The 54,827-nt window shown below is 70.3% G+C and carries 60 protein-coding genes and 1 tRNA gene (1 of these 61 running past the window's edge); 28 read left to right on the top strand and 33 right to left on the bottom strand.

Going from position 1 to position 54,827, the window contains the following annotated elements; genetic code table 11:
- The first annotated feature begins 525 nt into the window (after positions 1–525).
- Positions 526–1,518: a 5'-3' exonuclease gene (locus FL583_RS35015; protein WP_142709190.1), complete on the top strand. Its 993-nt coding sequence runs from the start codon at positions 526–528 to the stop codon at positions 1,516–1,518.
- On the opposite strand, the gene FL583_RS35020 is transcribed toward FL583_RS35015, so the two are convergent.
- Positions 1,500–1,880, bottom strand: a complete 381-nt coding sequence (locus FL583_RS35020; RefSeq protein ID WP_142709191.1) for a MerR family transcriptional regulator — start codon at positions 1,878–1,880, stop codon at positions 1,500–1,502. The genes FL583_RS35015 and FL583_RS35020 overlap by 19 nt on opposite strands.
- A 58-nt stretch (positions 1,881–1,938) precedes the next feature.
- Between FL583_RS35020 and FL583_RS35025 the strand changes: the two genes are divergently transcribed.
- On the top strand, positions 1,939–2,652 hold the full coding sequence (locus FL583_RS35025) for an SDR family oxidoreductase (RefSeq protein ID WP_142709192.1): 714 nt from the start codon (positions 1,939–1,941) through the stop codon (positions 2,650–2,652).
- A gap of 70 nt (positions 2,653–2,722) precedes the next feature.
- Here FL583_RS35025 and FL583_RS40560 read toward each other — a convergent pair whose 3' ends face one another.
- The 3 genes from FL583_RS40560 to solA form a co-directional block, all read right to left on the bottom strand.
- Entirely contained in the window at positions 2,723–2,860 is a 138-nt protein-coding gene (locus FL583_RS40560) for a hypothetical protein (protein ID WP_170324034.1), read from the bottom strand.
- A 100-nt stretch (positions 2,861–2,960) separates the two neighbouring features.
- Positions 2,961–4,088 (bottom strand): aromatic ring-hydroxylating oxygenase subunit alpha, encoded by a 1,128-nt coding sequence (locus FL583_RS35030; protein ID WP_142709193.1) that lies wholly within the window; start codon positions 4,086–4,088, stop codon positions 2,961–2,963.
- 15 nt (positions 4,089–4,103) lie between these two features.
- Entirely contained in the window at positions 4,104–5,282 is a 1,179-nt protein-coding gene (gene solA, locus FL583_RS35035; protein WP_142709194.1) for an N-methyl-L-tryptophan oxidase, read from the bottom strand.
- Positions 5,283–5,517: 235 nt separating this feature from the next.
- Between solA and FL583_RS35040 the strand changes: the two genes are divergently transcribed.
- The 5 genes from FL583_RS35040 to FL583_RS35060 are packed head-to-tail and all read left to right on the top strand — an operon-like array spanning position 5,518 to position 8,791.
- The gene (locus tag FL583_RS35040; RefSeq protein WP_142709195.1) at positions 5,518–6,345 is read left to right on the top strand and encodes a mycofactocin-coupled SDR family oxidoreductase; all 828 of its coding nucleotides are present in this window, start codon (positions 5,518–5,520) and stop codon (positions 6,343–6,345) included.
- Between the two features lie 10 nt (positions 6,346–6,355).
- Positions 6,356–6,817 carry a nuclear transport factor 2 family protein gene (locus FL583_RS35045; RefSeq protein WP_142709196.1) on the top strand — a complete coding sequence of 154 codons (462 nt, stop codon included), beginning with the start codon at positions 6,356–6,358 and terminating at the stop codon, positions 6,815–6,817.
- A gap of 37 nt (positions 6,818–6,854) precedes the next feature.
- On the top strand, positions 6,855–7,640 hold the full coding sequence (locus FL583_RS35050) for an alpha/beta hydrolase (RefSeq protein WP_142709197.1): 786 nt from the start codon (positions 6,855–6,857) through the stop codon (positions 7,638–7,640).
- Positions 7,616–8,494, top strand: a complete 879-nt coding sequence (locus FL583_RS35055) for an RNA polymerase subunit sigma-70 (RefSeq protein ID WP_142709198.1) — start codon at positions 7,616–7,618, stop codon at positions 8,492–8,494. Before FL583_RS35050 ends, FL583_RS35055 begins: the two co-directional genes overlap by 25 nt.
- Before the next feature lie 54 nt (positions 8,495–8,548).
- Complete coding sequence (locus FL583_RS35060) at positions 8,549–8,791, top strand: hypothetical protein (RefSeq protein ID WP_142709199.1); 243 nt, start codon at positions 8,549–8,551, stop codon at positions 8,789–8,791.
- Positions 8,792–8,798: 7 nt separating this feature from the next.
- On the opposite strand, the gene FL583_RS35065 is transcribed toward FL583_RS35060, so the two are convergent.
- Positions 8,799–9,629 (bottom strand): helix-turn-helix transcriptional regulator, encoded by an 831-nt coding sequence (locus FL583_RS35065; RefSeq protein ID WP_142709200.1) that lies wholly within the window; start codon positions 9,627–9,629, stop codon positions 8,799–8,801.
- A 102-nt stretch (positions 9,630–9,731) separates the two neighbouring features.
- On the opposite strand from FL583_RS35065, the gene FL583_RS35070 reads away from it, so the two are divergent.
- Complete coding sequence (locus FL583_RS35070) at positions 9,732–10,691, top strand: aldo/keto reductase (protein WP_142709201.1); 960 nt, start codon at positions 9,732–9,734, stop codon at positions 10,689–10,691.
- On the opposite strand, the gene FL583_RS35075 is transcribed toward FL583_RS35070, so the two are convergent.
- Positions 10,688–12,103, bottom strand: a complete 1,416-nt coding sequence (locus FL583_RS35075) for a hypothetical protein (RefSeq protein WP_142709202.1) — start codon at positions 12,101–12,103, stop codon at positions 10,688–10,690. The genes FL583_RS35070 and FL583_RS35075 overlap by 4 nt on opposite strands.
- Positions 12,104–12,203: 100 nt before the next feature.
- On the opposite strand from FL583_RS35075, the gene FL583_RS35080 reads away from it, so the two are divergent.
- Complete coding sequence (locus tag FL583_RS35080) at positions 12,204–13,334, top strand: hypothetical protein (protein ID WP_142709203.1); 1,131 nt, start codon at positions 12,204–12,206, stop codon at positions 13,332–13,334.
- On the opposite strand, the gene FL583_RS35085 is transcribed toward FL583_RS35080, so the two are convergent.
- The 7 genes from FL583_RS35085 to FL583_RS35115 form a co-directional block, all read right to left on the bottom strand.
- On the bottom strand, positions 13,311–15,641 hold the full coding sequence (locus tag FL583_RS35085; protein WP_142709204.1) for a CHAT domain-containing protein: 2,331 nt from the start codon (positions 15,639–15,641) through the stop codon (positions 13,311–13,313). The genes FL583_RS35080 and FL583_RS35085 overlap by 24 nt on opposite strands.
- A 69-nt stretch (positions 15,642–15,710) precedes the next feature.
- Positions 15,711–15,986, bottom strand: coding sequence for a hypothetical protein (locus tag FL583_RS35090; RefSeq protein WP_142709205.1), 276 nt, complete (start codon positions 15,984–15,986; stop codon positions 15,711–15,713).
- Positions 15,987–15,998: 12 nt separating this feature from the next.
- On the bottom strand, positions 15,999–16,550 hold the full coding sequence (locus tag FL583_RS35095) for a hypothetical protein (protein ID WP_142709248.1): 552 nt from the start codon (positions 16,548–16,550) through the stop codon (positions 15,999–16,001).
- The gene (locus FL583_RS35100; RefSeq protein WP_142709206.1) at positions 16,547–17,827 is read right to left on the bottom strand and encodes a hypothetical protein; all 1,281 of its coding nucleotides are present in this window, start codon (positions 17,825–17,827) and stop codon (positions 16,547–16,549) included. Before FL583_RS35100 ends, FL583_RS35095 begins: the two co-directional genes overlap by 4 nt.
- Positions 17,824–18,618, bottom strand: coding sequence for an ABC transporter ATP-binding protein (locus tag FL583_RS35105; RefSeq protein ID WP_142709207.1), 795 nt, complete (start codon positions 18,616–18,618; stop codon positions 17,824–17,826). The genes FL583_RS35100 and FL583_RS35105 overlap by 4 nt, the downstream gene beginning before the upstream one ends.
- Before the next feature lie 15 nt (positions 18,619–18,633).
- Complete coding sequence (locus FL583_RS35110; protein WP_142709208.1) at positions 18,634–19,431, bottom strand: cupin domain-containing protein; 798 nt, start codon at positions 19,429–19,431, stop codon at positions 18,634–18,636.
- Positions 19,428–19,967, bottom strand: coding sequence for an RNA polymerase sigma factor (locus FL583_RS35115; protein ID WP_142709209.1), 540 nt, complete (start codon positions 19,965–19,967; stop codon positions 19,428–19,430). The genes FL583_RS35110 and FL583_RS35115 overlap by 4 nt, the downstream gene beginning before the upstream one ends.
- Before the next feature lie 75 nt (positions 19,968–20,042).
- Between FL583_RS35115 and FL583_RS35120 the strand changes: the two genes are divergently transcribed.
- The 3 genes from FL583_RS35120 (at position 20,043) to FL583_RS35130 (ending at position 23,336) form a co-directional block, all read left to right on the top strand.
- Positions 20,043–21,923, top strand: a complete 1,881-nt coding sequence (locus FL583_RS35120) for an N-acetylmuramoyl-L-alanine amidase (protein ID WP_142709210.1) — start codon at positions 20,043–20,045, stop codon at positions 21,921–21,923.
- A gap of 86 nt (positions 21,924–22,009) precedes the next feature.
- On the top strand, positions 22,010–22,738 hold the full coding sequence (locus FL583_RS35125; protein ID WP_142709211.1) for an alpha/beta fold hydrolase: 729 nt from the start codon (positions 22,010–22,012) through the stop codon (positions 22,736–22,738).
- Positions 22,739–23,039: 301 nt separating this feature from the next.
- Entirely contained in the window at positions 23,040–23,336 is a 297-nt protein-coding gene (locus FL583_RS35130; RefSeq protein ID WP_142709212.1) for a hypothetical protein, read from the top strand.
- Positions 23,337–23,576: 240 nt separating this feature from the next.
- On the opposite strand, the gene FL583_RS35135 is transcribed toward FL583_RS35130, so the two are convergent.
- From FL583_RS35135 to FL583_RS35150, 4 genes are all read right to left on the bottom strand, one after another.
- Positions 23,577–25,088 carry an FAD-binding oxidoreductase gene (locus FL583_RS35135; protein WP_142709213.1) on the bottom strand — a complete coding sequence of 504 codons (1,512 nt, stop codon included), beginning with the start codon at positions 25,086–25,088 and terminating at the stop codon, positions 23,577–23,579.
- 109 nt (positions 25,089–25,197) lie between these two features.
- Positions 25,198–26,025: an alpha/beta fold hydrolase gene (locus FL583_RS35140; protein WP_142709214.1), complete on the bottom strand. Its 828-nt coding sequence runs from the start codon at positions 26,023–26,025 to the stop codon at positions 25,198–25,200.
- Between the two features lie 46 nt (positions 26,026–26,071).
- The gene (locus FL583_RS35145) at positions 26,072–27,511 is read right to left on the bottom strand and encodes a hypothetical protein (protein WP_142709215.1); all 1,440 of its coding nucleotides are present in this window, start codon (positions 27,509–27,511) and stop codon (positions 26,072–26,074) included.
- 38 nt (positions 27,512–27,549) lie between these two features.
- A complete protein-coding gene (locus FL583_RS35150) occupies positions 27,550–28,521 on the bottom strand; it encodes an alpha/beta hydrolase (protein ID WP_142709216.1) in 972 nt (323 codons plus the stop codon).
- 109 nt (positions 28,522–28,630) lie between these two features.
- Here FL583_RS35150 and FL583_RS35155 point away from each other — a divergent pair, with 109 nt between their 5' ends.
- Positions 28,631–29,629 (top strand): helix-turn-helix domain-containing protein, encoded by a 999-nt coding sequence (locus tag FL583_RS35155; RefSeq protein WP_142709217.1) that lies wholly within the window; start codon positions 28,631–28,633, stop codon positions 29,627–29,629.
- Here the strand turns inward: FL583_RS35155 and FL583_RS35160 are convergent.
- The 3 genes from FL583_RS35160 to FL583_RS35170 form a co-directional block, all read right to left on the bottom strand.
- Positions 29,618–30,670: an NAD(P)H-dependent amine dehydrogenase family protein gene (locus tag FL583_RS35160; protein WP_142709218.1), complete on the bottom strand. Its 1,053-nt coding sequence runs from the start codon at positions 30,668–30,670 to the stop codon at positions 29,618–29,620. The genes FL583_RS35155 and FL583_RS35160 overlap by 12 nt on opposite strands.
- 66 nt (positions 30,671–30,736) lie before the next feature.
- The gene (locus tag FL583_RS35165) at positions 30,737–31,063 is read right to left on the bottom strand and encodes a hypothetical protein (protein ID WP_142709219.1); all 327 of its coding nucleotides are present in this window, start codon (positions 31,061–31,063) and stop codon (positions 30,737–30,739) included.
- A complete protein-coding gene (locus FL583_RS35170; protein WP_142709220.1) occupies positions 31,060–31,506 on the bottom strand; it encodes a cupin domain-containing protein in 447 nt (148 codons plus the stop codon). Before FL583_RS35170 ends, FL583_RS35165 begins: the two co-directional genes overlap by 4 nt.
- 93 nt (positions 31,507–31,599) lie before the next feature.
- On the opposite strand from FL583_RS35170, the gene FL583_RS35175 reads away from it, so the two are divergent.
- The 4 genes from FL583_RS35175 (at position 31,600) to FL583_RS35190 (ending at position 34,522) form a co-directional block, all read left to right on the top strand.
- Entirely contained in the window at positions 31,600–32,160 is a 561-nt protein-coding gene (locus FL583_RS35175; protein ID WP_142709221.1) for a TetR/AcrR family transcriptional regulator, read from the top strand.
- 49 nt (positions 32,161–32,209) lie between these two features.
- The gene (locus FL583_RS35180) at positions 32,210–32,782 is read left to right on the top strand and encodes a dihydrofolate reductase family protein (RefSeq protein WP_142709222.1); all 573 of its coding nucleotides are present in this window, start codon (positions 32,210–32,212) and stop codon (positions 32,780–32,782) included.
- 46 nt (positions 32,783–32,828) lie between these two features.
- Positions 32,829–33,605, top strand: a complete 777-nt coding sequence (locus FL583_RS35185) for an SDR family NAD(P)-dependent oxidoreductase (protein WP_142709223.1) — start codon at positions 32,829–32,831, stop codon at positions 33,603–33,605.
- A gap of 122 nt (positions 33,606–33,727) precedes the next feature.
- The gene (locus tag FL583_RS35190; protein ID WP_142709224.1) at positions 33,728–34,522 is read left to right on the top strand and encodes an Fpg/Nei family DNA glycosylase; all 795 of its coding nucleotides are present in this window, start codon (positions 33,728–33,730) and stop codon (positions 34,520–34,522) included.
- On the opposite strand, the gene FL583_RS35195 is transcribed toward FL583_RS35190, so the two are convergent.
- Positions 34,523–35,047 (bottom strand): TetR/AcrR family transcriptional regulator, encoded by a 525-nt coding sequence (locus FL583_RS35195; protein ID WP_142709225.1) that lies wholly within the window; start codon positions 35,045–35,047, stop codon positions 34,523–34,525. It abuts the gene before it with no gap.
- 51 nt (positions 35,048–35,098) lie between these two features.
- On the opposite strand from FL583_RS35195, the gene FL583_RS35200 reads away from it, so the two are divergent.
- Positions 35,099–35,461, top strand: a complete 363-nt coding sequence (locus FL583_RS35200) for a DUF4267 domain-containing protein (protein WP_142709226.1) — start codon at positions 35,099–35,101, stop codon at positions 35,459–35,461.
- A gap of 209 nt (positions 35,462–35,670) precedes the next feature.
- Complete coding sequence (locus FL583_RS35210) at positions 35,671–36,585, top strand: hypothetical protein (protein WP_142709228.1); 915 nt, start codon at positions 35,671–35,673, stop codon at positions 36,583–36,585.
- On the opposite strand, the gene FL583_RS35215 is transcribed toward FL583_RS35210, so the two are convergent.
- Positions 36,563–37,024 carry a cupin domain-containing protein gene (locus FL583_RS35215; protein ID WP_142709229.1) on the bottom strand — a complete coding sequence of 154 codons (462 nt, stop codon included), beginning with the start codon at positions 37,022–37,024 and terminating at the stop codon, positions 36,563–36,565. The genes FL583_RS35210 and FL583_RS35215 overlap by 23 nt on opposite strands.
- Positions 37,025–37,113: 89 nt before the next feature.
- Here FL583_RS35215 and FL583_RS35220 point away from each other — a divergent pair, with 89 nt between their 5' ends.
- On the top strand, positions 37,114–38,100 hold the full coding sequence (locus FL583_RS35220) for a LacI family DNA-binding transcriptional regulator (protein ID WP_205752741.1): 987 nt from the start codon (positions 37,114–37,116) through the stop codon (positions 38,098–38,100).
- Between the two features lie 35 nt (positions 38,101–38,135).
- Positions 38,136–39,446, top strand: coding sequence for an MFS transporter (locus FL583_RS35225; protein ID WP_142709231.1), 1,311 nt, complete (start codon positions 38,136–38,138; stop codon positions 39,444–39,446).
- A gap of 33 nt (positions 39,447–39,479) precedes the next feature.
- On the opposite strand, the gene FL583_RS35230 is transcribed toward FL583_RS35225, so the two are convergent.
- A complete protein-coding gene (locus FL583_RS35230) occupies positions 39,480–40,223 on the bottom strand; it encodes an SDR family NAD(P)-dependent oxidoreductase (protein ID WP_142709232.1) in 744 nt (247 codons plus the stop codon).
- A gap of 82 nt (positions 40,224–40,305) precedes the next feature.
- On the opposite strand from FL583_RS35230, the gene FL583_RS35235 reads away from it, so the two are divergent.
- On the top strand, positions 40,306–40,902 hold the full coding sequence (locus tag FL583_RS35235) for a TetR/AcrR family transcriptional regulator (protein WP_142709233.1): 597 nt from the start codon (positions 40,306–40,308) through the stop codon (positions 40,900–40,902).
- Here the strand turns inward: FL583_RS35235 and FL583_RS41280 are convergent.
- Together FL583_RS41280 and FL583_RS35245 are read right to left on the bottom strand one after the other, a co-directional pair.
- Positions 40,878–41,453, bottom strand: coding sequence for an FAD-dependent monooxygenase (locus FL583_RS41280; RefSeq protein WP_205752742.1), 576 nt, complete (start codon positions 41,451–41,453; stop codon positions 40,878–40,880). The two genes, FL583_RS35235 and FL583_RS41280, sit on opposite strands and share 25 nt — an antisense overlap.
- A 361-nt stretch (positions 41,454–41,814) precedes the next feature.
- Complete coding sequence (locus FL583_RS35245) at positions 41,815–43,347, bottom strand: hypothetical protein (protein ID WP_142709234.1); 1,533 nt, start codon at positions 43,345–43,347, stop codon at positions 41,815–41,817.
- 943 nt (positions 43,348–44,290) lie between these two features.
- Here FL583_RS35245 and FL583_RS35250 point away from each other — a divergent pair.
- On the top strand, positions 44,291–44,926 hold the full coding sequence (locus tag FL583_RS35250) for a hypothetical protein (protein ID WP_142709235.1): 636 nt from the start codon (positions 44,291–44,293) through the stop codon (positions 44,924–44,926).
- Positions 44,923–45,693 carry a hypothetical protein gene (locus tag FL583_RS35255; RefSeq protein ID WP_142709236.1) on the top strand — a complete coding sequence of 257 codons (771 nt, stop codon included), beginning with the start codon at positions 44,923–44,925 and terminating at the stop codon, positions 45,691–45,693. The genes FL583_RS35250 and FL583_RS35255 overlap by 4 nt, the downstream gene beginning before the upstream one ends.
- Positions 45,694–45,907: 214 nt before the next feature.
- On the opposite strand, the gene FL583_RS35260 is transcribed toward FL583_RS35255, so the two are convergent.
- Entirely contained in the window at positions 45,908–46,303 is a 396-nt protein-coding gene (locus FL583_RS35260) for a hypothetical protein (protein ID WP_142709237.1), read from the bottom strand.
- 401 nt (positions 46,304–46,704) lie between these two features.
- On the bottom strand, positions 46,705–46,830 hold the full coding sequence (locus FL583_RS42635) for a hypothetical protein (protein ID WP_276611665.1): 126 nt from the start codon (positions 46,828–46,830) through the stop codon (positions 46,705–46,707).
- A gap of 350 nt (positions 46,831–47,180) precedes the next feature.
- On the opposite strand from FL583_RS42635, the gene FL583_RS42640 reads away from it, so the two are divergent.
- The 3 genes from FL583_RS42640 (at position 47,181) to FL583_RS35270 (ending at position 48,222) form a co-directional block, all read left to right on the top strand.
- Positions 47,181–47,315, top strand: a complete 135-nt coding sequence (locus FL583_RS42640) for a hypothetical protein (RefSeq protein ID WP_276611559.1) — start codon at positions 47,181–47,183, stop codon at positions 47,313–47,315.
- A gap of 184 nt (positions 47,316–47,499) precedes the next feature.
- Entirely contained in the window at positions 47,500–47,676 is a 177-nt protein-coding gene (locus tag FL583_RS40565) for a hypothetical protein (RefSeq protein WP_170324035.1), read from the top strand.
- 138 nt (positions 47,677–47,814) lie between these two features.
- Positions 47,815–48,222: a DUF6980 family protein gene (locus tag FL583_RS35270; RefSeq protein WP_142709239.1), complete on the top strand. Its 408-nt coding sequence runs from the start codon at positions 47,815–47,817 to the stop codon at positions 48,220–48,222.
- 2,423 nt (positions 48,223–50,645) lie between these two features.
- Here the strand turns inward: FL583_RS35270 and FL583_RS40570 are convergent.
- The 6 genes from FL583_RS40570 to FL583_RS35295 all read right to left on the bottom strand — a co-directional run bounded on the left by FL583_RS40570 (position 50,646) and on the right by FL583_RS35295 (position 53,970).
- Positions 50,646–50,819, bottom strand: a complete 174-nt coding sequence (locus FL583_RS40570) for a hypothetical protein (RefSeq protein ID WP_170324036.1) — start codon at positions 50,817–50,819, stop codon at positions 50,646–50,648.
- Between the two features lie 110 nt (positions 50,820–50,929).
- Complete coding sequence (locus FL583_RS35275) at positions 50,930–51,175, bottom strand: hypothetical protein (RefSeq protein ID WP_142709240.1); 246 nt, start codon at positions 51,173–51,175, stop codon at positions 50,930–50,932.
- The gene (locus FL583_RS35280) at positions 51,172–51,570 is read right to left on the bottom strand and encodes a hypothetical protein (RefSeq protein ID WP_142709241.1); all 399 of its coding nucleotides are present in this window, start codon (positions 51,568–51,570) and stop codon (positions 51,172–51,174) included. The genes FL583_RS35275 and FL583_RS35280 overlap by 4 nt, the downstream gene beginning before the upstream one ends.
- A gap of 67 nt (positions 51,571–51,637) precedes the next feature.
- A complete protein-coding gene (locus FL583_RS35285; RefSeq protein WP_142709242.1) occupies positions 51,638–52,471 on the bottom strand; it encodes a hypothetical protein in 834 nt (277 codons plus the stop codon).
- Between the two features lie 175 nt (positions 52,472–52,646).
- A tRNA-Ile gene (locus tag FL583_RS35290) sits at positions 52,647–52,723 on the bottom strand.
- A gap of 86 nt (positions 52,724–52,809) precedes the next feature.
- The gene (locus FL583_RS35295; protein WP_142709243.1) at positions 52,810–53,970 is read right to left on the bottom strand and encodes a hypothetical protein; all 1,161 of its coding nucleotides are present in this window, start codon (positions 53,968–53,970) and stop codon (positions 52,810–52,812) included.
- Positions 53,971–54,055: 85 nt separating this feature from the next.
- On the opposite strand from FL583_RS35295, the gene FL583_RS35300 reads away from it, so the two are divergent.
- On the top strand, positions 54,056–54,827 hold the 5' portion of the coding sequence (locus tag FL583_RS35300; protein WP_142709244.1) for an SDR family NAD(P)-dependent oxidoreductase. 11 nt of this gene lie beyond the right edge of the window; the window shows 772 of its 783 coding nt (coding positions 1–772); its start codon is at positions 54,056–54,058; its stop codon lies beyond the right edge, outside the window.

The following is a 54,827-nucleotide window of genomic DNA, read 5'->3' on the forward strand; positions in this document are numbered from 1 at the left end:
CCTTATCGGGGCCTTACCGCCGCCCTAATTCGTTCGGCGTCCTGCGTTACTACGTTATCCGGTCGATCTCGCGGCGCCAAATCGGCCGCTTCGCCCGGACGCAGTCGTACGACTCGGCTTTCGCCGACCAGTTCGTCTGCTTCCCCGCGGGCCGTCCAGCCGGCCGCTTGCGCGTCCGGTGCTTGTCCGTCTCCCCTGCGGGCCTTGAGAAATCTACGTGACCTCACCGCCGATGTGCAAACCGATTATCCGTGGCGGTGGACACACCGACGACACTTCGCCGTATCCCCCGGTATTCGCGCTGGTCAGCACGGTTCAGCACGGTTCCGCACACGACAACCGCGCTTCGCAGAGCGTCCACAGGCGGAAACAGTTCGTGATCCCGCCGACGGCGGGATCCCCGAGCCTCGGAGGGAACCTCAGGATTTCGGTCACCGTCGCTCGTCCGATCGGCATTCCACTCCGCACGGTCGGGCAGCGCGCGACGCGGCGGCAAATGTCGGACCGGCGGCCTAACCTGTGGGCGTGGCTTCCCCTCCTTTGTTGCTCGTCCTCGACGGCAACAGCCTCTTGCACCGCGCGTACCACGCGGCGGCGACGGGGAAGCTGCTCGATTCCGACGATCGGCCGGTCTGGGCACTCAAAGGTCTGGTCGGTTACGTGGCCCGGGCCACCGCGAAGCTCCGGCCCGACGCGGTGGTCGTCGGGTTCGACTGTGGGGAGCACTCCACCCGGCAGGCGGACTACCCGCCGTACAAGGCGCACCGCCCCGAGAAGGCCGGCGACCTGGCCGAGCAGATCACGGCCGCGCCCGATCTGGTGAAGGCCACCGGTCTCTGCACGGTGGTCCCCCGTGGTTACGAGGCCGACGACGTCCTGGCCAGTGCCGCGTCCGAAGCCAAGCGGGCCGGGTGGCGGTCGGTGCTGGTCACCAGCGATCGAGACGCGTTCGCGCTGATCGACGAACACACCGCGGTGATGCGGGTGCGCAACGGCGGGCTCGACGAGGCCGTGATGGTCACCCCGGCGATGCTGCAGGAGCTGTACGGCGTGGCGCCGGCGCAGTACCGGGATCTGGCCGCGCTGCGCGGGGATCCGTCCGACAACCTGCCCGGCGTCCGCGGCTTCGGCACGATTCTGGCTGGGCGGCTGCTCGGGGCGTTCGGCACCGTCGAGGCCGCGTGGGAGGCCGGCTTCGACGACGTCCGGGCCGTGGTCGGTGACGTGGCGGCGAAGAGCCTCGACACCGACGAGGCCCGGGTCCGCGTCGAGCTCAACCGGCGGCTGATGCGGATGCGGTCCGATCTGGAGATTCCGGAGCTGGATTCCGCACGTCTCCCGGTGTCGTACGGCACCATGCGGCAGGCGTTGGCGGCCCGGGGCATCATTCTCGGCCCGTCCCTCTGGGCGCTGACCGGTCGTACCCCTCCCCCCGAACCCGACCCCGAGCCGCCGAAGTACCCGCGGAGCGTCAAGGCCCGGCGCGAACCATCCCCCGATCAGCTCGCGCTCTTCTGAGCCTCGCAGCCCTTGCCGTCGCGGTACGCGATCGCGGAGGCGATCACGCCGTCCAGCCGGTCGCGGGTGTCGGTCAGCTCGGCGATCTGGCGGTCGATCCGGTCGCGCTCGGTGGTCAACCGGCCGAGCAGCTGCGGGGTCACGTCCCCGGTGTGGACGCACGGCAGGATCTCGAGCATCGCCTTGCTGGAGAGCCCGGCCGCGTAGAGACGCTGGATGAACCGGACCCGCTCCACCGCCGAGTCGGGGTAGACCCGCTGCCCGCTGGGCGTCCGCGACGACGCCAGGAGCTGCTGCTCCTCGTAGTAGCGCAGCGCCCGGACGCTCACGCCCGCCTGGCCGGCCAGTTCTCCGATGCGCATGTGGCCCTCCCCACAACCCTTGCCTCTGACGTCAACGTCAGGTTCTAGCGTAGCCGACATGCAGATCTCAGGAGCAATTGCGCTGGTCACCGGCACCAACCGGGGCATCGGACGCCAGTTCGCGACCCAGCTGGTGGAACGCGGCGCCAAGAAGGTCTACGCGACCGCGCGCACCCCCGAAAGCATCGACATCCCCGGCGTCGAGACGCTGCGGGTCGACGTCACCGACCTGGCGTCGATCGAGGCGGCGGCCGCGGTCGCCGGCGACGTCACGCTGCTCGTCAACAACGCCGGGATCAGCACCGGGACCGACCTCGTCGGCGGTGACCTGGACGCGATCCGGCGGGAGCTCGACACGAACTTCTACGGAACCCTGCACATGGTGCGGGCCTTCGCGCCGACGCTGGCCCACAACGGCGGTGGGGCGATCCTCAACGTGCTGTCCGCGCTGTCGTGGTTCGCCTACCCCGGGGCCGGGGCGTACGCGGCGGCGAAGGCCGCGAGCTGGAACCTCACGAACTCGATCCGGCTGGAACTCGCGCCGCGGGGGACGCTGGTCACCGGGCTCCACCTCGGCGCGGCCGACACCGACATGATGGCCGACTACGACGGTCCGAAGGTGTCGCCGGCCGAGGTGGTGCGGGCGGCTCTCGACGGGATCGAGGCCGGGAGGTTCGAGGTCGTGGTCGACGAGTGGAGCGAGCACGTGAAGGCGTCGCTGGCCCGCGACCCCGGCGAGTTCTACGGCGAGGCCGCCCACCCGACGGCCTGACCCCGCCAGGCCGCCCGCCCAGCGGCCGGCCTGACCCCGCGAGGCCGCCCACCCGACGGTACGACCCCCCTCAGGCTGCCGCCCCGGTACCCGGGGCGGCGGCCGGGCTCAGCTGACGCGTCCGGAGGTGGTAGGCGAGGAACAGCAGCGCGATCGTCAGCACCACCTCGATCCCCAGCCCGGTCCCCACCGCCACCGCGTCGCGCACCGGAAACCCGTCGAAATGCCCGACGTGACCAGCCCGTCGAGCGCCGCCAGCAACACCAGGCCGTACCGCAGAGATCTCATGCCTCAAGGACTGCGCAGCCCTACGATTCGTGACTCATCGCCGCGCGGTACCAGCGGTAGTAGTTGTCGTTGATCGTCTCGGTCTCCAGCGGAACCAGCACCCCGCCGCGGCGGTACGCGCGCGAGCTCATGTTCGGCTGACAACCCTCGACCGCGGCGAAGTCCTGCTGGTTGACGCGGTGGAAGATCTCCACGGTGTCCGACGGATCGAACCCGGGCGCCGAGGCCACCGACCGATCGAACAGCCAGTCGCACTCCACCACGGTCAGCTCCGGCGACACCGGCTCGAACCGGTGCACGATCACGTGGTCGGGCAGCAGCGACAGGAAGCAGTTCGGCCGCAGCACCATCCCGAAGTACCGGCGCTCGTCGGCCGCCGACAACCCCGGCAGCAGCGGGTAGCGGGCCTCGCCGGTGATCGAGAACGAGTCCAGCCCCTCGGCGAACCCGTAACCGTTCGACTCGTACCCGGCCGAGAGCGACGACGTACGCGCGAAGGCCGGGATCGCGTCGACCAGCTCGGGGTGGATCGTCCCGCAGTGGTAGCACTCCTGGAAGTTCTCCTGGATCAGCTTCCAGTTGGCGGCCACCGTGTAGGTCTTCCGGGCCCCGACGACGAGGTTCTCCAGCCCCCATCGGTCGATGCGTGAGGGCGACCCGCCGAATCGGTACGACAGCTGCGGCGTCAACTGCTCGAAAATCGGCGGCGGAGAATCGTCCAGATTGACCCAGACCAGGCCCGCCCATTCCACCACGTGCACCGGGAGCAGGCCGGATCTCTCGCGGTCCTCCGGCGGCATCGCCGCGAAGTTGGGCGCGGCGATCAGCCGTCCGTCGTGGGCGTAGGTCCAGGCGTGATACGGGCAGCGGATCGCGTTGCCGAGCGGTTGCTCGTCGGAGGTGCAGAGCTGAGCGCCGCGGTGACGGCAGACGTTGAGGTAGCAGCGCAGCGTTCCGCTGCGGTCGCGCAGCAGGACGACGGTCTCCGGACCGACCCGGCGGCGGAGCACCTTCCCGCGGGGGGTGAGTTCGTCGCCGCGGGCGACGTAGATCCATTCCCGGCCGAAGATGCGCTCGGCCTCGAGCGCGAAGACCGCCGGATCGGTGTAGGCGTGGCCGGGGAGGGTCGGGGTGAGGGTCGTCGTCATCGTGCACCTCTGGAGCTAGTGCCCGGCAAACAGGTAGTCGACGGGATAGTCGGGATCGGTCAGCGCGGCCCGGGTGGCCGAGAACGCGTCGATCGGGTACTTCGTGCCGCCGTCGGCGGCCAGGTCGGCCAGCAGGCGACCGGCGAAGCTGGCGAACTTCGCCGCGTGCCCGGCGCCGACGAACAGCGCGACCCGGGGGTGTCCGGGCAGCAGGTCGAGGATGAAGTTGCGGTCCGGCGGCAGGTCGTAGACGCACGCCTTCGTGTAGAGCTCGGGCCCGACCGCCCGGGGCAGGTGCTCGGTCAGCCAGCCGGTCAGGCGGGCGCGCTGGGCCGGGTCGGGGTCCCAGGTGCGGGTCTCCTGGGTGACGACCTTGCCGCTGATGTCGATGCCGGCCTTCACGCCCTGGGCGCCGTAGACCGGGAGGCCGTAGTAGCAGTCGTTCTCGCCGTGCCAGATCCAGATCGGGAAGCGGTCGCGGGCGAACTCGTCGAGGTGCGGTGACGCGAAGTACGTGAGCTGCTCCTGGCTGAGCAGGATCGGGAAGCTCACGCCGAGGGTCTCGGTCAGCGGCACGGTCCAGGAGCCGGCGGCGAGCGCGACCGAGTCCGCGGTGAAGACGTCCTCGTCGGTGTGGACCTCGACGTGGTTCCCGATGCTGACCAGGCGCCGGACCGGGGTGTTCGGCAGGAAGGTCGCGCCCGCTTCGCGGGCCAGAGCCCGATGGGTCGCGTTCGCCTTCCCGATCGCGAGCACGCCCGCGTCTTTCTGGTAGAGGCCGACGACGTCGTCGGCGAGCGTCCACTGCGGCCAGTTGCTCGTGATCTCGGCCGCGTCCATCTTTTTGGACGGGATTCCGACGGCGTCGAGCGCATCCGCGTAGGCGGCGATCTGTCCTTCGCCGAACGCGCCGGGGCTCAGGTCGAGGCCGCCGGTCTTGAAGACGAGCTGCTCGCCGCTGCGGCGCTCGACGTCGAACCAGGTGGCGTAGTTGGCCTCGACGAGCTGGGTGTACTCGACGGTGTTGTAGGCGTAGCGGATGATCCGCGAGTGGTCCTGGGAGGAGCCGAACTCGTGGCCGAGCGCGAATTGCTCGAGCACCAGGACGTCGCCGCCGCTGCGGTCGGCCAGCCACCAGGCCGTGGCCGAGCCGATGCCACCGGAGCCCACGACGATGTGCCGGTAATGAACCATGCTCTGAGTGTGTATAGAACTATTCCTCGATAGATATCGAGGGTGTTAACAATTCAGTCTCGGGGAGGGCCGTCCCAGGCGGCGCGCTCGCGCCACTGCTCGGCCTCGGTCGCCGCGAGCAGCAGCGGGCATTGTGCTCCGGGGGCGGGGGGTTCGACAGGGTGATCAGCGGCTCAGTTTGTTAACTGCACTCGGTGTCATAATTGGCGTGAGCAGCTAAAGGAGATGAAGCGACATGGCTGGACGCTTCGAAGGCAAAGTTCTGTTCGTGACCGGTGCCGCCCGCGGGCAGGGCCGCAACCACGCGATCCGGTTCGCCCAGGAGGGCGCGGACGTGATCGCGGTCGACATCGCGCACGACATCGAGACCGTGGGCTACCCCGGCGCGACCAAGGCCGACCTCGACGAGACCGTCCGCGCGGTCGAGGCCCAGGACCGCCGGATCGTCGCCTCGACCGTCGACATCCGCGACCGCGCCGCGCTGATCGCCGCGGTCGACGAGGGCGTCGCCCAGCTCGGCCGGGTCGACGTGGTCAGCTCCAACGCCGGCATCGCGACGTTCGCGCCGGCCGCCGAGATGACCGAAGAGATGTGGCGCACGATGATCGACATCAACCTGACCGGTCAGTTCTTCACCGCTCAGGCCGCGATCCCGCACCTGGTCCGACAGGGCGACGGCGGCTCGATCGCGTTCACCAGCTCCACCGCCGGCCTCAAGGGCATGAGCAACCTGGCCCACTACTCGGCCGCGAAGCACGGCCTCATCGGCCTGGCTCGAAGCCTCGCCAACGAGCTGGCCCCGCACAAGATCCGGGTCAACACGATCCACCCGACGAACGTCGACACGATGATGATCCAGAACTCGGCGACGAAGGCGCTCTTCGGTGGCCCGGACATCTCACGCGAGGAATTCGGCGAGGCCGCCGTCGGCATGAACATGCTGCCGGTGCCGTGGGTCGACGTCGACGACATCAGCGAGGCGCTGATGTACCTGGCGTCGGACGCGGGTCGATTCCTGACCGGTGTGGCGCTCCCGGTGGACGCGGGGATGTCCCAGAAGTAAGCATGACCGCATGACCGACGCCCGCCCGCCGTTTCCTCCGTTCGACCTCGCGTCCGCCACCCAGAAGGTCCAGGCGGCCGAGGACGCCTGGAACAGCCGGGACCCGCACCGGGTCTCGCTGGCCTACACCGAGGATTCGGTGTGGCGGAACCGTTCGCAGTTCCTGCACGGCCGCGCCGAGATCGTCGAGTTCCTCACCGCGAAGTGGGAGAGGGAACTCGACTACGTGCTGCGCAAGAGCCTGTGGGCGTTCACCGACGACCACATCGCGGTGCGTTTCCAGTACGAGTGGCACGACGCCGAGAGCAACTGGTTCCGCAGCTACGGCAACGAGCTGTGGGAGTTCGACGAGAACGGCCTGATGCGGCGGCGCGAGGCGAGCATCAACGACGTGCCGATCAGCGAGTCCGACCGTCGGTATTTCGCGGCCCGGACTCCGGAGGAGCACGGTCGGGAAATCCCGCTGCAGTAGCCGATTCCTTCCGCGTCGCCGGCGCGGTCTAAGCGGCATGGATACGAATCGGGAGTTGTGGCAGGAGCGGGCCGCGGGCGACGCGAGCCGGCAATGGGAGTCGCTGACGACCGAGCCGGCCGGGCTCGAGACCGCGCTGACGATGCGCCCGCCGGACGCGCCGGACGACCTGACGCTGATGGCGATCCACGGCGGCGGATTCGTCAGCGGGTCGATCGAGACGCACCGGCGGATGTTCGGCCACCTCGCGCTCGCGGCCGGGCTGACCACCGTCGTGGTCGAGTACGGGCTGGTCCCCGAGCACGTCTTCCCCTCGCAGCTGGATCAGGTGACCGAGGCGTTCCGCCGACTGCCGGGGCGGGTGGCGATCGTCGGCGACTCGTGCGGGGCCACGCTGGCGCTCGGGGTCGCGCTGCGGGAGCGGGACGCGGGACCGGCCGCGTTGATGCTGATGTCCCCCTGGGTCGACTTCACGTTCTCCGGCCCGGGCTACGACGCCGGCACCGACCCGTTCTTCAGCCGGGAGGTCGTCCGCGGGCTGGCCGCCGCGTACCTGGCCGGCGCCGACTACCCGGCCGAGGTGGATCCGGGGCGCGCCGACCTGCGTCGGCTCCCGCCGACGTACGTGCAGGTCGGTGCGGACGAAGCCCTGGTGGACGACGCCCGGCTGCTGACCGGGCGGCTGCGCGAAGCCGGGGTGGACGTCATGCTGGACGAGTTCGCGGGGCAGCTGCACACGTTCCAGATGGGCGCGGGCAACTCGGCGGTCGCCGACGACGCGATCGGGAAGGCGGGCGCGTGGCTGCGTTCGACGCTGCGGTAGAGCCGCACCGGCGGGAGCTGGTCGGGTACTGCTACCGGCTGCTCGGGGCCTGGGACGACGCCGAGGACGCGGTCCAGGAGACCTACGTCCGGGCCTGGCGGTACTGGGACTCGTTCGAGCAGCGCTCGTCGGTCCGGACCTGGCTGCACCGGATCGCGACCCGGGTCGCACTGTCGGCCTTGGAGGGACGGCAGCGCCGGGCGCTGCCGTCCGGCCTGGCCGACGCCGACGACGCGCTCCCGTGGATCCAGCCCTACGCCGACGACCGCGACGACCTGCGGCTCGCGCTGATCGCCGGGCTCCAGACGCTGACGCCGTCCCAGCGCGCGGTGCTGGTGCTGCGTGACGTCCTGGCTTTTCCGGCGGCCGAGGTGGCGTCGATGCTCGACGTCAGCATCGGCGCGGTGAAGAGCACGTTGCAGCGGGCGCGGGCCACCCTGGCGCGGGTCGCTCCGCGTCCGGAGGACGTGGTCGAGCCGCGGAGCGCGGAGGCGCGGAAGCAGCTCGAGGCGTACGTCGCCGCGTTCGAGAAGGCCGACGTGTCGCTACTGCTCGACGTGCTGCGGGCGGACGCGTCGCTCGAGGTGATGCCGGGGCGGCCGTGGTTCGACGGCATCGCCGCCTGCACGCCGGTGCTGACCGACGCGGTCGGCGCGCCGGGCGACTGGCGGATGGATCCGTGCGTGGCCAACGGGCAACCGGCGGCGCGGGTGTGGTTCCGCGGCGAGCCGATGGGCGTCGTGGTGCTGGACTGCCGGGTCGACGGGATCGCGTCGATCCGCGTGTTCGGCGACAGCAGCCTGGTGGCTCGCGTCGAGTGGACGAGCGTGGGCCGGGGCGGCACCGTGGAGTGACTCATTGCTGACCGAAACTCCCTCCGGTGACGGCCGAGCGTCACGATGGGGCGCATGCGAAAGGCGGCGATCAACGGCGGAGTGTGGCTGGTCCTCATCGGGCTGATCGAGGGCTTCTCGTTCTACCTGGGGAATCGGGTCGCGCTCTGGGGCGCGGTCGTGAGCGCGACGCTGTTGATGCTCACCTACGCGCTGCTCAAGCTCGACTTCCAGTTCCTGCAGCCGTGGCTCTGGCACACGGTCGGCGGCCTGCTGGGCGTGGCGATGATCGTCGGCGTCGTGTCCGCGTTCCTGTAGGCCGTCGTCAGAACTTCTCGACGCCGACGACGCGCAGGAGCTCCAGTCGCTCGCGAGCGTCCGCGTCGGCCGGCGTCAGGACCAGGAGCTGTTGCCCGAGGTCAGGCGTCACCAGAGTCTCGCAGTCCATCAGGATCGGGCCGACCCGCGGGTGCACGAACGTCTTGCGGTCCGCTCGGCGGACCGCGACCTCGTGGTCGGCCCACAGCCGGCGGAAGTCGGCGCTCTGCGCCTGCAGGCGCTCGACCAGCGCGGCGACCTCGCGGTCGCCGGACCGGCGGCCGACCGCGGCCCGGAGGTCGGCCACCAGCTGTCGGGCGTGGTGCTCGGCGTCCTCGGACGTGTGGACGGCCCGGGTGTCGGGCTCGGTGAACCAGCGGTAGATCATGTACCGGCGGTCGCCGGTGCGGGCCGAGAGGTCGCCGGTCAGCAGCAGCGAGCCGCGGTTCTGGGCCAGCACCTCGCCGAGGTCGGAGATCACCAGCGCGGGGGTGTCGCCGAGCAGGTCGAGCATCCGGACTAGCCCGGCCCGGGCCAGTCGGGCGGTGCCGTCGGCGGGTGGCGGCTGGTGGCCGGCCAGGTGGAACAGGTACGCGCGCTCGTCGTCGGACAGGCGGAGCGCGCGGGCCAGCGCACCGAGCAGCTGCGTCGACGGCTGGCTGCTACGGCCCTGCTCGAGGCGCACGATGTAGTCGACCGACATCCCGGCGAGCATCGCGACCTCCTCCCGGCGCAGGCCGGCCGTGCGACGGCGCGGCCCGTCGGCGATGCCGACGTCGGCCGGGTGGATCGCCTCGCGACGGCGGCGCAGGAAGTCGGCGAGCTGGTCACGCTGCATGCTCTTCATCGTGCTGGGTGGCCGCAGAGTATCCAGGGAGCGGCGCTCCCACGATGAGCGCTCCGCTGCCGGGTTCGCGCTCCCGGGAGCAGGCTTGCGGACATGACGAAAACACTGGGCCTGGGTGCGATGGGCATGTCGGGCGTCTACGGGCCGTCCGACCGCGCGGAGAGCATCGCGACCGTGCACGCGGCGCTGGACGCCGGGATCACGCTCATGGACACCGGCGACTTCTACGGCAACGGGCACAACGAGCTGCTGCTGGCCGAGGCGCTGCGGGGCCGTCCGCGGTCGGAGTACGAGCTGAGCGTGAAGTTCGGGGCGCTGCGCGGTCCGGACGGCTCGTTCGGCGGCATGGACGGGCGGCCGGCCGCGGTGAAGAACTACCTGAACTACTCGCTCAACCGCCTCGGTGTCGACTACGTCGACGTCTACCGTCCGGCCCGGCTGGACCCGGACGTCCCGATCGAGGACACGGTCGGCGCGATCAAGGAGATGGTCGACGCGGGATTCGTCCGCCGGATCGGGCTCTCCGAGGTGGGGTCGGAGACGATCCGCCGGGCGCACGCGGTGCACCCGATCAGCGATCTGCAGATCGAGTACTCGATCATCTCCCGGGCGGTCGAGGAGTCGGTGCTGCCCACGCTGCGCGAGCTGGGGATCGGCATGACCGCCTACGGCGTCCTGTCCCGCGGTCTGATCTCCGGCCACTGGTCCGGTGGCGCGCCGGCCGCCGGTGACGGCCGGGCCATGCAGCCGCGCTTCGCGGCCGAGAACCTCGGCCACAACCTCACTCTGGTGGACGCCCTGCGGCGCATCGCGTCGGCGAAGGGGTGCACGGTCGCCCAGCTGGCGATCGCCTGGGTGCTGGCCCAGGGTCCGGAGATCGTGCCGCTGATCGGGGCGCGGACCCGGGAGCGGCTGACCGAGGCGCTGGGCGCGGTGTCGGTGTCGCTGGGGGCCGAGGAGCTGGCCGAGATCGAGCAGGCGGTGCCGCGCGGATCGGCCCGCGGAGACCGCTACCCGACCGCGATGATGGCGATGCTCGACGTGGGCAACTAGGCCGTTTCGCGGAGGATCTCGGTGATCCGCTCCGCCCGGCCCGGCTCGGCCGCGTAGCGGTCGAGCTGCGGCCAGCGGAGCCGCCACTTCCGGTAGTCGCTCGCGGCGCCCGGATCGTGCCGGCAGGCTTCGACGGCCTTCACGAACGCGGGCATCGACGCGGTACCGATCGTGTTCGCGTCACCGCGCTGCCCGCCGTCGACCTCGGCGGCCAGCCAGGCCGACATCGCCTCGACCGCGTCGTCGTCGAGGACGTGCAGCGTGAGCGAGTCGTCGACGACGACCGGGCACGGCAACTCGTGCCGCGGGGTGACCAGGCCCAGGTATAGGCACAGCTGCACGAGGGAGCGGCGGTGATCCTTGTTCAGCGGCCAGTCGGCCCCGTCCGGCTTCTGCACGGGCCGGCACAGCGCGGTGAACGGCTCGTTGAACTGGCCGAGCAGCTCGGCCTGGTAGTCCGCCCAGGTCTGCGCGCCGACCGGGGTCCGGCCGGCGTCGTCCATGGCCGGGCAGAGGGAGTAGGCGAGCAGGAGGGCCCGGCACGTCATGATCGCCGGGTTGCGCAGGCCGGTGACGAGGATCAGCCGCTTCTCGGAGACCTGATGGGCGAGCCCGTGCTCCTCCCTGATCCGCTCACCGGCCGCGACAGCCCGCCTGCCGGTCTCGAAACCGTCGATGAGCTGGTCGAACATCTTCTGGGTCCAGCGCGCCTGCTCGTCTTTGCTCCGGCTGCCGTAGAGCGGCTCGAAGTCCTGGTCCCACCGTCCGATCACCCGCTCGGCGGTCCGGCAGGCCGTTCCGGTCGCGGCCAGGTCGAGCTGGAGCCGGACTTCGTCGAGGTCCAGCACGGCCCGGGCCCGCTCCCGCCCCTGGCCGAGCGTGTCGAGGTAGATCCGGTACTTCTGCTCGGCCTCGCGGTGGTAGATCCAGGCGGCGTCGTAGCCGGCCTCGTCGTCGCGTTTCGACTCGACCAGGGCCTGCGCACGGATGGCACCGAGGGCGCGCGGAGCGTATTCCGGCCAGACGAGCATCCGGGCCAGGTTGGCCAGGCGCCGGACCAGCGTCGCCGCGGCCATCGACTCGTCGTCCTCGCCGTCGGGAGAGACGCCGGACCGCGGCTTCACGTCCCAGAGCCGGTCGAGCGACGCCTCGTAGACGAGCCAGCCCATCAGCGGCAGGAGCTCACGCAACGGTTCCGGCGGCAACTGAGGCACCGGTTTGTGGTAGTACGCCGACCGGTATTCACGGACGTCGGCCTCCAGGCGGTCGACCAGCGCCCCGTCCACCTCCGGGCTGCCCGGCGGCGGTCCGGACGCCGCCCCGCGGCGCCGGATCCCCCGGCACAGATCCGTCAGTTGCTCTGCCGTCATCATCGTCAGATCCCCCATCGACGCACCCCCTGCGTCCGTCATGCCTTGACGGACGCCCCGCCGGAGAGAAAGGACACAGCATGATGGACGGCGCCGAGCTGCGTGACCACTCGGGGACCTCGTCGACCGGATCGAGACCGACGTGAAGGCCTATCGGGCCCAGCTCACCGTCCGGCCGCGGCCCCAGCTCCCGCCCGAGTCGCTCCGGGAGCGTCTGCCGCTGATGGGCTGGCTGATCTACGAGGCGAGCTGGAACGCGGTCCAACGGATCGTCGCCTCGTACGACGAGCTGCCTGCCGGCCCCGAGCGCGCGGACAGCGAAGCGGCTCACGGCCAGGTCCGGCGCCTCGGGAACGCGGCCAGGGGTCTGGTCTGGCCCGAGTTCGCGCCTCGGGCCCTCGGCGCGATCCGCGCCCAGGCACTGGCTGAGTCCAAACGGGACACGCCGCTGAGCTACGACGAAGCCTGGATCTACCACCGCGAAGCGAAGAGGAGGTACCGGACCTACCTCGACGCCCTCGGCACGGTGCCGGAGCGCACCCGTTTCGTCATCGCGCTCGACGAGGTGCTGCTGCAGCTGGCGCTGGCCGAGACCGGAACCGCCTGCCGGACCGCGGAGCGCGTGATCGGCAAATGGGCCGAGGAGTCCCCCGACGCTCCGGTCGAGGAGGAGGAGCGACGCGTCCAGGTCATCTACCCGGACGTGGAGGAAGCGGCCGAGACCGGTGCCCGCGCCCTCGCCGCGGCCGCGAAGATCAGGGACGAGTACGGCCTCGTCCACGAGGTGACCGAGGACCGGATGGCGTTGGTGACCGGCTTCCGCAACCCGGGCATCATGTGTGCCAGGGCGGCGCTCATCGCCCTCGCGCTCTGCCCGGCGATGGAGAGCATCGGCCTGGTCCAGCTACGCCTCAACTTCGCGCTGCTCGTCCCCGGACACTCGCTTCCCGCCACCGCGCCGTTCGATCCCTGTCTCGCGGTGGATCCGCTGGACGGTGCGGCGGTCGGGGCGCTCTCGGCCTGGCTGGCGCCCGAGACCAGGAGCTCCCAGCGGGTGCGCGGCAACATGATCGGCAGCGCCACGTTGCCGCTGTTCATCCAATCGGTCATGGCGTTGCGGTCGCTCACCGGCGACGCCCACGGCTACCTCGACTGGCGTCGCGAGTGGCCCGAGCTGGGCCGCTACTGGCAGCAGGGCGGTCGCGAAGACCCGGTGGACCGGGCGATCAGCGCGGCCCTGAGACGGCAGTCACTGGACGTAGGCCGCGAGTAGCGCCCACTTGCGTTCGAGACCGCGCGACGCCTCCCGCTGCGCTTCGTGCAGCGCGACGTCGAGCGCGACCGGCCCGCTCCGGATCTTCTCCACGACCTTGGCGGCCACCTCGCTGGTACCCCGGTCGTCGACCGACGTCATGCCGGCGACGACGCACCGCGCACCGCCGGTGAGCAGCGCCATCACCAGGTTGAGGGGCTCGGCCGAGGCGTGGTTGATGACCTGTCCGACGTGACACGAGGCCATCAGCACGGAGCCCGGCCACTGGAGGCTGAGCGCCCGGGCGAACGAGAGCGAGTCACCGGGGATCTCGAGACGCTGCTCCAGCTCCCGGCCTTCCCCGTGGGCGGCGATGTGGAGGAACCCCCAGTCGTCCCCGCTCCTGCTCGCGTCCGCGAACGAACCCGGCCACGGCACGGGCGGTTCCGCGCCGATGACGTCGCAGGCACTGAGCGGGACGCCGGCGGTGCTCTTCCTGTCCAGCTTCCAGGCCGCCCGTTCCTTGCGCACGTCGACGCCGTGTTCGTCCCGGCCGACCAGCCGGATCAGGGCGCGGCCGGTGACCGGGGCCGGTCGCGGGTGCTGAAGGCAGGTGAACACCGGCGTCTGGGTCACGACGGCCCGCTCCACGAGGCGGACACGCCCGCCAGTCGGCTCGGCGACCTCGAGCGCCGGCCACGGAACCAGACACAGCCACGAGTGCGCGGAGATCAGGAGTTCGACCGGCCGGCTCCGCTCGGTGCGCAGGTCGGCCCGGAGCTCAGCCGGCAGGACGCTGTCGGCGAGCGTCAGCCAGTCGAACTCGCTCAGGTCGTCCGCGACGGGCCGGGCGGCCGTCCCGGCGCGGCACGGATCCTCTTTCGCGAGGCGTTGCTCGACCACGTCGTCCAGCAGCTGTGCCAGGTCCTCGTGGGTGCGGGCCCGTTGAAAGAACTTCCGGTGGAAGGTGTCCGGGACGAACCGTTCGAACGTCACCCGCCGTCCGGGACGCACGAGCGTGCGGAACAGGTTGGGCTCGTCGGAGAGCGAGTCGGGGAGTTCGTGGAAGTCCACCGCGTGCCGGGTGCCGATCAAGTCGAAGACCGTGGTCAGGTCGGTCGGCGGCGGGATCACCGTGTCGGCCAGCATCGGTGAGACGGCCTGCGCGAGCTCGAATCTCCGCTTCTCCAGACGCACCCGGGTCTCGTCGGACTCCTCGCGGTCCTCCAGGTCGACGATGGCCTGGATGATCCCCTCGATCTTCGGGCTCAGGAGCTGGCGACCGGACCGGATGCGCGCGGCGAACCCGGTCTGTTTCGCCGACAGTGCGACCCGTAGCCCGAGCTCAGCGGCCCGCTGCCCGCCCAGACCGGCAGCGAGCAGCGCGATGTCGCCGTAGACGCGATGGAAGACGACGGCGAGCGGCGCCCGTGACCGGGCGATGACCCGCCAGCGGCCACGCACCTCCTCGGCGATGTCGAGAGCCTGGTGCCCCAGCTCGGTTGCTCGCCGGTGATCGGCCGGTGAGACGGCGTGCTCGGCCAGATGTTCAGCGACGGCGAGGATCACCGAGAGCCGCTGCAGCTCGCGGTCCGACGTCGGCACCTCGTCGTGGTCTTCGCGGACGCGGCGGAGAGCGTCATCGAGCCGGTCGGCGGCGTGGGCGTCGCCGGCCTCCCACAGCGCCAGCGCCACTCCGAAGTCGAAGTGGTAGCGGGTCGAGTATCCCGCCGCCCGGGTGTCGGACCAGTACCCGTCGAACTCCCCGAGCACCCGCTCGACGTGGCCGGCCTGACCGGCCTGGATCATGACCGCCGCGATCTCGAACATCAGGTGAGCCAGGTAGGGCTCGGCCCCGGTGCCGTGCAGATCCTCCTCGGACACCCAGGCCATCGCGACCGCGTCCTCGAGGTCGTCGGCGAGCCGGAGATCGCGGGCGGTCGCGTACCGGTTGAACGTGTGGAGCATGAGATCGAGGGCCGGGTCGTCCGCACCACCGTCGGGATCGCGGAGCGCGCTCAACGAGCGGGCGTGGAAGTCCTTCGCCCGGTCGGGCTTCTCGACCGGGATGCCGACCAGGTCGCAGAAGCGCACGATCACGCCCGCGTATCTCCACGCCTGGGCCCGCGCGGCCCATTCCTCGTCGCTGGTGGCTACCGCGAGGTGGTGGTCGAGTGCGGTCGAGAACAGGCTCTTCTCGTCCTTCGCGAGGAGGGCCAGCGTCTCCCGCTGCCGGACGATTCCCACCGCCTCGTCGGCGTCGATCGCCATCATCAGCAGCTCGTCCCGATCGAGCGCGCGCCGGACCGGCTTCGAGACGTCGCTCATCGCTCGCCCATCCCCCAGAAGTCGCCCCCACCCTCCATGACGGACAGTCGACGGGCGCGCCGGACGGGCTCAGCGCGAGTAGCGGTGCTTGACGCCGACCGGGAAGTTGTCCGGATCCCCGACCGTGCGGACGTGCACCTCCGGCACCTGCCGAGCCGGCGGCACGTAGTGCGCGAACTCGCTGTTCACCGCGGTCACGTCGAGCAGCCGGTCCCCGTCCGCGGTGAAGATCAGGCAATCTCGTCCATCACGTCGCCCGGCGTCGCGACCAGGATCCGGTACCCCCACGGCCAGCGGGCTGCGCTCGGCCGCGCCGAAGTTCGGCGACGTCGTGGAACAGCTCAACCGGGTCGAGGCTCATGACCATGAACTACCACGCGGCCCCCGGCCGACGTAGGCCACGAAGCCCGCGAGGGCCAACCCACCGGCCACCAGGTCCGCCGGGCGGCTCGGACCTCCCTGCGTCGGCCAGGTCAGCACCTCTCCGAGCACTCCGTCGGCCGGGAAGATCGTCGCGCCGAGCGTCCACCCGAGCGGCAGGAACCAGGAGCGGCCGGTGCCGACCGTCGACGCTCCGAGGGCGGTGAGCCCGAGCAGACCGGCCGCATCGCGGACGACCGGCCGGACCGGGCCCGGGGTCAGCACCACGAGCACCAGCAGCAGAGCGGCCACCAGGTGCGACGCCCGCAACCACCCCCACGGACGAGCCGCGGTGCGGTCGAGGCTGTCGTCCGGGCCGCTCAGCGTGGCCGTGACCACCGCGACCAGCACCAGCACGGTCAGCACCAGCGCCGTCCGGTTGATCCCGCCGGGGCCGCCGAAGACCCAGGTCACCCCCGTCACCCCGGCCGCCGCGGCGACCGCGGCCGGCACCCGCCGGGAGCGCGCGTAGAGCGTCACCCACCTCATCGGACGCCCAGCACGGCGGCCGCGTCCCGGCACTCCTGCGCCGCGCGGTAGGCGGCCGAGACCCGTGCGGCGGCGTCCGGCGCGTCCCGCAGACGCTTCCAGATCGCGACCGCCTCCGGATCTCCGAAGCCGAGCCCGGCGTCGGATCCCAGCAGCCAGAAGGCGACGGCGTGCGCCGCCAGGTAGTTGTTCACGGTCGTCAAGCAGTCCGACGGGCCGACGAAGGCGCTCGTGATCAGCGACGTTTCGAGCCGAGCCGGATGGGCGAGGCCGCCGTGCGCGTCGGCGGCGACCTCCATCAGCGCGGTGTCGGCCCGGAACTCCGGCTCGGTGGGCGGGAACACGGTCGACGTGTCCTCGTGGGCCGAGGTCACGCGTACTCCGGGCACGGACGCCAGCAGCCCCAGCGCGTGCCGCGCCCTCGGCTCCACCGAGGGCAGCAGCGGGGCGTGGACCCGGCTCACGCACACCGGGCCGTCGCACACCAACTGCTGCGCCACCGGGTCGACGATCCCCTTGTCGTACTCGTCGCCCGTCGGTACCACCAGGAGGGTCGCCGCCGCACCGACCGCAAGCGGCAGCAGCGCGGCGAGGCCGGTCCGACGACGACGGGCCGCCAGGAGCACGACCGCGGCCACCGCGAGCGCCGTCACCCACACCGCCTGAGCGACGCTGACCGCGCCGGCCACCGTGTCGTAGGCGCTGAACTGGCTCATGCCCATGCTCGGCGAGAACGCGGCGAAGAGCCCCGGGTCGTCGAACGCGTGCGGCGCGAAGACCTGCAGCGCGAAGTCGGCGACGGCGATCGCCGGCGCGGTCGCGAGCGCGGGCACCAGACGTCCGACGGCCAGCCCGATCCAGACCGACGCGATCATCGCGACGAGCCCGACCGCGGTGACCGCGACCACCGCTCCCGGGAGGTATCCGCCGGCGATCCGGGGCAGCGCCCCGGCCAGGGACACCAGGTACGCGAGCGCGACCGCGACCCCGGTCGCGGCCAGGATCGGCACGATCCGCTGCGGCTGCGGCCGGGGCACGCTGCGGAACAGCTCGGCGACCTTCGCCCGGTGCTCGCGATAGGACTGCCAGGCCCCGGCGGCCATCGCGAGCGGCGAGAGCAGGGACAGGTACTCTCGCTGGGTCATGGCCAGCGACATCCAGCCGGTCGACCACCGCTGGGGTGTCGCGTAGAGCGTCACCAGGCCCGCGAGCGCGATCAGCAGAGCCGCGCCGAGCGCGGACGACCGCCGGAGCTCCATTCCGACGACCCGGATCACGCGCCCTCCCGGTGCTTGCGCAGCAGCGCCGAGTAGCCACGCTCCGCCGGGCTGTCCCCGGCGTCGGCGTCGCCGCCGCGGGCGACCAGGTCGTCGGGCGTCCCGTGGAACACCAGCTTCCCTTCGTTCATCAGGACGACGTCCGAGCAGGCGGCGACGACGTCCTCGACGAGATGGGTGGAGACGAGCACGCAGCTGTCGGTGCCCAGGTCACGCAGGAGGTCGCGGAAATCGAGGCGCTGTTCCGGGTCGAGCCCGACCGTGGGCTCGTCGAGCAGCAGCAGGTCGGGGTCGTTGACGATCGCCTGGGCGATGCCGGCCCGGCGCAGCATGCCGCCGGACAGCGTCTTCATCCGGTGGCCGGCCCGGTCGGTGAGCCCGACCCGGTCGATGGCCCGCTGGACGGCGTCGGGGATCGCGGCCTTGGGCATCTCCTTGAGCCAGGCCAGGTACTCGACGAACTCGCGCACGGTGAACCGCGGGTAGAAGCCGAACTGCTGCGGGAGGTATCCGAGCCCGCGGCGGACCTCGCGCAGGTCGGCCCGGCCGTCGACCGGCTTGCCGAGCAGCGTCAGCGTCCCGCCGGCCGGTTCGACGACGGTCGACAGCGCGCGCATCAGCGTCGTCTTGCCGGCTCCGTTCGGGCCGAGCAGGCCGTGGACGCCGGTCGGCAGGGCCAGGTCCAGACCGTCGACGGCCAGGTGCCGCCCGGCCCGGACCCGCAGCCCGGACGCGTGGACCAGCCAGGGATGAAGGGTGGGGGCCGTCTCGGCCGCGCTCACCGTACGCATGGTTTCTCCTAGAGCTCAGTTGCCGCTGGACAGGCGGCGGAAGTGGTTTCCGGCGAGCGGGGTGAGGGCGGCCAGCGCCACGGTGGCCACCGCCCAGGCCACCGCGCTGCCCGGCTGCAGCACCGGCGACAGCCGTTCGACGGCGATGCTCGGCAGCAGCACGGCCGCGAGCCAGACCGCGCCGAGGCCGATCGCCGCCCGGCGCACGCCGGTGAGAGCGCCCAGCGCGACGGTCGCCGCGGTGAACGCCAGACACGGCAGCAGCACCAGCGCGAGCGAGGAGCCGGTACCGGCCCCGGCCAGCAGCAGCGCGGGCACCACGACGACGAGCACCGCGAGCGTCCGGCGCAGCACCAGCGCGAGGCCGGCGGCGGGCGTCGTGGCGATCAGCTCCCAGACCGGGTCGGTCCGCCGGCTCCAGGCCACCGCGACCCCGGGCAGCGGCGCGACCGGGGAGAGCAGCAAGACCAGCGACGGCAGCGAGGGCTCGGCCGCCTGCAGCAGCACCGCGCAGCCCAGCACCGCGACCGTCATCGCGAGCCACGGCACCAGCGTCCAGACCAGCCACCGGCGGGAGGCGGACGCGGCCCGGCCGCGGGGGGCCGGCGCCGGGTCGGCCGCGATCCGGTCGTCCAGCGCCACCGAGACCCGGTCGAGCAGGGCGCGCGTCGAAGGCGCGGCGAACCCGGCCAGCCCGGCCCGGCAGCCCGCACACGTGTCGAGATGGGTCTCGATCGACCACAGGGCGGCGTCGTCGAGCGCGGTGCTCCCGGCCGCGTAACCGGCCAGCTGAGCGTCACTGGGATGAGTCATGACAGCGCCTCCCGCAGTGCGATCCGGGCCCGGCGGGCGCGGGTCTTGACCGTGCCCTCGGGCACGCTGAGCAGCACCGACGTCTGCCGGACGGACAGCCCGTCGAGCACCATCGCCTGCAGCACCTGGCGCAGCTCGGGCGGCAGGCGCAGCAGGGCCTGCTCCAGGTCCTGGTCGACGCGACCGGCCAGCACCTCGTCCTCGGCGGCCGGTGCGGTGGCGCCCAGCAGCGGAATCGTCGGCACCCGGGCCTGGCGGGCGCGCCGGCGGAACGCGTCGACCAGCCGGTTGGCGGCGATGCTCCACAGCCAGCCCACCGCGCTGCCGTTGGTCGCCGCGCCCGCGTAGCTGCCCGCCGCCCGCCAGACCGCCAGGTAGGTCTCCTGGAGGACGTCGGCGATCACGTCGTCGTCGGTGCAGCGTCGACGCAGGCGCACCGCGAGCCACGGCGACGTCCGGCGGTACAGCTCGTCGAACGCGGCCCGGTCGCCCGTCGCGACGCGTCGGACGAGTTCTTCCTCGTCGGGGTCTGCCATTCCTCTCACGCCCAGGGAGACGACCGGACCACGAGTTCCGGTTCTCGTTGTGTCCTATGTATAGGGTTGTGCCCCATGTATAGGCATGAGGCGCGGTACCGCATCCTCACATTTCTCTTATCCCTGGCCGTCGTGGGCTCCCTCGGGGTCGCCACCCGGCCGGCCGCGGCGGCCGACGGCACGCTGCAGAGCGAGTTCGCCGCGGCCGCGGCCGAGTCGAAGGTTCCGGCTCCGGTCCTGCTCGCGGTCTCCTACGCGCTGACCCGCTGGGACGACCACGGCCCGGCCGCCAGCGCGTCCGGCGGGTACGGCCCGATGCACCTGACCGACGTCGACCCGGCCGACGTGCGCGCGGAGGACGCACGAGGGACGGGCGCGGACGTCGACGCGGCGGCCATCGAGAAGGATGAGTCGCTGCACCGCCTGGACGCGGCGGCGAAGCTGCTGGGCGTCGACGCCGAGCAGCTCAAGACCGACCGGGCGCTGAACATCCGGGGCGGGGCACTGCTGCTGGCGCACCACGTCGGCACGACGCCGAAGGACCTCGCCGGGTGGTATCCAGCGGTCGCCTGGTACAGCGGCGCGTCGGCGACCGGCGCGGACGCCTTCGCCGACGACGTGTTCGAGTCGATGCGGGCCGGCGCGGCCCGAACGACGACGAACGGCCAGCGGGTCTCGCTGCCGAAGACCGCGGTGACCACCCCGGCCCGCGCGCGGGCCGCCGACCCCGCCGTGGAGTGCCCCTCCGGTGTGACCTGCCGGTTCGTCCCGGCCGCCTACGCCTGGAACAACACCGCCGACCCGAACGACTACGGCAACTACGACCCGGCCGACCGCCCGGCCGACGGGGACAAGATCCGGTACATCGTCATCCACGACACCGAGAGTTCGTACGAGAGCACGATCGCCGCGGCCCAGAACCCGCTCACGTATGTCGCGTCGCACTACGTGATCCGGTCCAGCGACGGCGAGATCACGCAGATGATCCGCACCAAGGACGTCGGCTGGCACGCGGGCAACTGGAACATCAACCAGACGTCGATCGGCATCGAGCACGAGGGCGTCGCCCGCGAGGGCGCGACCTGGTACACGGAGGCGATGTACCGGTCGTCGGCCAAGCTGGTGCGCTACCTGGCGGCGAAGTACCAGATTCCGCTCGACCGCAACCACATCATCGGCCACGACGAGGTGCCCGGCCGGGACGCCGCCCGCGTCGCCACCCAGCACTGGGACCCCGGCCCGTTCTGGGACTGGCAGCACTACATGGACCTGATCAAGGCCCCGGTCCGGAGCGCGGCGGCCTTGAAGGCCGGCGACGTCGTGACGATCTCGCCCGACTTCGCCACCAACCGCCAGGCCATCCCGGGCTGCTCCCCCACTCCGTGCCAGGACCTGCCCGAGCAGGGTACGAACTTCACGTTCCTCTACAGCGCCCCGCAGGACGACGCGCCGCTGATCAGCGATCCGGCGTTGCAGCCCAGCGGCTCCCCCGGCACCCGGAACGCCGAGGACTGGGGCGACAAGGCCACGTTCGGCCGGCAGTACGTCGTCGCGGGCGTGCAGGGCGACTGGGTGGCGATCTGGTGGGCCGGGCAACAGGCCTGGATCCACGACCCGACGCACACGATCGTCAAGCGGTGCGGCGTCGCGGTGAAGACGATCACGCCGGCCGCCGGGAAGACGTCGATCCCGACCTACGGCAAAGCGTTCCCGGACGCGTCCGAGTACCCGTCGGGCATCACGCCGGACGTCGGGACGCCGTTGCAGTACACGATCGCGGCCGGGCAGAAGTACGTTGTCGGGGAGGTCACGCCGGCGGCGAACTACTACGCCCGGTTCGACGGGGCGAACGTCCCGATGAACCATACGGTGATCAAGGGGGCGCAAACCTACCTGGCGATCTCCCTCAACCATCGCTGGGCGTACGTGAAGCTGTCCGACGTCGTCTACGGCTGAGTTGAACGGTGGTGGGAACGCTCTCACCGAGGCGTTCCCACCCCCTATGCTCCTCCCGTCTGATTCAGACTGCGCGGGAGACAAACATGGCTAAACCCACCATCGTCCTCGTTCACGGCGCCTGGGCCGACGCATCCAGTTGGAACCCGGTCGCGTCCGAGCTGCAGAGCCAAGGCTTCACCGTCCTCGCTCCCCCGAACCTGCTGCGCGGCCCCGAGACCGACGCCGCCTACATCGCTTCGTTCCTGGCCCAGCGCACGAGCGGCCCGGTCGTCCTGGTCGGGCACTCCTACGGCGGCTTCGTCATCACCAACGCGGCCACCGGCGGGGGTGACGTCAAGGCGCTGGTCTACGTCGATGCGTTCATCCCCGACGAGGGCGAGTTCGTCTTCCAGATCCTCGGCGGCTCCGGCTCGGCGCTCGCCGTCGCCGACCCGACGACCGTGCTCGACATCGTCGGCTACCCGGGTGCGCCCGAGGGCGACGCCGAGGCGTTCCTGAAGCCCGACACCGTCCACAAGTTCTTCGCCCAGGACCTGTCCGAGACCGACCGGTCGCTGATCGCCACCGGCCAGCGGCCGATCACGCTGGCCGCCAACACGACCCCCTCGCCCGGCGCGGCCTGGAAGGTGCTGCCGAGTTGGGCCGTCGTCGGCACGGAAGACCTGATCATCCCGCCGGCGACCCAGCGCTCGATGGCCGAGCGGGCCGGGGCGACGATCTCCGAGGTCAGCGCGTCGCACGTCTCGATGGTGTCGCAGCCGCAGCCGGCCGTCGACGCGATTCTGGCCGCGGCCGCGCACGTCGGGGGATGATCGCCGCCTGAGTTGGCGAAACTGACCCGTTCGGCCGGTGGGGTGGCGGACGGCGTCACGCTCCTGGCCGACCGCTGTCGTCCGGTCGGCCCGGAGCGTCCGCGGCCCGTGGTCCTCATCCGCCTGCGGCGGACTGTTCGCGGCCCCGCCGGCGCGCGCCGGCTTCCAAGTGTTCGCCCAGGCCACCCGGCGACGTTCACTCCGGCGGGCGGTTCCGGCCGTTCACGACCGGGCGCGACGACGGGCGGGTCGCGATGACCGGCGGGAGCTACTTCGGACACACGCAGCGGGCGGTGGCTCGGTGAGCCGGCACGGCGTGCCGCGGCTCCGCACCGCGCTGAGCTGGTCGGCGACCGTCGGCAGGCAGGAGCGCGGCCGCCCCGGCCTCGGGTCCGGACCGCGGGTGCGCCACGCGCCGGAGGGCCTGCCCCGGCAGGCCGCCGACGTGCGGGTCGCGGGCGCCCCGGTGCCGTTCTGGCGTAACTTCGTCGCCCGCGGCCCTGCGTGTGGCGGGTATCCGGGGTGGCTCGTCGTCGGCCCGTGGATCCACGGCGAGTCGGGTGAGCTGCGGGCGTCCGAAGCGACGTCCGATGGCTGAACCATCACCTCGACGGCAGACCCGGCGGTGGCTGGCGATCGAGTCCTGGCCTCCGCCCGCGCGCGACGAGGTGCTGCACCTCCGGGGCGGAGGCGGCCTCGGCGTCGCGCCGGACGACGAGGCCGGGCCCGGCCGGTTCACTTACGACCCGGCCGACCCGACCCCGACGGTCGGCGGTCCGCTGGTCGACGTGCTGAGGCCGGTCCGCGCGGTGGCCCGTTCCCGACGGGGTGCGGTAGGTCAGGCCGGGGGGATGTTGTGGTTCAGGCGGAACGTGTTCGTCGGGTCGACGCGGCGCTTGAGCCGGCGTAGCCGCTGGTAGACGTCGGGGCGGTAGGCGTGGCGGACGGCGTCGGGTGAGGCGTCGTCCTCGGCCATGAAGTTGAGGTACATGCCGCCGGTGCTCCAGGGGGCCATTCTCCGGATGACCTCGGCTTCCGCGCTCCTGGTCGCGTCGGCCTCCCCGAAGCCGGCCATGAAGAGCGTGTAGGCCGCGTCGCGGTTCGAGACCGCGTCCGGCTGCTCGGGCGCGCGGCCCAGCGCGCCGCCGAGGTGCCGGACCTCGACCAGCGAGATCGGGACGGGCGCGGCCGGGCCGGTCAGCGCGATCAGCGTGTCGACCGCATCGGCGGTGAGCTCGCGGAGCAGGCCGGTGCGCTCGTACGCGGCGACCGGATCGACGGGGTCGGCGTGGATGGACGGGAACGCTTCGAAGGGCTGGGTCTTCACGCCGTCGATCAACGGGGTCGCGGCCGCGCGCAATGGCTCGACCAGGCTCTTTCCGGCCTTCTCGGAGCCGAGGTAGCAGATGCGCAGGGCGGCGACGAGCTTGTTCCGGAGCGGGGGCGGCGCGGCCGGCGGCATCCTGATCAGGGCCACTGAGGACGACATCGCGTCGGGGACGGTCGTGGTCCAGCGGCGGTAGGCGTGGAACAGCCGGGCCGCGTCCTTTCCGTCGAAGTAGATCGCGCCGCCGTAGAACGAGGTGACCGGGAACAGGTCGAACTCGATCGCGGTGACCAGGCCGAAGTTGCTCTTGCCGCCGCGGAGTCCGAAGAAGAGTTCCGGGTCGCTGTCGGCGGTGACCGTGCGGAGTCGTCCGTCGGCACCGACCAGGTCGACGCTGCGGACGTGGTCGGCGGCGTACCCGTAGGTGCGGCCGAGAGTCGGGCTGAGTCCACCGCCGAGCGTGTAGCCGACGACGCCGACGATCGGGGTGGAGCCCACGATCGGCGCGAGCCCGGCCGGGACGCACTTGTCGAGGACGTCCTGCCAGAGCGCGCCGGCCTCGGCCCGGGCCCGGTGGCGGCGGGCGTCGATCGTGACCCCGCGCATCGACCGGGTGCTCACCAGGACGGCGTCCCGGCCGATCGGGACCGAGGGCTGGTGGCCGGTGGCGAGCACGGCGACCGGCGCGTGGCGCTCGGTGGCGAGCCGGACGGCGGCCCGGACGTCGGCCGGGGTCTCGGCGGCGATGACGAGGCCGGGGGTGGGTTGCTGGGTGAGGTTGAACGGGGCGGTCTCGAGGGCGTAGCCGCGGTCGCCGGGGAGCAGCGCGCGGCCGTCGAGCCCGCGGGGCCGGGTGAACGGCCCGGGCCCGCCGGTTCCGGGGCCGGTGCGCGGGCCGGTGGGGGCGGCCGCGGTTGCGGCCGGGCCGGAGGCGGCCGTGGCGGCGGCGAGGCCGCTCAGGGCGCCGAGCGTGAGCGCTCGGCGGCGGCTCAGCTCCCTCGAGCGTGCGGGATCCTGACCCATCGGTGCGCTCCGTTCCGTCGACGTCGGCTCACTCTGGGGTGCGCACGGCGTTGCGGACCGTCGGCGGCGGCCGAGCCACGCCGATCCCCACCCAGGGGACGAGCCGGCGTCAGGCGTGGTCGCGGAGGAACGAGAGGATCAGCGCGGCGGTCCGGTCGGGGTACTGGGTGTGCGGGTAGTGACCGGCGCCCTCGACCAGCTCGAGCCGGGCCAACCCGGCCGGCATCGCGGCCACGATCGCCTCGCCCTCGGCCCGCGGGTCCACCCAGTCGGGGTCCTGCGTGCCCTCGATGATCAGCACCGGGCAGCGGACGTTGCCGAGCTGTGCGCCGGCGTCCTTGGGAGCCGACAGCCCCATCTTCTGCATGGCCTTCATCCGGCCGGGCTCGCGCATCAGCGCGTCGACCCGCTGGACGTCGACGGCCCAGTCGGCCGGCTTGACGCCGGGGAACGCCAGCGCGCGGTAGCTCCTCCAGAGCTTGACGCTGCCCAGCAGGCCGGTGCCGAGTAACCGGAACGCGCCCCTGCGGTAGTGCGTGTGCCGGAAGTCGCCGAGCCGCATCGACGTCGGCCGGGTGAACGGCGCGATCTCGACGATGCCGGTGATCAGCTCGGGCGCCTGCGCGGCCGCGATCGTGGCCGCGCCACCGGAGATCGACTGCCCGACGAGCACGGCCAGGCCGCCGAGGTGGCGGATGACCGCGATCAGGTCACCGGCGATGTCGGTGCGGGAGTACGACGGCCAGCCGACGCTCGACTCGCCGCAGCCGCGCAGGTCGACGGCGGCGACGCGGTACCCGGCCGCGGCCAGCTGCGGAGTGACGAAGCGGTAGGACTCGCGGCTGTCGCCCATGCCGTGGGCCAGCACGACCAGCGGCCCGCTGCCGGTCACCTCGTAGGCGATCGTCCCACCGTCGACGTTCAGGAACTCAGTCATGGCATTTCCCTTCCGGCTAACTTTGTTATCCAGAAGGCTAATGCTATTAGCTACGGACGTCAAGCAGGAGGACGCGGTTGCGATCGGAGGCCCGCACGCGCCAGCCCTCGGCCTTCGCCTGGGCGACCAGCGGGCGGTGCGGCATCAGCAGCAGGCAGTGGACCTCGTGGCGGGCCAGCTCGGCGAGCGCGCCGGGACGCCCTTGGATCAGGCCCTGCTGGTGGGTGATGAGCTCGGCGCCGTAGACGTCGTTCCGCCCGTCGAGCGCGACGCGCACCCCGTCCTCGGAGCGGCGCAGGATGAGATAGCCGCCGTCGTCGTACTCGTTGAGCACTCGACAGCCGTCCGGAATCGCCTGCACGGTGGCGTCGGTGGGATAGCTGGCCGGGGTCGGACGTCCGAGGTCGGGCAGTCGGACCAGGCTCACGACCAGCAGCGTGGCGGCGAAGCCGGCCGCGGTGCCGCTGGACAGGAACGCGACCCGGCGGCGGCGCGGACCGGCGCGCCAGTCGACGCCGGACGCCCAGGAGGCGACCGCGGGCACCGCGAGGATGAGCGCCATCGGCGCGAACCGGATCGAATCGACGCTGGCCAAGAGCAGGATGCCGGTCGCGCCGGTCCAGACCGCGAGCAGCGGCTCCCGCGGACGACGCCGCCACCCGGCGGCGGTGAGCGCGACCGCGAGCGCGGCGCCGAGCCAGGTGAAGAGCGTCAGGCCGTTCGCGCGCCAGAGCGGGGCCCACTCGGGGATCAGCGCGGCCGACGCATCCCTGGTCGCGAGCGCGGAGCTGAGCGCGTCGGTGCCGAACGGTGAGCTGAGGCAGCCGAGCAGCACGACGGTCGTGATCACCGCGGCTCGGGGACGCGCGCGCCGTTGGGCGAGCATCAGGGCACCGAGCCCCGCGGCCACCGCGGGCACCGCCGCCAGCGCGGCCAGGTGCAGGTTCATCCACAGCACGACGAGCAGATACAGCCCGGCGAGGCCGACCAGGAATCGACGCCCGCTCCACTCCATGAGCCGGGCCGCCAGCAAGACGACGATCGGCAGCAGCGCGTACGTCAGCGTCTGCGGGCGGGCGCTGAGCCAGAGCACCAACGGCAGCACCAACAGCGTCGTACTGACCGCGAGGACCTCCGGACGCACGCCGAGCGCGCGCGCCGGCAGCCCGACGCCCACCCCGACCACCGCGACGCAGCACAGAGTGCAGAGGGCGAGCCCGATCGGGCCGGCCGAGGTGTAGGCCACCGAGAGCAGGACGTCGAACAGCCAGGAGTTGGGGTGCCAGGTCCGGCCGGCCAGCGACCAGGAGAACGTGTCGGGGAGGAACACCGTGTGCCGGTGCCGGATCTCCGTGCCGGTCTGGACCTGCCAGAACGTGTCGCCCTCGGTGAACCATCCACTACGAGCGGCCCCGACCAGCGCGAAGATGGCCAACCCGACCGCCAGCGGCGACCCCCGCACGCCTCTTTCGGCAGCAACCCGCATGATCCATAGATTCGGCCGGGCGGGGACCCGGTGAAGCTTTATGCGCCGAGTAGGCGGCGGAGCCAGCGTAGGCGGGCCTCTCGGGTGTCCTCGGAGAGCGCCGCGTGCGGCACGAAACCGTCGTAGCCGTGGAATCCGCCCGGCCAGACGTGCAGTTCGCACTGCCCACCGGCCTGCCAGATCGCGCTCGCATAGGCCACCGCCTCGTCGCGGAACGTCTCGGCCGAACCGACGTCGACCAGGGCCGGCGGCAGGTTCCGCAGGTCGGTGGCGCGGGCCGGGGCCGCGTACGGGGACACGTCGGCCGTGCCTCGGGCCTCGCCGAGCAACGCGCCCCAGCCGGCCGCGTTGGCCTGGCTGTCCCACACCCCGAGGCCGGTCATCTGGACGGCCGAGACCGTGTCGTTCCGGTCGTCGAGCATCGGGCACATCAGCACCTGACCGACCACCGCGGGCCCGCCCCGGTCCCGGGCCAGCAGCGCGAGCGCAGCGGTGAGCCCACCGCCCGCGCTGGCTCCGGCGATCACCACCCGGGACGGGTCGATCCCGAGCGACACCGCGTTCGCGGCCACCCACTCCAGCCCGGCGTAGACGTCCTCGATCGGCCCGGGGTGGGGCGTCGCCGGAGCCAGGCGGTACTCGACCGACACGACGGCCGCACCGAACTCCTCGGCCCAGGTCAGCACCGAGTCCAGGCCGAGCCGGTTGTCGCCGGTGATCATCCCGCCGCCGTGCGTGTGGTAGAAGACCGGCGTCGGGCCGGGCGCGTCGACCGGCCGGATGATCAGCAGCGAGATCTCGGGACTGTCCGGCGGCCCCGGCACCGACCGCTCCTCGACGCTGAACCGGCCGTTGCGGGTCAGATCCTCGTCGGTCAGCGGCACCATCAGCGCCGGCTGATCGCCGGCCGGGACCTCACCGCTCATCAGCGACGCGAGCAGCGGAACGATCTGCTCCAGTGCGGCGGCGAGCTCGGGGTCGTAGGGCGTGGGCGGGCCGATCACCGTCATCGCGACTCCTTCGTTGCGGTGGAGTCCCAGTCTCAGTCCTGGTCACCGATCCGGGCAGCCGCCAATGGCCGCGATGTTAAGGTCGCTACCCGACATATGGCGGTGGCTCGTGCGCGAGTTGATCAACAAGCTCAGCGTCGTCGACGGCGACGCGGCGACCGCGCTGCGCGTGATCTCGCACTTCGAGGCCCTCGTCGACCAGCGCGCCTCCACCCCGGCGATGCTGCGGGCCGCGGCCGCGCTGGCCGGCTGCCCGGCCGGGCTGCACGACGCCGGCCGCGGGGTACACGTCTGTTTCGACGCCCGGGGCCGCCGCCTCCCGGCCGACTCCGTCCCCTCGTCGGCGACCGTCGAGCGGTGGGAGCGGCTGACCGTCTGGCTCACCCGCGACGGGGCCGCCGGCCCGCTCGACCAGCTGATCCTCGAGCGCTGCGCCCGGAGCATCGACGCGGTCGCGCAGACCCGCGACGCCCATCCGTCGCTGGCCGCGATCCGGATCGCCTGTGACCCGGACTCCGGCCTCGCCGAGCGCCGGGCCGCGGTCCGTCACCTCGGGCTCGGCGCGACCGTCGAGGTCGTCGCCACCTCCGTCGGCGAGGCCGACGGCCTCCCGCCCGGCCCGGTCCTCGACGGCCTGCGCATCCACCTGCTCGCTCCGTCCGACGTCGTCCCGACGGCGATCGCGGCCGGTCGCACCACCTCCACCAGCGACGATCTCCCGGACGCCCGGCGCCGAGCGGCCACCGCCCTGCGCCTGGCCGTCGACCCGATCACCGGCGGCCCGGTCCACGTCCGCTACGAGGAGCTGGGCAGTCTGGCCGCGCTGGCCGAGCAGTTCGACGCCGAAGCCGCCGCCGCCGTCCCCGACGTCCGGCGGATCGAGGAGCTGTGCGCCCAACGGCCCTGGGTCACCGCGGTGATCGACGCGGTGCTGAGCCACAGCAGCATCCGGGAGGCCGCCCGGCGGCTGAACCTGCACCACTCGACGCTGCACCAGCGCATCGTCTGGGTCGAGTCCCACCTCGGGTACGCGCTGCTCAGCCCGGCCGGCTACGCCCGCGCGGCCACCACCGTCGCGCTCTGGCGGATCGCCCGGTCACCGGGCTAGGTCCGGGTGGGCGCGGCCGGTCACCAGCGAAAGATCGACGAACGTGACGACGCCGGGCGGCGCCGCGCAGACGGCCGGTATGGAGTTCACGCAGTGCGCGGCGGTCGCGACGACGCCCGGGTTCCGCCCGGCGTCGGCGACCGTCGACGGCGTCCAGCCGTTGATCACCACCGTGCACCCCGGATCGCCCTGCACCTCGACCTCGTAGCGCTCCCCGGCCGGACCGAACGTCCACGGCGGGTCCAGGTGCTCGTCCCCCATGAACCAGTTGACGGCGACCCGCACCACCTTGCGCTCCCCCACGAACGCCTCCCACGCGAACCGCTGAGCCGCGACCTCCCCGGGCCGGATCGTCCCGGCCGGCCCCTCGATCGGTGCGGTCGCGACCGCGATCTCGTGGCTCGGGCGGATCTCGGCGTCGGCGAACCCGAGAGCGTCGAGGCACATCTGCACCGACTGCGTGAACCCGCCGCTCAGCCGGCGCAGCAGGGACCCGGCCCGCGCCTCCTCGGGCGGACCGCCGAACCCCATGAAGTACCGGACGACGTCCGGCGCGCCGTACGTCCGGACGTCGGAGAATTCCTCGCCGCGCACGAACGTCACCGCCGACGACAGGCCGGCGAAGAACAGCGGGTGCTGCTCGGTCACCCCGCCGGGGTCGATGCCGGTGCCGTGCAGGCTGACCCCGCCCTCGACGGCGGCCGCCTCCATGGCCGCCCGCTCCTTCGGCCCCGGCCAGAACCAGCCGACCGGCGTGACGACGTTCTTGCCCGAGCGGAGCAGGGCCGCGACCTCGGCCGGGTTCGGCACCAGCGGCGCGTACAGCACGCAGTCGGCGTCCGACCGCAGGATTTCGTCCTGGTCGTTCGTCGCGGGGACGCCCAGCGGCCCGATCCCGGCGATCTCCCCGGCGTCCAGGCCGGCCTTCTCCGGGCCGTGCACCCAGCAGCCGACGAGGGTCAGGTCGGGGTGCAGCACGAGGTGTTCGATCGCCGCCCGGCCGACGCCGCCGGTTGCCCACTGGATCACGCGGTAGGTCATGGCCGCGATTGTGGACACTCGCGGAGCCGCCCGGGCGGGTTTCGCCGGGCGTCCACCGCGACCGGTTCATCGCGCAGCGATGGCCGTGGCGACGTGAACGACGACGAGAACCGACGCGCCGGCGATCATCGCCCATTTCCGGGTGGCGAGCCCGATCGCCGCGTCACCGACCTGGGCCGCCGCGGCCGCGAGCAGCACGACCACCACCGCGGGCCCGGTCCAGAACAACGGAACGAGCCCCGCGGCCACGCCCAGCGGCACGCCCCGGACCGCGTACATCCAGGCGAAGAACCGGTCACCCTCGCTCAACGCCTCCGGCCGCACCCCACCGAGCACCGCGAACCCGACGCTGACCAGCGCGGCGAGGGTGTTGGCGAGCAGAAGAACGGTCACGCCGGCTCGGTGCCGTACTTGGTCCAGACCGCGGCGACGGTCTCGCGCGTCAGCGGCTGCCCGGATTCGACCATCGACTTCAGGTCGCGGAAGTACTGCACGTACAGGTCCGGCGTGAACGTGTTCAGCATGACCGCGGTGTCGTCGCCGACGTTGGCGAACGTGTGCGGCGCCCCCGGCGGCACCATCACCCAGGTGCCGGCGGGCGCGTCGTGGTCGTCCTCCCCCACCGTGAAACGCACGCTGCCCGAGAGCACGTAGAAGCCCTCGTCGTGCTGGGAGTGGCGGTGCTGCGGCGGGCCGGCCGTGTGCGGCGGGATCACGATCTCGCCCAGCCCGAGCCGGTGGGCGGTGTTGCTGCCGTCCTCGAGGATCCGGATCCGCGTCGGCCCGTTGACGATGAGCTCGCCGTCGTCCGGACCGACGATCGACACCGCGACCATGTCGCCTCCTGGGTAGTTGGTGCCTGCACCTTAGGAGGGTTCACTCGCTTAATGCAAGTGCGCTCTCATAAAGGGAGGGTGCTATCGTCGGCCATGCGCACCAACCAGATCGAGCGCACGCGGTCGGCGATCGTCGCGGCCGCCCGCGAACTCGCCGACTCCGGTGCGGAGATCTCGATGCCGGCGATCGCGGCCGCGGCCCGGGTCTCCGAGGCGACCGCCTACCGCCACTTCCCCGACCTGGTCACGCTGCTGCGGGCCGCGGTGATGGTGGAGGACCAGGTCGCGGTCCTGCGGTCGGTCGTCGAGGGCGACGATCCGGTCGAGCGGGTCGGCCTGGCCGCGGAGATCCTCGGCCGGGCCGTGCTGCGCCGCCAGGGCGCGGTCCGGATGGTCGTCGCCTCGACGATCGCGAAACCGTCGACCGCTCCGGACCGTCCGGTCCAGCGGTTCGCGCTCATCGAGCACGCGCTCGCCCCCTGGGTCGAGAAACACCCCGATTTCGACGTCGACGAGCTCGTTCGTGACCTCTCGGTCGTGATCAGCGCGGAGTCGGTGTTCACGCTCCTCGACCTGTGCCGACTGCCGCCCGAGGAGGCGATCGCGAGCCTGGTGAGCACGGCCCGGAAAATTGTTTCGGCGGCGGTGTCGTAGCCCGGGCACGGCGCTCGTAGTAGTGGCAAAGAGTTCAGGAGGAAACACCATGCGCACTCTGATCAGCACCGCGTTCGTCTCGCTCGACGGCGTGGTCGAGGCCCCGGGCGGCGAGCCGGGCTACCGCAACTCCGGCTGGACGTTCAAGAACGTCGAGTTCCTGCCCGAGGCCTTCGAGATCAAGGGCCGCGAGCAGGAGGAGGCGGCCGCGATGCTGATGGGACGGGTCAGCTACCAGGCGTTCAGCCCGGTGTGGCCGGGCATGGACGACTTCGCGCTCTACAAGGTGATGCCCAAGTACGTCGTCTCGACCACCCTCGCCGAGAACGACCTGGTCACGAACTGGGGCGAGACCACGATCCTGCGGTCGGTGGACGACGTCGCCGCCCTCAAGGAGACCGACGGCGGGCCGATCATCGTGCACGGCAGCGCGTCGCTGAACCAGAGCCTGTCCGACGCCGGCCTGATCGACCGCTACCACCTGCTGGTCTTCCCGCTCCTGCTCGGTGCGGGCAAGCGTCTGTTCAGCGCCACCGACAAGGACGCCCAGAAGCTGACGCTGGTCGAGTCGGCGACCTACCCCAACGGCGTCCAGAAGAACGTTTTCGACGTCGTGCGCTGACCGCCGTTGGCTACAGTCAGGCCTGACTACTTCTGAGGGGACGAATATGGACATCAATGGCGCTAGTGCCATCGTCACCGGAGGCGCGTCGGGTATCGGTGCGGCTGCGGCCCGCCAGCTCGCCGCCAAGGGTGCAACGGTCGTCGTCGCCGATCTGCAGGCCGACAAGGGCGAGGCGCTCGCGAAGGAGATCGGCGGCCTCTTCGTTCGGGTCGACGTCACCGACACCGACCAGATCAAGGCGGCTGTCACCGCGGCGACCGAGATCGCGCCGCTGCGCGCGGTGGTCAACTCGGCCGGCATCGGCTGGGCCCAGCGCACGGTCGGCCGCGACGGCGAGTTCGACTCGGCCCACGACCTCGACGCGTTCCGCAAGGTGATCGCGATCAACCTGATCGGGACGTTCGACATGACCCGGCTGGCCGCGACCGCGATGAGCCGCAACGAGCCCGACGCCGACGGCGCCCGCGGCGCGATCGTCAACCTGGCCTCGGTGGCCGCGTTCGACGGGCAGATCGGCCAGGCGTCGTACTCGGCCTCGAAGGGCGGGGTCGTCGGCATGACCCTGCCCGTGGCCCGCGACCTGGCCGCCATCGGCGTCCGCCTCAACACGATCGCGCCCGGGCTGATCGACACCCCGATCTACGGCGAGGGCGAGGGCGCCGACGCGTTCAAGGCCAAGCTCGGGGCGAGCGTGCTGTTCCCGAAGCGGCTCGGGGTCGCCGACGAGCTCGCCAGCATGGTCGTCGAGGTGCTGACCAACAGTTACATGAACGCCGAGGTCATCCGCGTCGACGGCGGCATCCGGATGCCTCCGAAGTAGAGCGTCGGGCCGGGTGCGCCGCAGGCGCGCCCGGCAGCGGCGCCGCGGGCGGCCCGTCAGCGGCGCGGCAGCGGCGGCACGGGCGGCGCGGCAGCGAGGCAGCGCGGCTAAGCTGCCGAAGCGTGCCTGAGCTGCCCGAGGTCGAATCGGCCCGAAGCGTCATCGAGAGATCGGCCCTGAAGCGGACGATCGTGGCCGTCGACGACACCGACAGCTACGTGTGCCGCCCGCACCCACCGGGCCAGATCCGCGACGCGCTGGTCGGCACCGAGCTCATCGCCGCGCACCGCCGGGGCAAGACGATGTGGTGCGACACCGCGACCGGTCCGGTGCTCGGCCTCCACCTGGGCATGTCCGGCAAGATCGTGATCGCCGACGCGGACGGCCACGAGGTCGACGGCGGCGACCATTGGGAGTACGGCCGCGCACCCGGTGACTACCGGTTCTCCCGGTTCGCGCTCACGTTCGCCGACGGCGGCGTCCTCCGCCTGCTCGACCCGCGCCGGCTCGGCCGCGTCCGCCTCGACCCGCGGCTCGACGACCTCGGTCCGGACGCCGCGACGATGACCGGCGCGCAGTTCGCGCGGGCCTTGACCGGCCGGGCGCCGATCAAGGCGCGCCTGCTCGACCAGCACGCCCTCGCGGGCGTCGGAAACCTGCTGGCGGACGAGATCCTCTGGCGGGCCAAGCTGAACCCGGCCCGGCCGGTCGACGCGATCACCGACCCCGAACGCCGACGGCTCTACCGCGCGCTGCACACGACGATCGAGGAGGCGCTGCGCAACGGCGGGGTGCACACGCTGCCGCTGGTGCCCGAGCGCCGGCCCGGCGGCCAGTGCCCGCGCGACCACACGCCCCTGGTCCACGGCGCGGTCGGCGGCCGCACGACGTACTGGTGCCCGAAGCACCAGCTCTGATCACCCCGTCAGCATGTCCAAGGCCAGTTCGAAACGGGCCTGCACCTGGCCGGGGGCCAGGCGACCGCCGGCCTCGAGCGTCGCCAGACCGTGCAGGAGTGACCAGGCGACCTCGGCCCGGGTGTCGTCCGGGAGCACCGCGCGCATCCCGGCGAACGCCCGCCGGAGCGGCGCGGGGGTGTCGTCGACCGCGAACGGCAGCCCGGTCGGCATCGAGAACATCGCGTCGTAGACGCGCGGGTGCGCGGCCGCGAAGTCGAGGTAGGCGCGCATCCGCGCCCGGAGCGACGCATCCGCCGCGGCCAGCGCGTCCGCGAGATCACCGAAACCCTGCTGCGCCACCGCGTCGATGAGCGCCTGCCGGCTCGCGAAGGCCGAGTAGAGCACCGGCTGGGTGACGCCGAGGTCGCCGGCGAGGCGACGCATCGTGACGGCCGCCCAGCCGGCCGACTCGGCGACTTCGCGGGCGGCCCGGATGACCTGATCGCGCCGCAGGTTCAGGTCTGGAGCTGGTCGCGGAGACATAGGTGTAGCCTAGCACCGTTAAATAACACTGTTAGACAACGGAGCACCGTCATGACCATCGCTGCCTTAGTGATCGGCATCACCGCCTGCGTCGCCATCGTCGTCATCGGACTGCGGTTCCTGCTGACGCCCGCGCGGGCGATGACGGACTTCGGCGTCGCCGCGGACAGCCTTCGCGCGATGAGCGCGGCCAAGGGCGTCCGCGACATCACGTCGGGCGTGGTGCCGCTCGTGGTCTGGGCCGCCGCCGGGCGCAACGCGCTCGGCTGGACGCTGGTGGCCGCGGCTCTCACGCCGATCGGCGACGCCGTCATCGTGGTCCGGAACGGCGGGAAGCTCTCGACGGCGCTGACCATCCACGGCCTCACGGCCGCCGTGCTCGTCGTCGTCGGCCTGGTCCTGGCGCTGGCCTGATCAGGAGGCCGCCGTCGCGACGAGAAGGGCGGTCGTCCGGATCGAGGAGGCGGAGGCCGATCTCGTCGGTCAGCACGTGCGGCGCGCCGTCGAGCCGGACGTGCAGCGCGCCAGTTGTGGGTTTCCGGGGATGACGCGGTCGACTTTGGTCGATGGGGCACGGTCTCTCGGCCGCTGCCCCGGCGCCGCGCGCTCGCTGTGCTGGACCCATGGTCTTCCGGCCGAGTCTGACGATCCTGGTCCTCGCGCCCCTGCTGGGCGAATCGCTCTCCACCGCGACGCCGCCGCTCGACGTGCTGCTGTGGGGACCGGTCGTGCTGGTGCCGCTCTACGGGTGCGGTGCGTTGCTCGTCCGCGAGCTGTCCCGCCGCTACGGCCGGGGGCTGATCCTGCTGGCGGCGGCCTACGCGGTGTACGAGGAGGCCCTGGTCGACGGGTACTGGTTCGACCCCGGGTACGCCGAGAAGGTCGGCATCGGCGGGTACTCACGGGTCGGCGGCACGAACCTGCTGATCGCCGCGCATTTGACGGTGTTCCACGTGGTCGTGAGCATCGGCGCGTCGATCGTGATCGTCGAGCGGCTGTTCCCGGCGCACCGGAAAGAACCGTGGGTGCCCGGGAAGTGGCTGGTGGTTCCGCTGCTCGCCTTCGCGTCGGTGCCGGTGGTCACCGCGGAGGACTACGTGCGCGGCCCGGTCATCGCGCCCGCCCTGCTGTTCGGGCTGCTGGTCGTCGCCGCGTTCGTCCTACCCCGGCGCGGCCCCCGGCCGCGGCCGAGGGCCGAACCGGGGCCGCGCCTCGCGGGTCTGCTGGCCTTCGCCTGCTCTGGCGCCCACTTCGTCCTGGTGTACACGGTGCCGCACCTGCCCGCGCCCTGGCCGGCGGGGCTGGTGGCGGCGTTGTTCCCCGTAGCCCTGGGCGCCTGGCTGGTGCCGCGCCTCTCCCCCGGTTCCGCCCTGCCCGGCGTCACCGGCGTGCTCGTGCAGACCGCGCTCGTCGCGGCCGCCGTCGGGCTCGGCGGCCGCTACGACCTGACGGTCTGGGCCCTCGTCGTCGTGGTCCTGCTGTGGTGGCTGAACCGAGGCGAGCGGCAGGCGCGGCTCAGCGCGGCGGCCCCACGATGACGCTGCCGTACCGCTCCGCGGCCGCCGGGTCCGGCGTGATCGTGAACCCCTCCGGACGCGGTGTCGCCTTGTCGCGCCCGGCCTCCCGGAACATCCCTTCGATGCCGGCCGGCGTGTTGATCATCAACAGGTCGGCCTTCTTCGACGTGATGCGGTACGCGTGCGGCACGTTCCTGGGCAGGAAGACGATCCCGCCCTCGGCGAGCTCGTACTCCTGGTCGTCGTACCAGACCAGCGCCGTGCCCTTGATCAGCAGGAAGACCTCGTCCTCCCGGGTGTGCTTGTGATACGGGGGCGCCTCCCCTTCGGCGACGTCGAAGCGGCCGACCATCAGCTGGCCGTCGGTCGCCCGGCCGTCGAGCAAAATGCCGAGCGTGCCGCCGTCGAGCCATTCGAGCTGCTGCTGTTGTTCGGGTTGCGCGAGGTAGAGCTGACTCATGGCGCGATCATCCGCCCGCCGTCCACCCCGATCCAGGGCCGATCCGGCCCAGGCACGCCGATCGACCCGCGGATCGGTACCGTGTGAGCGTGGGTCGCCAGCAGCCCGGTAAGCGTGCCGCCACCCAGGCGGACGTCGCTCGCTACGCGGGCGTGAGCGGCGCCGTCGTCAGCTACGTCGTCCACAATGGGCCCCGTCCGGTCTCGCCCGAGACCGCCGCGCGGGTGCGCGAAGCGATCCGCGTCCTCGGTTACCGGCCGAACGCCAGCGCGGCCGCGCTGCGCACCGGGTCGTCGAAGCTCCTCGGGCTCGTGCTGCCGGAGTTCGACAACTCGATCTGGGCCGACCTGGCCGTCGCGGTCAGTGACTGCGCCAACGCGCGGGGCTACGACCTGATCACGGCCAGCAGCGGGGGCGACGTCACGCTCGAGCAGCAGCACATCCAGAGCCTGTCCGGACGTCAGGTCGAGGGTCTGCTGGTCACCTGCGTCGAGATGATCGACCCGGCGATCGACGGCGTCGCCGACATCCCGACCGTGCTCCTCAACGTGTTCTCCGATGCCCCGGGCGTGACGAGCATCGGCGTCGACGCCCGCCAGGGCGCGATCGACGGCGTCGAGCACCTGCTCTCCCACGGCTACGACACCGTGGGGCTGATCGCGCATCGGGGCATCGACCTACGGGAAGAGGGTTGGCGTCAGGTGCGCGAGGCGCCGCTCGGGCCGATCGAGCGCGACGCCTCCACCCGGCAGGGCGGCTACGACGCCGCCCGGCGGATGTTCGGCTCGCCCGACCGGCCGCGGTCGGTGTTCGTGTGCAGCGACATGCAGGCGGTCGGCTGTCTCCGGGCGCTCTGGGAGCTCGGGCTGCGCGTGCCCGACGACGTCGCGATCGTGTCGTTCGACGGAACCGTCGACTCCCGGTTCACCGCTCCGCCGCTGACCGCCGTTCAGCAACCGATCGCGACGATGGCCCGGATCGCCGTCGACCTCGTCCTGGACGGGCCGGTCAACGGCGTCCACCACCGGGTCGTCGAGCCCACCCACCTGGTGATCCGGGAGTCCTGCGGCTGTTGAGCGTCGGCCGATCTATACGTATAGTCCGACGAGCGATGACAGCACTCACCGACGCGCCGCCCGCGTTCCACCTCGTCCTGCGGAATCCGCTCTATCGGGGCGCGACGATCGCCCTGTTCCTGGCCGGCATCGGTTACTCGGCGGCGGCTCCCCAGATGTCGCTGTTTCTGGTCGACGACCTGCACGCCTCGCTCTCGACGGCCGGCCTGTTCGCGCTGACCAACCTCACCGCGCCGCTGGCCGGCTACCTCATCGGTGCCCGCTCCGACCGGATCGGCGACCGGCTCGGACTGTTCCGGCTGTGCTCGGTGCTGGGGTTCGTCGGCTGGGCCGTCATCGCGGTCTCGACCCAGCTGTGGGTGCCGATCGTCGTCAACACGCTGGTGCTGGGCTTCGCCGGGGCGGCCACGTCGCAGCTTTTCGCGGCGGTGCAGGACAAGCCGGTGCCGGGGCTCGACGGCGTGATCGGGATCGTCCGGATCGCGCTGGTCGCGGGCTGGGTGGTGGGGCCGGTGCTCGGTTCGCTGCTCGCGGCCTGGACCGGCGTCCGGGTCATGCTCTTCGCGACCGCGCTGTGCCTGCTCGCCCAGATGCTGCCGCTGGGCAGGCAGCGGGCGCGCGTCGCCCCGCACCACGAGACGCACCGGTTGGCCGCGCGAGGCCCGATGCTCCCGCTGATCCTGTTCACCGCGCTGACCGTCGTCGTGTACGCCGGCGACACGATCAAATTCGCCTACCTGCCCCTGCACATGAGCCGCGACCTGCACTTCTCGTCGGGCCTGTCGGGGGCGATCATGGGCACCCAGCCGATGGTCGAGGTGCTCGTCATCCCCCCGGCGATGGCGCTGGCCCGCCGGTTCGGTGCGCTCCGGTTACTCACGCTCACGTCCGCGCTCGCCGTCGCCGGAGCGCTCTGCTTCGCGCTCAGCCACAACGCCGTCGGGCTGTTCGTCGGACAGGCCCTCATGGGGTGCCTGTGGGGCAGCTTCGGCGGCCTCGGCATCCTCGTCGCCCAGCGTCTGCTGCCCGCCGCCGTCGCGACGGCCTCGGCCATCTTCATCAGCGCCGAGCCGGTCAGCACCGCGCTCGGCGGGCTCGCCGGAGGCCTGGGGGTCGACCCGCTGGGGCTCGACCACGTCTTCCTCGTTCCCGCCGTGCTCGCCGCCGTTGCCGCGGTCGGCTTGGGCGTGATGAGCGCAGTCCCGTCCTTGAAGGCGACGACTCAGGACGACGTATTGCCCGCCGGCGCCAACGACCTCCAGCCGGGCGACGTCGAGATGGTGGCCGTCCCGGGCGTTCTCCGGGTCGAAGCCGACGATGACCGGAAACCCGACCCGGAACAGTAACCAGGGCCAGGGACGGCCGCCGGACCGGCGCGGTCAGCCGGGCAGGAGGCTGCGTTCTCCGCCGTGGACGGCCATGACCGTGCCGTTCACGTAGCTGCTCCGGTCCCCCACCAGGAACAGGACGACGTCCGCGATCTCCTCCGGGTCGCCGATCCGGCCGCGTGCGTTCGTCTGGTCCAGCGCGTCGGGGAAGGCGGCGAGCAGCGGCTCGGTGCCCGACGTGCGGACCGGCCCCGAGGAGACACCGTTGACCCGGACGCCGGCCCCGCCGAACTCGGTGGCCCAGTAGCGGGTCAGCGTCTCCAGCGCGGCCTTCGACGCGCCGTACGCGGCCCCGATCGGCGCCACCGCGGTCGCCGCGGTCGAGCTGACGTTCACGATCACGCCGGACCCGCGCTTGACCATGCCCGGCGCCAGCGCCGCGACCAGCATGAACGGCGCCCGGGTGTTGATCGCCAGGTGCCGGTCGACGCTCTCCACACTCGTGTCGGCGGTCGGGGCGAACTCGTAGATCCCGGCATTGTTCACCAGGATGTCCACCTCCCCGGCCTCGACCGCCAGCCGCGCGGTGTCGGCCGCGTCGGCCAGGTCGGCGGCCACGAACCGGGCCCGGCCGCCCCGCCGCGCGATGCCGGCGACGACCTCGGCCCCCCGCTCCGGGTCCCGGCCGTGCACCACGACCTCTGCTCCGTTCTCCGCGAGCCGTACGGCGACGGCGCGGCCGATGCCTGCGGTCGCTCCGGTCACCAGCGCCAGTTTTCCTGCCAGGTCCGACATCTCGACTCCATTCTGGGTTGATGAACCCACTTTCTAGTCCGAGATTTTGGGTTGCGCAACCCAGTCGAGCTACGCTGGGGGCGTGGCACTGACGCGCAAAGGGCAGGCGACCAGGGAACGCATCCTCGACGCGGCCACCGAACTCATCGCCCAGCACGGCGTGGCCGGCACCAGCACCGAGGACGTGCGCAAGGCGGCGGGCGTCGGCGGCTCGCAGCTGTACCACTACTTCGACAGCAAACAGGCGCTGATCAGGGCGGTCATCACCCGCCAGGCCGAGGCGCCGCTCGTCCCCGGGCAGCCGGTGATGGGCGCCCTCGACAGCTTCGACGCCCTCCAGGCCTGGGCCGACGCCGCGATCGAGAACCAGGAACACCACGGCGGCCGCGGCGAGTGCTCGCTGACGACACTGGCCGGCGAACTGGGCCCCACCGACGAGCAGACCCGCGAGGACCTCTGCAACGCGTTCGGGCGCTGGCAGTCCCTGCTGCACGACGGCCTGGGAGCGATGCGCGAGCGCGGCGATCTGCGTCCGGAAGCCGACCTCGACGAGCTCTCGCTCGCCCTGCTCACCGCACTGCAGGGTGGCAGCCTGCTGAGCCAGACGCTGCGCACCGCCGACCCGATGCGCGCCTCGCTGACCGCCGCCCTGGCCTACGTCCGGTCGTTCGGCGCCTGACCGGTGATCCGGCGGAGCACGCTGGTCAGCGTGGCCGGGCACAGCCCCTGGTCGGAGCGCGCGGCGGCCGCGGCCGCCCGCCACGCCGACCCGTCCGCGTGGGCCAGGACCGTGAAGCCCGGCCCGCAGAGGTCGAGGGTGGAGACCTGACGTCCGTCGTGGTCCAGCCAGTCGTGCGGAACGCGCGTGATCGCACCGGCGTCGAGCTGACGGGCCCGGTCGGCCGCGTTGTCCGGGGTCGGCACCCTCCCCCACCGGGCTTCCGGCGCCGTCGGCGGCCAGCAGGTAGTGCTGTCGTCCCCACCGAGGCAGCCGGCGAGGCCGCGGAGGTCCGACGCTTCGGAGTCGAGCACGGTCGTGCCGTGCTGGGCGCCGCCGAAGGCGCCGCGCGCGAGCGCGGAGGCCGCGGCCCGCTGCACCTGCTCCTCGACCCCCACCTGCCGGAACATCTCGACGGTGCGGGAGTGGACCCCGCGCGAGCGGGGCAGCACCGAGGCGCCGTCCCGCCGCTCGACCAGCACGAAGTCGACGCCGTGGTACTGCAGGAACAATCGCTCAGCGAGACGGTGCCACGATTGGATCGGCTCATGTTTTCGTTGCCCGGGGCGATCGATCGAGTCTATTGACGGCACCCATTTCGACCGGGGCCAGGTCGGGTCAGAACGGCAGGTGAGTGCATCATCTCGGAGGAGTTGTCAGGCGGGCCGCCGACACCCCTGCTCGCCCGACGACCTCGAACGCGAGCCATGGTGACCCGACAACCCCGCTGATCGTCGACGACATCGTCGGCGGCGACCTCGTCTTCGGCGAAGTCCACCTCCGCGGAGAACCGGCTACCCAGCGGCGTCGACATCGCTTGGACCGCTGCGCCGCCGGCCGTCATCGCCGCCCAGGGACGGACCGCCGCTTCCGTCAGACGCGCCGAAGGTGATGACGGCTTGCCATACGCGCCCATTCCGTGGCCAGCTTCCGGTGAGCGGTGTCGTCGGTCCTCGCCGCCAGCGCCCGGAGATCGCCAGCTGCCCCTGGCCGGCCTTCCAGCCAGACAGCAGCCAGGGCATCCCGGACCGGCGGCGAGCCATCGGCCGCGGCGGCGATCACCACCTCGGCGGTTTCGTCCCGGAGACTCTCCACGGTCGGCACTTCGACGCCCTCGCCCCGGAGGTGTGCCGCCATGAGCGCTGTGCCCAACGGCGTCAACACCGCCTGGTCCGTGTCGAGCTCGACCACACCGAACATTGCCAGCGCCTCCAGCGCGCGCCGGACGTCGTGATCGGACGCCTGCCGCCACGGGGTGTCCCGCTCTGCGACGTCGATCAGCTCTGCGGCAGCAACGATTCCAGCAGCGATCTCCTGCAAATCGGCCACCGGTACCGATTCCTGCGCCAGGTACAGACCCATCACTAGGCCGAAGGTCACCTCGTCGAAATGCCAGCGCACCGTCGATCCGGTCCAGTCTGCACCGCAAACCACCTCGCCCATGCCGAAGAACGCGTCGAACGCGCGAGAGCTCAGCGCCACTGGATCCTGGAGCACCTTGCGCGTGCTCTTCACCGGCAACAAACGCCCTTTGGCGATCCGCACGATTCGCGCGGCTCGGGCCCAAGCCAGCACGAGTGATGTTTCGTACAGTTCTTCGCTGCTCGTCGTCTTGAACCTTCGGTGCCCGATCTGCGGGTCGACCACGTCAGCCAGGTCAAGTATGCCGATCACCTCGCGGGCATCGGCCAGGCGGAGGCGACCGGTAGCCGTCAAGGTACGCCCGTCGCCGACCCACTCGACGAAGTCGACGAGACGGTTCAGCATCCGTGACTTCGTAGCTGCGGCACGCAGTTCGTCGTCCGGCAGGAGTGCCACCACCGGCAGCGGCGGGGGCGGCTCGGCGTCCAACCGCTCGAGATGACCGGCCATGACCTGCGCGAGCGTTGCCTCGTCCACCTCGACACGGCCCGCGCGTACGTCGTCGATGAAACGCTGAGCGGCTGTCGGGTCACCCGGGTCGACGCCGGTGTCGAGCATTCGCAGCGACCAGAATTTCGCCGGTCCGTACCGAGCCGGATCAGCCATCGCCCGGTCGAACTCGTCCACCAGCGCATCGAGCGCGGCATGCAGAACTTCCGGGTCCGCACCACGGGCATCCGCGAGGCCGCGCTCGTACAAGAAATCGATGAATCCCCGCACCGTCGGTAGGACCGTCGCCCACTCGTCAGCGCGCATCGTGACCGCACGCGGGAACCATTCGCACAGCAGCAGGCGGAGATCTTCCGGCTGCCAGCGGCCGAGCAGCCCGTCGCCCTCTGACCACCGGTACTCGACCATCACCTCGACCACGAACGGATCAGCCGACGCTCGGCGCCGGCCGGCCCAACGCCCGAACTCCGCGACCAATCGATCCCGGGCTGGATAGAAGACGTCCTCCGGCGCACGCGTGAAGACCATCCGCATGCCGCCGCACTCTACGGTCAGCCCACGCGGCAAGGAGACCCGCGTACGCACCGGGCACTGCGGCCTGGCCCGCATACCGTTCCCGGTGCGTCAAGCAGAACGGCGACGGGGACGGGGACGGGGACGGGGACGGGGACCAATTACCAGAGAACGGGCGAATGACAACCGAGGACTGACCAGGGTCGGCTCACCGGTTTCGCACACAGTTGAATAGTGGGCCGGTGGGGGCAATGTGCAAACCGGCCCGTCCTACTACCAGGCACCCCGCTGCCGGTGCGTTTGCGCAGTTCACGGGAGCTCTGAACCCCGATCCAAGCATGCTACAGCGCGTCGTACGGTTCATTCGGACCGAAACGCGCCCTGGCTCCCTGCCATCTGAGAATCGTCCGCCGGATGCGCGGCGAGGTACTGCCGGATCAACACCGCCAGCACATCCACCGCCCTCTGGTACTGCTCCTGCGTCATCGGAACGAACTGCGGAGCGCACAACCGCACCTCCGGCAGCCGCCCGCCACGACGATGAACCACAACCACCACTCCCCAGCCGGCCGGCCCGGTCGAGCACACCGACCGTAGCCGCCAGCAGCAGTCAGACGCTGCCCTAGGGCTCCCAGGCGGGAGCTGCAAGGACATGGACGTCATGAGCAGGTAGAGACATGCCGCATCAGATGTGCCCCACTCTCCCACTTTGCCGATAGATTCACCAATTGACGGACGGTTCTTCCTCATACATGGTCAGGGAAGTCAGAGACCCATCATGGTGCACCAAATTGACAATCCCTCCATAGCACCCGAAAGAACCTCTGAAATGCATATTTACATTAGACCTGGAACGGCACCTTTATCCGCGCTGGCATAAATTGAAATTCGACATGACGGACCTTTATGAAATGGCCCGTCTCGGCTAGTACGCTAGGGATCCCACCAGTGTTAGGAGCACTGCATGGAGGTCAGCGAGACGCTGAAGAAGGCGTGGAGTGCTGTCGAGAACGCCGGTCTGCCCGACAAGATTCACGAGATTGCTTTCCGCGAAGCGGTGCGACTGCTCGCCCCTGCCCCGATTGGGGCTGCTGCCCCTGCCACCGCAGCTTCGCAGGTGTCTGGCCAGACGGAGAAGTCTGGTTCGCCCGGCGGTGGTATGGCGGGCAGCGGGGGTTCTATCGGCGATACATCGAAGATAGTTGAGGACGAGAGCATCCTGCTCGACAAGGTCGCACAGCACACTAACGTGCCGCGCGGGAGGGTGGATGAACTCGTGCACCTGGACGGCGGAGTCCTGAAGGTGAGCATCCCCGGCATAAGGTTGGGTAAGAGCAACGCGGACAAGACTCGGGCGATTGCACAGATCCTCACCATCGTCCGCGGCTTTGGGTTGGACGAGGACGAGACCTCGCTGGAACTCGTGCGGGCAGAGGCTCAACGGCTCAAATGCTACGACTCGGCGAACTTCTCGTCGCAGGTCAAGGCGCTAAACGGCTATCTGATCACCGGCAACGGCGCCAACCGCCGCATCCGGGCGAAGGCCGCTGGCATCGCTGCGTTCCCTGCGCTAGTAGACAGCCTGCTAGGCGAGTCGTGACCTCGCTCGACGTTCGCACCCGGCAGGGCTTCGTCGCGGCGGGCATCCCTGCCGAATTGGTGAAGGAACTGCTGGAGGCGTTCGCCGAAGCCAAGCGGCGGTTCTACCGCGATGACCTGCGACCCTCCGAGATCGAGGGTGCTCGATTCTCGGAGGCCGTGTTCCGCATCCTCGAATGGTCGACGACTCAGCAGTACACGCCGCTCGGGCGCGACCTGCCTAAGGTTCCGACCCTGATGGGCAAGTTGGAACAGGCCACGGCAGCGCCAGAAAGCGTGCGCTTCCACATTCCGCGCACATTGCGCCTCATCTACGACGTCCGGAATAAGCGGGACGTGGCGCACCTCGGTGACGGCATTGACCCGAACCAGCAGGACGCAACGATGGTCGTCCGGAATATGGAGTGGGTGCTCGCTGAACTGGTGAGGCTCTATCACAACGTGTCGGCCACCGAAGCGCACGGAATAATCGTGGACTTGGTGTCGAAGGACGTGCCGCTGATACAAGTCTTCGACGGCTTCCCCCGAGTGCTCAAGCAGTTGAAGGCCTCCGACCACCTGCTTGTCCTGCTCTACTGGCGCGGTACAGATGGTGCTACCTTCGCCGAACTTCACTCTTGGGCGCGTGCCGAAATGCGCGCAAACCTCAAGCGCACGCTCAGCACGCTCGACGGTAAGGACCTCATCCACCTTAACGGCGACCGGTACGTGCTCACGCACCTCGGCGAGCAGAACGTCGAGGAGCGCAAGTTGCTCGAACCGCAGTAGGTCGCTCCGAGAGAGCCCGCGAGACGGGTCAGACCGGCCCTCTCGCGGGGCAGGTTCACCGCTTCGTTGGGTTGTCCCGGCTACGTTCCACTCGGCGTGCATGTCGTTGAGGCGGCCAGGTCGAGAGTTCGGGCGTCCCAAACTCGGACGGGGTCGGCCAGCAATCCGGCGGCTTCGTCGCCAGTCGGTCGAGGCAGTGCGTCCAGGGCTGGAGTTACATGCCGCCCTTGAGATAGATGCCCCAGAGCACGACGTCTCGGCACCTGGTGAGCGCGGCTAAGACGACGTTCAGAACTCCACTCCTGCCGGAACCGACCACGCCACCGATTAGGCCGTGCTTCCGGAGCAAGGTGACGCGGACGGGGCCGGCGTCTTCGTAAATTCCGAGTCCGATCGGTTCGGCGATGCTGCGGGCGGGCGACCCGCGCCAGGGGATGGATTCGGCGTGGGGGCCGCGGATCAGGATGTGATCGGCGCGCACCGGGTCGGCTTCGACACCTAGCACCACGGGGCGCAGGCCGAGGCCGGATTCCAGCGCCGGGAGCCGGTTGAGCGTGTCGGTGACGGTCTGACCCCTCGCGAGGGCGATGCGGGGCGCGCCAGCCCCCACGCGTCGACCAGGGCGGGCACGACGCGGGAGTCGGCCAATTGGATAGACTTCGTCATCCGCCGACGGCGTGGCCGGACTGGAGAGCAAGACCCGCCTGCGCGCCAGCCGCCGTCAATTACGGATCAGATGGGGCTGGTCTTTGCACAGCTCATAAGCACGCGCAGGGGTTCGATCCCCAAGCGGTCGTCCACGGATCGGGGTGACCCGTTGTGACGATCTGGCGATGGGCGGAACTGCGGCGTTTGAGCACGTCAGACGGCTCGTCGCTCTGCGGGGTGGGCCGGTGGTGGCAATGTGCAAACGGCCCGTGCTACTACCCGGCACCCCGCTGCCGGTGCGTTTGCTCAGCTCACGACTACCGTGAGCAGAATCCAGACGGGCGCCGCCGCGCGCCGCGCGGATCATTTAGACCGGAACTCGCCGTGGATCCCGGCGACCCTCGAATCGGCCGCCGGACGCGCGGCGAAGTACTGCCGGATCAACACCGCCAGCACATCCACCGCCCTCGCGTACTGGTCCTGCGTCATCGGAACGAACTGCGGAGCGCACAGCCGTACCTCCGGCAACCGCCCGCCCCGACGATGGGCCACAATCCACCACTCCTCAGCCGATCGGCGCAGACGAGCACCGACCATAGCTGCCAGCAGTAGCCGCACGCTGCCCCGTCAACACCAGCCGACGGACAGACCAGAGCGGTAGCAGCGGCACGAGAGCGCGGCGGTGCGTCGCACGGCCGCTCGAGACCACGCAGGTCGACTGTTGTGAGGCGAACATTCCCGGCGTCACGCCGCCGATCGAACGGTGCGCCGTTCCGCGCGAATCTGGTTCCAGGACGGGGAAACACCTTCCCCGCGAAACTCTCCGGAGGCTGGACGACATGAGCGGCTGCTACGACAACTCGTACGACTACTGCAACGACAACTACTCGTACGACTACGACTGCCGCCCGCGCCGTCGCCACCACAAGCGCCGTCACCACAACGACTGCTGGGACTACAGCTACTGCAACTGACCCCACCAGCCCGCCAAAAGGCCCGGAGCAAATTCGCTCCGGGCCGTTCCACGTCGACACACGGCCGGCCGGCACGATGATGAGCGTACGGCCGCTATGCGGCTACGAGAGTGCACGCCCGACCGAGACAGCGACTCGTCGAAAACATGACACCGCTAACCGGCTTCGGGCTACGGTCGCCGCCATGACCGACCCCGACGCGGTGCGCCTTCGACAGATCGCCGATGAGCTACGGGAGATCCGGAACCGCACATGCGAACCGAAGAGTAACCAGAATCCTCGATATCACCGGCTATCGATGGCGGTGTCGTCGGTCGAGTTCGCGGCCGACGACATCGACGACGAGGCTGCGCTGGACTGACCGTTCACGACGCTCGCTGCGCTGATGAGAGTTAGTCGAGACGAAACGGCCGGCACGCCACCGGCCGACCGCGTGCCACGCTCGCGACGGCCACGCCGCCCGCGGCCTTGAGTCCGAGCGCGGTGGCACGATGGCGGCGTGAGTGACCAGATCGACGACCACTCGTGCCCGATGCTGGCCCGGCAACTCGCCCAGACCTGCGACCAACACCCGTCTCCATGGGACTGCGCCCACCACGTCGTCGTGCGGCTGGACGACGGGCGCTACGGGCTGCCGGTGCGTACGGGCCCGGACGGCTCAGCGTCTAGTTGGATTGAGATCTGGCACTGCCCGTGGTGCGGCGCCGCGCTACCCGGTCACCGCACCCACCCGGCCCCGGACGACGGCGCCGACCGAGGTAAAGCCCTGACCAACGAGGAGATCGACGCCCGCATAGACGCCTGGCACCACGGCGCCGGGGGCGCGATGGCGATGCATGAGTACCTGGGGTGGACGTGGGAGGAGTACCGGGCCTGGGCCGAACGATCCGAGTTGCCCCGAGACTGACACCCCCGAATACCCACGACGGTGGCCAGACGGCATCGTCCAAGTTCTCACCGCACTGAACGCGGCATGTGCGGATGTAGCGAGTCGAACGTAGGCGTCATCGGCATGATCGCGGGTGCGGTGGTTCGGGCGAATTGGATATCCAGTCGCAACCCCGCCTAACGTGGGTTGACAGACGGCTGACCGCCGATGAGCTGAATGGGCACCGGAAGCCGCACGACCGGACATTCGAACCTGAAAGATGGCGTACCCGTTCGGACTCGATGACGATGATCGACTCCCTCCACATTTTCCAATACACTTACGCCCTGGGGCGGATGCAAGAGTTGGCAGAGCACGCTGCGGTGGGGGATGCGATGCCCAAGGCGACGGCAGAAGTTGTCGAAGACTGGAAGAATGTAGTTGTTCACGGTCCTGGACTGTCTTGCCAACCGTATCTTTTTGATATCTTGTGCGAATCTCATACGTTGTTTCTGCCCGGCAATGAACCCGGACCCCGTCTTTCCCCGAGAGCAAGAACGATCCTTGGGTTCGGTGCGGCATCGCTTCCCCCGCTAGCGCTTCTCGCGACAGCGCTCAAATTCGGACCATTGCCACTAATTGTTTTAGCCAACGCAGTACTAAGCTGCCTCCTACTTCTACCCCTTCGCAATATTCCCGGCCTGCTTCCGACTGCAACGACGACCTGGTTTCTTGCTGGATTAGCAGCCGACCTTGATCACTTTGCCCTAGCAAATCGACGCCTTATCCTCAGTGGGCTATTGCTTGCATTCTCGGCGTTCTGGTCACTCGGCTGCTGGATCGAGTCCCGCTTAGCCTTTCCAAGTTTACGGAGCTCCCACTCGAATACTATCGGACCGTCGCCAGTAGCCGCCCCCGCGGTTGCGACAGCACTCTTGATTGCACCAGTTACGGGCACTTTAGCTCTTCTAGGTCACCTAGGCCTGCTATATGAATTTCCGTCCTGGTTCCGCGCGCTTGTCGACCTCAAATTGACGGTTACCGCTGGCGGGCTATTGGTAGTTCTATTTATCACCGGCATCTCTCGCGGTGCACTGGGAACTGTGAGGTACGGTTCTCCAGGTATCGTGGCATCAAGGCCGCGTCGAGATTTCGCGATGGGCCCGCTAGGACTAACAGCAAAATTCGTGGAAGCGTTATGGCGCTCCGTTGCGCGGACAGCACTCACAATCGCGGATTCAATCCATTCCGGTTTCAGGCTAGCATGGACCGTGCTACGAGAAGGACGCCCATGGCTTCCCTTCGTCGGCGCGCTTAGCGCCCTGTCGTCAGCCTACCTGGTAATACCGTGGGCGTACGCAACTCAAGGATATCTTGTCAATGGGACACTTCGTTCGCTCACAATTTCTGTCACCACTGCGGTGGTGGCTGTATTGGCCGTGTCAAGCGCCTGCGTCATCGTTCTCGCCATGAGGGAAGCTCCGGCGGCCGCAGTGCTTCAATCTAATGTGCACACCTTGAGCAACTTCGCTGCGGCTACAATAATTCTCACTGCACTGTTTGGTTTGGTTGAAGGTACGTTCGGCATGTACGGGATCGGGCCACTCCGAGTGGGGTGGTTAACCCTTAGCTCCGTTGCGTTCTTTTTCGTGGCGTCCTTGATAGCAAGTTTCTGGCAGAGAAGTGACTTTCGTGGGGACGTGGCGCGGCGAGAAAGATGGGGCGCATTCCTGCTCGTGCTATTCCTTCTACTATGGGGACTCTTCGTGAGGTTTGCAGGCGAGGTATCGGCCTTCGGCATTCCGATTCATCCTTAGTCGAAGGCCTCTAAACGGGCTATTACGTCCCACCGCTATCGCGCTCTCGTCGGCAAAGTAGTGCGCTCACGCACCGCGGACGACGGCCACCCGCGTAGCCCTAGTCAATCGAGACCGGACGGAAGCCGGATCTTGAACGCGAAGGCCGCCACCACCGACCTGTCCGCGACGCAGTTCTACGCCAGAGCGATGGTGAACGCCGCCCCCGCCGGCCGACTATCTCCTACACTTCCAACGCGAACCGCCAACGGCCGACGACGGGGCCTATCCCGGAGCAACGCTGCCTGCCACCCGGCCGCCAAAATTGTTACTGCGGGTCACCCAGAACTCGGTCGACCGCTTGGGGATCGAACCAGCGCGCGCCCATTGACCTGCACAAAGACCGGCTCCACTCAATCCATGATCGACGTCGACCACGTGGGCTATCGCCGAAGCGCAGCATCAGAGCACGTCACGCGGTTCGTCACTCTGCGGGGTGGGGCGGGTGGGGCTCGAACCCACGACCAAGGGATTATGAGGACTTGAGGGTGTAGCGCTGCGCAGGCAAGCGAAGGCGCAGGTCGGCCCATACCGTAGAGCTTCGAATACTTTGCTGAACGCCAGGCTGTAATCCACATCGACTGGAACGGCGGCGAGTCGATTCGCCTACTCGTCGCCGAAGACGTCCTCAAGAATTCGGTGAGCCCTCGGCGGAACTTCCTCGTCGGGGAACACCTCGGTGCACACTGCCAGCACCTGCTCGATGTCAGTCAGGTCGAGGTGCTTGACGAGGAAGCGGATGTCATCAATATCCCGGCGCCTGGCCGCGAGCACCTTCATTGCCAGAAGGTGCTCCGGCGACGCGGCAGCCACTCTCAACCCGGGGTGGTCAAAGACCCTCGCCGCGTCAGGGTCTCCGCCCGGTGCGACGTAGCTGCTCGCTTGCTCGTTCAGCCACCATTGAGCAAGCCGAGCTCGTCCGCCACTGCCCGTGCCTCATCCAGAACCACGCCGTGCGGTTGGAACACAGCACCGATGTCGCGGGTCGATCGGCGCGCGTCGTAGGCCAGCGCCATCGCTGCTCCGCCGAAGATGTACAGATCCGCGATCACCCCGCGGCGCGCAAGCCGATCTCCTGGGCGCCGGAATGCATCCTCGATCGACGCCCTATCGAGAAACGAATCGCCGCTGCTCACGCGACTTCAAGCTCTTGAGCAGCGACGAAGACTCCTCGGCGTCGGAACGCCGCCGGCGCATGCACCACAGCGTCCACCCTGGCGGCGCGGGTGTTGAACGGAAACCAGAACGTCCGCAGCGACCGCCCTTCCGCCCAGGCTGGCGCTCTACGCCCATCCTTCGCGGCCAGATGCTCGGCCAGGGCAGCTAGGAACACGTCCCAGTGCGCATCGCCGGTTGCAGTGGGCTCTTCTCCCAGCAGGCGAGGACGGACCTCAGCCGGCTCCCACCGGTGCTCCTCCAGGAACTCCGCGACCCAACGCCACCGCTCCGAGTCATCAGCGGCCGACAGCCCTTGACCGAGCCGGACAAGAGTCATCGGTTCATAGGGCCGGATCGGCGTATCTCGCTGCACGGTGACGAGGATAGCGCAGACACCCAGCTCTATCGCCTGTCGCGGCAGTGGGAACACTCGGTGCTAACTAAAGTGCGATCTGTTTGAGCTCATTTATCAACGACTCGAACGGCAGGTCGACGTCTCCTTCAATTGGCAGCATCCTTGCCATCTTGCGGGCCGTCTCGCGACCTTCCCACGTGGTGAACACCAACTGCTCGCCAACCGTCTTTCTCCCGAAAGCCCGAATACTTCCTCCTCCCCTCTCAATATAGTCAATAGCTTGGACGATCAACGGATGTGCACAATTGAGCCCTTGTTGACGTTCAGGCTCTCGAATTATGAGAGTTGCAGCCCCAAGGTCGTTCACAATTCGCTTCACTTCTGGACCCGCGACGCCTATATGGGCAGGGCTGAAATTCAAACGCATACCATTCACCGCGTCCAGCCCGCTCACCCATGAATCGAACTCTTCAGCTTCGCTCAACAGCGACACTTCCCAACGTAGCCCACCGACCGATCGCAAGGCATCCGCCAGAACTCCGACGAAGGTCGCCTCGGTGATATCCGAGGCCCGCGCGTGAAAAACCACCAGTAGGCGATCGAGATCAAGCACGAAGTTGCATGATTCGCCAGCAGGACGCTCCGAATCGCGGAACCTGCTGTCACGGTATTGCTTCCAACGGTCTCTGGACTCGTAGCCGAGCTGTCCCTTGATCAGACTCTCTGACTTGTCCACCATCGCCAGTCGCCACCCCTTGTTCCGGTAAACGAACGGCTCGCCTCGGCCGACAACCTCGTCGATCGTAGTTCTCCAAAAGGCGGGTAAATCCTCGATCTCGGCGGTGAACAGGTCTCGCCGCTCGTCCGGAAATATGCGCGCGTATGCGACTCGCGCCTGCCTATGCCCGCCCGATACCATGGATCCACATTAGGCATGAAGTTGAGCCAACGGAGGCGATCGGAACTACATGGCCGAGTATCCGATTCGATAATGCCGATGTGAATTAATACGTCAGTTCCCCCGGTGACCTGATGGCCGTTGCGTGTTCGACGAGTGCAGATGCCCGTCGGGTCGCCAAAGTAGGCGGTGCGCTTGGTGGGGCGGGTGGGGCTCGAACCCACGACCAAGGGATTATGAGTCCCCTGCTCTAACCGACTGAGCTACCGCCCCCGACCACGGCACATTAGCGTCCACTCCCGGGCCGCCGGGGCACACCCCTCCGGACTGTCCGGTGGCCGACACTCAGCGTGGGTCCCCTACTTCGACGAGCGGCCGCGTCTGGTCGGCTTCGCCTCGGGTTCCGGGTCTTCGCCGTCGGACGGTTGCTGCTCCGACGTCGGCTCGATGGTCGTCGGGGTGCCCTCGGCGGGGACCGGCGCGGACGCGGCCGTTGGGCGCGTGACAGCCGCGCGCGGCTCGGTGACGGCCTCGACCGACGCCGACCCTCGCGCGGACGACGCCGACGAGCCGACCGGCGCGGGCGCGTCCGCCACGGAAGACGCAGACGAGGGCGTCGACGCTCGGACGTCGTCCAAGGCCTGGGCCACCCTCGACCTACCGCCCACCACCGTCGTACCCGCGCCGGAGACCGGGACCGGCACCCGTTCCGCGGGGGAGGACGCAGCGCGACGCGCGCGTCCGAAGCGCCTCGGGCGCGGCTCGTCCTCGGACGAGTCCTCCGACCGCGCCGGGGGCGCCGACACCGGCTTGGGCGCCAGCGGCGCCGCGAACGCCGCATCCGTCAGATCGATCGGACGGGTATCGAACGACCGGTATCCCAGCACGTACCGCACCGAGATCGCCACGAAGAACGAGCCCTTGCCGACCTTCCTCAGCACGTCCGGATAGCGCGCGACGAAGTACCCGGCCGCGGCGGTCGCCACCGCGGAGTGGCCCCACACGATGAGCGCTGTCCCGGGCAGCCCGGTGTCCCTGGGCGACAGCCTCGCGATGAACGCGAACGTCTCGTCGTCCGTCCGGTCGAAGGTCCGGCCGCCGCAGCGGTACGACAACCGTCCGGTGTCGGGGTCGGTCAGCACCTCGAAGCCGGGGCAGTACGCCTTGAGGAACGTCGCGCTGACCTGGTTGCCCGACGGGCCACCGATCGCGATCACGTCGAGCGGCGAATTCTCGGTCGACTCGCCACTCCGGGTGATGACCGGGACCGTCCCCAGGCGGTTGCAGGCCTCGAGGACGTGGGCGAGGCCGATCGCGTCGTACGTCGTGAGAAGTCCGGACGGATGGCCTTGACCGGCCCAGGGGTAGACCGGCGTCACCACGGACGCGGTTTCCGTGCCGATGAGCCACCGTAACGCGCGCTTTCGATACCTCCGGCGCACCGCCAGGTAGATCTCCACCAGCAGCACGGCGAGCACGCTGGACACGACCCCCGCGATGAGCTCCTCGGCGATCGCCATGCGCACAGAGTAGCGGCGTACCGCACCCCGAACGGCACAAATGGCCGGCCCCCTCAGTACGGTAAGAGCGGATCAGGAGGTCAGGATGGACTTGGGGCTCGACGGCGCACGCGCGGTCGTCACCGGTGGGAGCCGCGGACTGGGGTTGGCGATCGCCGACTCCCTCGCCGCCGAAGGCGCCTGGGTGGGGCTGATCGCCCGGGGCCCGGACGGTCTGGCCGACGCGGCCGAGAAGGTCGGGCGCCACGGCCGTCCGGTCGTCACGGTGGTCGCCGACGTGAGCGACGCGGGCGCGCTCACGGCCGCTGTCGACGAGGTCGCGGAGGCGCTCGGCGGGCTCGATCGGGTCGTGGCGAATGCCGGCGGTACGGTCGGGCCGGGCAACCTGCGGACGAGCTCCATCGAGGACTTCGTCGACACGTACGCGCTCAACGCCGGCCACGCGGCCGCGGCCACGAAGGCCGCGCTCCCCCATCTCGAGCGGGCCGGTGGGGGGTCGGTGTTGTTCGTGGCCTCGGTGAACGGGACGAAGCCCGCGCCTCGGACGGCGTACTCGGCGGCCAAGGCCGGGGAGATCCATCTCGCGGCGACGCTGGCGCTGGAGTTGGCTCCGTTGAACATCCGGGTGAACGCGATCAGCCCCGGGTCGATCATGTTCGAAGGGGGTACGTGGGAGCGGTTCAAGGCGCGGGATCCCGAGGTGTTCGAGAGCTTCCGGGCCAACGAGTTCCCGTTCGGACGGCTCGGGCGGCCTGAGGAGATCGGTGACGTGGCCGCGTTCCTGCTGTCGGCTCGGGCGTCGTGGATCACGGGTGCCAACGTCGTGGTCGACGGCGCCCAGGGGCGCCCCAGCGCCC

It is taken from the genome of Cryptosporangium phraense, assembly GCF_006912135.1.
Lineage (GTDB): Bacteria > Actinomycetota > Actinomycetes > Mycobacteriales > Cryptosporangiaceae > Cryptosporangium > Cryptosporangium phraense.

Bases quoted from the DNA above. Each gene is read 5' to 3' on its own strand.
- FL583_RS35110 (WP_142709208.1), bottom strand. From the start codon at position 19,431: ATGACTCATCCCAGTGACGCTCAGCTGGCCGGTTACGCGGCCGGGAGC.
- FL583_RS35295 (WP_142709243.1), bottom strand. From the start codon at position 53,970: ATGGCGATCGCCGAGGAGCTCATCGCGGGGGTCGTGTCCAGCGTGCTC.
- FL583_RS35210 (WP_142709228.1), top strand. From the start codon at position 35,671: ATGGTCTTCCGGCCGAGTCTGACGATCCTGGTCCTCGCGCCCCTGCTG.
- FL583_RS35060 (WP_142709199.1), top strand. From the start codon at position 8,549: ATGCGAAAGGCGGCGATCAACGGCGGAGTGTGGCTGGTCCTCATCGGG.
- FL583_RS35150 (WP_142709216.1), bottom strand. From the start codon at position 28,521: ATGACGGTGATCGGCCCGCCCACGCCCTACGACCCCGAGCTCGCCGCC.
- solA (WP_142709194.1), bottom strand. From the start codon at position 5,282: ATGGTTCATTACCGGCACATCGTCGTGGGCTCCGGTGGCATCGGCTCG.
- FL583_RS35185 (WP_142709223.1), top strand. From the start codon at position 32,829: ATGGACATCAATGGCGCTAGTGCCATCGTCACCGGAGGCGCGTCGGGT.
- FL583_RS35075 (WP_142709202.1), bottom strand. From the start codon at position 12,103: ATGACGGACGCAGGGGGTGCGTCGATGGGGGATCTGACGATGATGACG.
- FL583_RS35095 (WP_142709248.1), bottom strand. From the start codon at position 16,550: ATGAGGTGGGTGACGCTCTACGCGCGCTCCCGGCGGGTGCCGGCCGCG.
- FL583_RS35285 (WP_142709242.1), bottom strand. From the start codon at position 52,471: ATGGTATCGGGCGGGCATAGGCAGGCGCGAGTCGCATACGCGCGCATA.
- FL583_RS35225 (WP_142709231.1), top strand. From the start codon at position 38,136: ATGACAGCACTCACCGACGCGCCGCCCGCGTTCCACCTCGTCCTGCGG.
- FL583_RS35175 (WP_142709221.1), top strand. From the start codon at position 31,600: ATGCGCACCAACCAGATCGAGCGCACGCGGTCGGCGATCGTCGCGGCC.
- FL583_RS40570 (WP_170324036.1), bottom strand. From the start codon at position 50,819: ATGAAGGTGCTCGCGGCCAGGCGCCGGGATATTGATGACATCCGCTTC.
- FL583_RS35145 (WP_142709215.1), bottom strand. From the start codon at position 27,511: ATGCGGGTTGCTGCCGAAAGAGGCGTGCGGGGGTCGCCGCTGGCGGTC.
- FL583_RS35120 (WP_142709210.1), top strand. From the start codon at position 20,043: ATGTATAGGCATGAGGCGCGGTACCGCATCCTCACATTTCTCTTATCC.
- FL583_RS35085 (WP_142709204.1), bottom strand. From the start codon at position 15,641: ATGAGCGACGTCTCGAAGCCGGTCCGGCGCGCGCTCGATCGGGACGAG.
- FL583_RS35025 (WP_142709192.1), top strand. From the start codon at position 1,939: ATGCAGATCTCAGGAGCAATTGCGCTGGTCACCGGCACCAACCGGGGC.
- FL583_RS35045 (WP_142709196.1), top strand. From the start codon at position 6,356: ATGACCGACGCCCGCCCGCCGTTTCCTCCGTTCGACCTCGCGTCCGCC.
- FL583_RS35180 (WP_142709222.1), top strand. From the start codon at position 32,210: ATGCGCACTCTGATCAGCACCGCGTTCGTCTCGCTCGACGGCGTGGTC.
- FL583_RS35215 (WP_142709229.1), bottom strand. From the start codon at position 37,024: ATGAGTCAGCTCTACCTCGCGCAACCCGAACAACAGCAGCAGCTCGAA.
- FL583_RS35030 (WP_142709193.1), bottom strand. From the start codon at position 4,088: ATGACGACGACCCTCACCCCGACCCTCCCCGGCCACGCCTACACCGAT.
- FL583_RS35160 (WP_142709218.1), bottom strand. From the start codon at position 30,670: ATGACCTACCGCGTGATCCAGTGGGCAACCGGCGGCGTCGGCCGGGCG.
- FL583_RS35125 (WP_142709211.1), top strand. From the start codon at position 22,010: ATGGCTAAACCCACCATCGTCCTCGTTCACGGCGCCTGGGCCGACGCA.
- FL583_RS35170 (WP_142709220.1), bottom strand. From the start codon at position 31,506: ATGGTCGCGGTGTCGATCGTCGGTCCGGACGACGGCGAGCTCATCGTC.
- FL583_RS35195 (WP_142709225.1), bottom strand. From the start codon at position 35,047: ATGTCTCCGCGACCAGCTCCAGACCTGAACCTGCGGCGCGATCAGGTC.
- FL583_RS35250 (WP_142709235.1), top strand. From the start codon at position 44,291: ATGGAGGTCAGCGAGACGCTGAAGAAGGCGTGGAGTGCTGTCGAGAAC.
- FL583_RS42640 (WP_276611559.1), top strand. From the start codon at position 47,181: ATGAGCGGCTGCTACGACAACTCGTACGACTACTGCAACGACAACTAC.
- FL583_RS42635 (WP_276611665.1), bottom strand. From the start codon at position 46,830: ATGACGCAGGACCAGTACGCGAGGGCGGTGGATGTGCTGGCGGTGTTG.
- FL583_RS35135 (WP_142709213.1), bottom strand. From the start codon at position 25,088: ATGGGTCAGGATCCCGCACGCTCGAGGGAGCTGAGCCGCCGCCGAGCG.
- FL583_RS35070 (WP_142709201.1), top strand. From the start codon at position 9,732: ATGACGAAAACACTGGGCCTGGGTGCGATGGGCATGTCGGGCGTCTAC.
- FL583_RS35140 (WP_142709214.1), bottom strand. From the start codon at position 26,025: ATGACTGAGTTCCTGAACGTCGACGGTGGGACGATCGCCTACGAGGTG.
- FL583_RS35200 (WP_142709226.1), top strand. From the start codon at position 35,099: ATGACCATCGCTGCCTTAGTGATCGGCATCACCGCCTGCGTCGCCATC.
- FL583_RS35245 (WP_142709234.1), bottom strand. From the start codon at position 43,347: ATGCGGATGGTCTTCACGCGTGCGCCGGAGGACGTCTTCTATCCAGCC.
- FL583_RS35065 (WP_142709200.1), bottom strand. From the start codon at position 9,629: ATGCAGCGTGACCAGCTCGCCGACTTCCTGCGCCGCCGTCGCGAGGCG.
- FL583_RS35040 (WP_142709195.1), top strand. From the start codon at position 5,518: ATGGCTGGACGCTTCGAAGGCAAAGTTCTGTTCGTGACCGGTGCCGCC.
- FL583_RS35230 (WP_142709232.1), bottom strand. From the start codon at position 40,223: ATGTCGGACCTGGCAGGAAAACTGGCGCTGGTGACCGGAGCGACCGCA.
- FL583_RS35105 (WP_142709207.1), bottom strand. From the start codon at position 18,618: ATGCGTACGGTGAGCGCGGCCGAGACGGCCCCCACCCTTCATCCCTGG.
- FL583_RS35020 (WP_142709191.1), bottom strand. From the start codon at position 1,880: ATGCGCATCGGAGAACTGGCCGGCCAGGCGGGCGTGAGCGTCCGGGCG.
- FL583_RS35115 (WP_142709209.1), bottom strand. From the start codon at position 19,967: ATGGCAGACCCCGACGAGGAAGAACTCGTCCGACGCGTCGCGACGGGC.
- FL583_RS40565 (WP_170324035.1), top strand. From the start codon at position 47,500: ATGACCGACCCCGACGCGGTGCGCCTTCGACAGATCGCCGATGAGCTA.
- FL583_RS35050 (WP_142709197.1), top strand. From the start codon at position 6,855: ATGGATACGAATCGGGAGTTGTGGCAGGAGCGGGCCGCGGGCGACGCG.